31 protein-coding genes and 1 pseudogene are annotated in these 42,925 nt (G+C 40.0%); 15 read left to right on the forward strand and 17 right to left on the reverse strand.

The features are described 5' to 3' along the window. The first annotated feature begins 678 nt into the window (after window positions 1-678). Window positions 679-1,863, forward strand: a complete 1,185-nt coding sequence (locus tag H6G41_RS27905) for an NAD(P)H-quinone oxidoreductase subunit H (RefSeq protein ID WP_190750732.1) — start codon at window positions 679-681, stop codon at window positions 1,861-1,863. 338 nt (window positions 1,864-2,201) lie between these two features. Here H6G41_RS27905 and H6G41_RS27910 read toward each other — a convergent pair whose 3' ends face one another. Beyond that, window positions 2,202-3,665 carry a glycoside hydrolase family 13 protein gene (locus H6G41_RS27910; RefSeq protein ID WP_190750733.1) on the reverse strand — a complete coding sequence of 488 codons (1,464 nt, stop codon included), beginning with the start codon at window positions 3,663-3,665 and terminating at the stop codon, window positions 2,202-2,204. Window positions 3,666-4,091: 426 nt separating this feature from the next. Between H6G41_RS27910 and H6G41_RS27915 the strand changes: the two genes are divergently transcribed. The 3 genes from H6G41_RS27915 (at window position 4,092) to H6G41_RS27925 (ending at window position 6,823) form a co-directional block, all read left to right on the forward strand. Then, window positions 4,092-5,819, forward strand: coding sequence for a S8 family peptidase (locus tag H6G41_RS27915; RefSeq protein ID WP_190750735.1), 1,728 nt, complete (start codon window positions 4,092-4,094; stop codon window positions 5,817-5,819). A 117-nt stretch (window positions 5,820-5,936) separates the two neighbouring features. Beyond that, the gene (locus tag H6G41_RS27920) at window positions 5,937-6,188 is read left to right on the forward strand and encodes a hypothetical protein (protein WP_190750737.1); all 252 of its coding nucleotides are present in this window, start codon (window positions 5,937-5,939) and stop codon (window positions 6,186-6,188) included. Next, complete coding sequence (locus tag H6G41_RS27925) at window positions 6,188-6,823, forward strand: hypothetical protein (RefSeq protein ID WP_190750739.1); 636 nt, start codon at window positions 6,188-6,190, stop codon at window positions 6,821-6,823. Before H6G41_RS27920 ends, H6G41_RS27925 begins: the two co-directional genes overlap by 1 nt. A gap of 293 nt (window positions 6,824-7,116) precedes the next feature. Here the strand turns inward: H6G41_RS27925 and urtE are convergent, their stop codons facing one another. The 6 genes from urtE to H6G41_RS27955 form a co-directional block, all read right to left on the reverse strand. Beyond that, the gene (gene urtE / locus H6G41_RS27930) at window positions 7,117-7,815 is read right to left on the reverse strand and encodes an urea ABC transporter ATP-binding subunit UrtE (RefSeq protein ID WP_190750741.1); all 699 of its coding nucleotides are present in this window, start codon (window positions 7,813-7,815) and stop codon (window positions 7,117-7,119) included. 72 nt (window positions 7,816-7,887) lie between these two features. After that, complete coding sequence (gene urtD, locus H6G41_RS27935; protein WP_190750743.1) at window positions 7,888-8,634, reverse strand: urea ABC transporter ATP-binding protein UrtD; 747 nt, start codon at window positions 8,632-8,634, stop codon at window positions 7,888-7,890. Further along, window positions 8,609-9,727, reverse strand: a complete 1,119-nt coding sequence (urtC, locus tag H6G41_RS27940; RefSeq protein WP_190750745.1) for an urea ABC transporter permease subunit UrtC — start codon at window positions 9,725-9,727, stop codon at window positions 8,609-8,611. The genes urtD and urtC overlap by 26 nt, the downstream gene beginning before the upstream one ends. A 45-nt stretch (window positions 9,728-9,772) precedes the next feature. Then, a complete protein-coding gene (locus H6G41_RS27945; protein WP_190750747.1) occupies window positions 9,773-10,933 on the reverse strand; it encodes a branched-chain amino acid ABC transporter permease in 1,161 nt (386 codons plus the stop codon). 229 nt (window positions 10,934-11,162) lie between these two features. Continuing rightward, window positions 11,163-12,485: an urea ABC transporter substrate-binding protein gene (urtA, locus tag H6G41_RS27950; protein ID WP_190750749.1), complete on the reverse strand. Its 1,323-nt coding sequence runs from the start codon at window positions 12,483-12,485 to the stop codon at window positions 11,163-11,165. Window positions 12,486-13,002: 517 nt separating this feature from the next. Beyond that, window positions 13,003-13,374, reverse strand: coding sequence for a CU044_2847 family protein (locus H6G41_RS27955; protein ID WP_190750751.1), 372 nt, complete (start codon window positions 13,372-13,374; stop codon window positions 13,003-13,005). Window positions 13,375-13,523: 149 nt separating this feature from the next. Here H6G41_RS27955 and H6G41_RS27960 point away from each other — a divergent pair, with 149 nt between their 5' ends. Together H6G41_RS27960 and H6G41_RS27965 are read left to right on the forward strand one after the other, a co-directional pair. After that, window positions 13,524-16,982 (forward strand): caspase family protein, encoded by a 3,459-nt coding sequence (locus tag H6G41_RS27960; RefSeq protein ID WP_190750753.1) that lies wholly within the window; start codon window positions 13,524-13,526, stop codon window positions 16,980-16,982. A gap of 58 nt (window positions 16,983-17,040) precedes the next feature. After that, complete coding sequence (locus tag H6G41_RS27965; RefSeq protein ID WP_190750755.1) at window positions 17,041-18,327, forward strand: WD40 repeat domain-containing protein; 1,287 nt, start codon at window positions 17,041-17,043, stop codon at window positions 18,325-18,327. A gap of 434 nt (window positions 18,328-18,761) precedes the next feature. On the opposite strand, the gene H6G41_RS27970 is transcribed toward H6G41_RS27965, so the two are convergent. From H6G41_RS27970 to H6G41_RS27985, 4 genes are all read right to left on the reverse strand, one after another. After that, window positions 18,762-19,142, reverse strand: coding sequence for a signal peptidase I (locus H6G41_RS27970; protein ID WP_190750757.1), 381 nt, complete (start codon window positions 19,140-19,142; stop codon window positions 18,762-18,764). 184 nt (window positions 19,143-19,326) lie between these two features. Beyond that, window positions 19,327-20,385 (reverse strand): galactokinase, encoded by a 1,059-nt coding sequence (gene galK, locus H6G41_RS27975; protein WP_190750759.1) that lies wholly within the window; start codon window positions 20,383-20,385, stop codon window positions 19,327-19,329. A 21-nt stretch (window positions 20,386-20,406) separates the two neighbouring features. After that, window positions 20,407-21,525: a Xaa-Pro peptidase family protein gene (locus H6G41_RS27980; protein WP_190750762.1), complete on the reverse strand. Its 1,119-nt coding sequence runs from the start codon at window positions 21,523-21,525 to the stop codon at window positions 20,407-20,409. Between the two features lie 114 nt (window positions 21,526-21,639). Then, window positions 21,640-22,119: a DUF4383 domain-containing protein gene (locus H6G41_RS27985; protein ID WP_190750764.1), complete on the reverse strand. Its 480-nt coding sequence runs from the start codon at window positions 22,117-22,119 to the stop codon at window positions 21,640-21,642. A 1,403-nt stretch (window positions 22,120-23,522) separates the two neighbouring features. Here H6G41_RS27985 and glf point away from each other — a divergent pair. From glf to H6G41_RS28010, 5 genes and pseudogenes are all read left to right on the forward strand, one after another. After that, window positions 23,523-25,961 (forward strand): UDP-galactopyranose mutase, encoded by a 2,439-nt coding sequence (glf, locus tag H6G41_RS27990; protein WP_190750766.1) that lies wholly within the window; start codon window positions 23,523-23,525, stop codon window positions 25,959-25,961. A gap of 186 nt (window positions 25,962-26,147) precedes the next feature. After that, window positions 26,148-28,373, forward strand: coding sequence for a family 1 glycosylhydrolase (locus H6G41_RS27995; RefSeq protein WP_190750768.1), 2,226 nt, complete (start codon window positions 26,148-26,150; stop codon window positions 28,371-28,373). A 64-nt stretch (window positions 28,374-28,437) separates the two neighbouring features. After that, a pseudogene (locus H6G41_RS28000) lies at window positions 28,438-28,530 on the forward strand (NAD-dependent epimerase/dehydratase family protein); the annotation flags it as partial. 571 nt (window positions 28,531-29,101) lie between these two features. Further along, window positions 29,102-29,875 carry a beta-carotene ketolase CrtW gene (gene crtW, locus H6G41_RS28005; protein ID WP_190750770.1) on the forward strand — a complete coding sequence of 258 codons (774 nt, stop codon included), beginning with the start codon at window positions 29,102-29,104 and terminating at the stop codon, window positions 29,873-29,875. 289 nt (window positions 29,876-30,164) lie between these two features. Continuing rightward, window positions 30,165-30,377 carry a hypothetical protein gene (locus H6G41_RS28010; RefSeq protein ID WP_190750772.1) on the forward strand — a complete coding sequence of 71 codons (213 nt, stop codon included), beginning with the start codon at window positions 30,165-30,167 and terminating at the stop codon, window positions 30,375-30,377. Between the two features lie 221 nt (window positions 30,378-30,598). On the opposite strand, the gene H6G41_RS28015 is transcribed toward H6G41_RS28010, so the two are convergent. From H6G41_RS28015 to H6G41_RS28025, 3 genes are all read right to left on the reverse strand, one after another. Continuing rightward, window positions 30,599-31,261, reverse strand: coding sequence for a pentapeptide repeat-containing protein (locus H6G41_RS28015; protein ID WP_242038077.1), 663 nt, complete (start codon window positions 31,259-31,261; stop codon window positions 30,599-30,601). Between the two features lie 539 nt (window positions 31,262-31,800). Then, a complete protein-coding gene (gene galT, locus H6G41_RS28020) occupies window positions 31,801-32,901 on the reverse strand; it encodes a galactose-1-phosphate uridylyltransferase (protein ID WP_190750776.1) in 1,101 nt (366 codons plus the stop codon). Beyond that, window positions 32,880-34,763, reverse strand: a complete 1,884-nt coding sequence (locus H6G41_RS28025; protein WP_190750778.1) for a glycoside hydrolase family 2 protein — start codon at window positions 34,761-34,763, stop codon at window positions 32,880-32,882. Before H6G41_RS28025 ends, galT begins: the two co-directional genes overlap by 22 nt. Before the next feature lie 584 nt (window positions 34,764-35,347). Here H6G41_RS28025 and H6G41_RS28030 point away from each other — a divergent pair. Further along, a complete protein-coding gene (locus H6G41_RS28030; RefSeq protein WP_190750780.1) occupies window positions 35,348-36,670 on the forward strand; it encodes a DUF58 domain-containing protein in 1,323 nt (440 codons plus the stop codon). Here H6G41_RS28030 and H6G41_RS28035 read toward each other — a convergent pair. Both H6G41_RS28035 and H6G41_RS28040 read right to left on the reverse strand, forming a co-directional pair. Next, window positions 36,648-37,517, reverse strand: a complete 870-nt coding sequence (locus H6G41_RS28035; RefSeq protein ID WP_190750782.1) for a DUF4114 domain-containing protein — start codon at window positions 37,515-37,517, stop codon at window positions 36,648-36,650. The genes H6G41_RS28030 and H6G41_RS28035 overlap by 23 nt on opposite strands. Window positions 37,518-37,925: 408 nt before the next feature. Continuing rightward, window positions 37,926-38,879 carry a stage II sporulation protein M gene (locus H6G41_RS28040; RefSeq protein ID WP_190750784.1) on the reverse strand — a complete coding sequence of 318 codons (954 nt, stop codon included), beginning with the start codon at window positions 38,877-38,879 and terminating at the stop codon, window positions 37,926-37,928. A 79-nt stretch (window positions 38,880-38,958) separates the two neighbouring features. Here H6G41_RS28040 and H6G41_RS28045 point away from each other — a divergent pair, with 79 nt between their 5' ends. Next, window positions 38,959-39,816, forward strand: coding sequence for a DUF975 domain-containing protein (locus H6G41_RS28045; protein WP_190750786.1), 858 nt, complete (start codon window positions 38,959-38,961; stop codon window positions 39,814-39,816). Between the two features lie 148 nt (window positions 39,817-39,964). Beyond that, complete coding sequence (locus tag H6G41_RS28050; protein ID WP_190750788.1) at window positions 39,965-40,744, forward strand: RDD family protein; 780 nt, start codon at window positions 39,965-39,967, stop codon at window positions 40,742-40,744. Between the two features lie 95 nt (window positions 40,745-40,839). On the opposite strand, the gene H6G41_RS28055 is transcribed toward H6G41_RS28050, so the two are convergent. Next, the gene (locus H6G41_RS28055) at window positions 40,840-41,595 is read right to left on the reverse strand and encodes a DUF1868 domain-containing protein (protein ID WP_242038078.1); all 756 of its coding nucleotides are present in this window, start codon (window positions 41,593-41,595) and stop codon (window positions 40,840-40,842) included. Between the two features lie 526 nt (window positions 41,596-42,121). On the opposite strand from H6G41_RS28055, the gene H6G41_RS28060 reads away from it, so the two are divergent. Further along, window positions 42,122-42,811: a homing endonuclease associated repeat-containing protein gene (locus tag H6G41_RS28060; RefSeq protein ID WP_190750792.1), complete on the forward strand. Its 690-nt coding sequence runs from the start codon at window positions 42,122-42,124 to the stop codon at window positions 42,809-42,811. Window positions 42,812-42,925 lie beyond the last annotated feature (114 nt).

Consider the following 42,925-nt stretch of genomic DNA (forward strand, 5'->3'; position numbering starts at 1 on the left):
CTCGGCTTATGGATTTAGAAACTTTGAAAACTTCCGAATTAGATGCTTGTTAAACTGGCATTTTGATTGTTAGTTTAGCATAACAAGTACTAAAGAACCATAATTTTTATATTTTAATAATTGAAATTAATCAAAATTATCAATAATGTTTGCTATACAACAGCGATTAATAGCAACTTGAATTGGAATGGATGACTGTCAGAAACTATGCATAGCAATTCCAAAAGTTTGCAAAATCAATTTAATTTATATAAATAAAATATAAATTAAATATAAATTCTTCGTAGGGTGTGTTATGCCGTAGGCTAAAGACCGTCTCAAATTCAAGGTGCGTTGTGCTGCGCGACAACACACCCTACGTTACTACTCGCCAGCTGTATCCTTAAGGACGGGGAAAACTCGATCAAGCACAAACTTGGACAAATGGCTAGCTGAGTGCCCCATCAATAGTAGGCGGGCAAATTCGGGACAATCGGTGTTAGGCATTGCGTATTCCATATAATAATTGAAGAAGTGCAACAAAATTAAACATCAACCAAAATCCCTCGGCTGCCATCTTCTCTCCAACCTAACCCATTACCCTGAAGAGTCTGATTGTGGCAGACACGATAAATGGGGTCTGGTTGGCATCTACGCGATCCAAGTCTAAATTTTCATGAACGGGAGAACACATAATCTATGGCCAGAATAGAAACCCGCACTGAACCTATGGTGCTCAATATGGGCCCGCACCATCCCTCAATGCACGGGGTTCTGCGGTTAATTGTTACCCTGGATGGCGAGGATGTCATTGATTGTGAACCAGTAATTGGCTACCTGCACCGGGGAATGGAAAAAATTGCGGAAAACCGCACTACGATTATGTATGTCCCCTACGTGAGTCGGTGGGACTACGCAGCAGGGATGTTCAATGAAGCCGTTACTGTCAACGCCCCAGAAAAATTAGCAGGTATTGCCGTACCTAAACGCGCCAGCTACATCCGCGTTATTATGCTGGAATTGAACCGCATCGCCAACCACCTATTGTGGTTCGGGCCATTCCTGGCTGACGTAGGCGCACAAACTCCCTTCTTCTACCAGTTCCGCGAACGGGAGATGATTTACGATTTATGGGAAGCGGCTACTGGTTACCGGATGGTAAATAACAATTACTTCCGTGTTGGTGGTGTAGCAGTTGATTTACCTTACGGTTGGGTAGATAAATGCTCAGAATTCTGCGATTACTTGCTACCTAAAATAGACGAGTACGAAAAGTTAGTTACCAATAACCCCATTTTCCGCCGTCGGGTTGAAGGTATTGGCACAATCACCCGCGAGGAAGCAATTAACTGGGGACTTTCTGGCCCCATGTTACGGGCTTCTGGGGTGAAGTGGGACTTACGCAAAGTTGACCACTATGAATGCTACGATGACTTCGACTGGGATGTACAGTGGGAAACTGCTGGTGATTGTTTTGCCCGTTATGTGGTGCGGATGCGGGAAATGCGCGAATCTGTGAAGATTATTCGCCAAGCAATTAAAGGACTTCCTGGCGGCCCTTATGAGAACTTAGAAGCGAAGCGTTTAGCTGCTGGGAAAAAATCAGAATGGGATGCTTTTGATTATCAATATATTGGTAAAAAAGTTTCTCCTTCTTTTAAGATTCCTAAAGGTGAAATTTACGCCCGTGTCGAAAGCGGTAAAGGTGAATTAGGTATTTATTTGGTGGGTGATGATAATGTCTTCCCCGCACGCTGGAAGATTCGCGCCGCCGATTTCAACAATCTGCAAATTCTGCCCCATTTATTACGCGGAATGAAAGTAGCAGATATTGTGGTAATTCTCGGCAGTATCGATGTAATTATGGGTTCTGTGGACAGATAAATCAGTGGTTTTTAGTTGAATACAGAATCAATATAAGGGCACAATTATAAATTATATTTGTGCCCTTATTTTTATACCCAATCGTAGGGGCGGGGTTTCCCCTATTAGTATCAAATTAAGTGAGAAATAGCTTGCCTGTAGGCTTTCTCACCCGCCTGAGAATGAATTCTCAGGCTAATAGCCTAAGTCTACTGAAGTAGACTCAAGATTTTGAGGATATTTAGTCATCTTTAGATGACTTTGGCTATTAGCAAGGAACTTCAGTTCCTTGTGGTAACTGGGTTTTACCTTAAGTTGATAAGTATCGGAATCATTGAGTAATTCCCGAATTTCCAGGATTAACCTACACCTAATATGCAACCCATACGCGGATCGAGAGATAAGGAAAGCTGCTGATTTTCTCCTGCATCTTGCCATTCTACTTCGGCTTTGCCATATAAAAGTTTGTTGGGTTGAGTCTGCAAATTGCTAATGGGAATCTCTGCTTTTGTTGGTGCTGTACCTGCATTCACAGCAATAATTAATTCCTCAGTTCCTAAGGTTCTAGCAAATACGTAAAGTGTACCTTGGGCATAAAGTACTTGATAATCTCCTATCCGCAATGCTGGGTAGCTATTACGGATGGCAATTAATTGACGATGAGTATCAAGAATATCTTTATCCCAGGTTGCTTCTAAGGGAAAACCACGGCGAGAATCGGGATCTATCGCGCCAGGTAACCCGACTTCATCACCATAGTAGACGCTAGGGGCACCAGGGAAGGTGATTAAGAGTAAAGTAGCTAATTCGACACTGGCTTTATCGCCCCCAGCAATTGTCATTAACCTGGCGGTGTCGTGACTGGCGAGTAAATTTAATTGGGTTAGTTGAATTTCCCAAGGGTAAAATTCTAGTAATTCTTGAATTTTGGCGGCGTATTCCGCAGCAAATAAAGGTGGATAGGGTTGATAGTCGCGGCTTTGGACTTGTTCTAAGACTACGCGATCGCCTGCGGTAAAGGCAATGGTCGGCCCGGCAAATAAATAATTCATCACGCCGTCAAATTGCGTACCATCTAACCATTCGCGAGAATCTCCCCAAACTTCGCCCACAATATAAGCTTCGGGATTAATCGCCTTGACGCGCTGACGAAATTCTTGCCAAAAGCCAGGGGTTTTAATTTCAAATGGGACATCTAACCGCCAACCATCAATGCCGAATTTAATCCAATATTCGGCAATTTCCATAATATATTCTTTGACTTCTGGGTTATCGTGGTTAAATACAGGTAAAGCCCGATTTCCACCCCAACCTTCATAATTAGCCGGATATTCGCCATTGTAAGGAGAAACAGGCCAGCCCTCAACTTTAAACCAATTCACCCAAGGGGAATGAGGCCCATTTTCCAAAACATCGTGAAAAAAGAAAAAGCCGCGACTGGAGTGATTAAATACACCATCCAAGACAACTTTTATATTGCGTTCGTGGGCTGCGTCTAACAATTCTTTAAAAGCTTCGTTACCCCCTAATAGCGGATCTACTTGATAATAATCGTGGGTATGGTAGCGGTGATTACTAGCCGATTGAAAGATGGGTGTGAAGTAGATAGCGTTAATTCCTAAATTTTGGATGTAATCCAAACCTTCCATAATGCCCCATAAATCACCGCCTTTGTAACCTTGCAGTGAAGGCATTGCTTCCCAATCTTCCCAACGAGCTTCATGTAATAATCGTTTGCGGGGTTGCTTGCTTCTGGCAAAGCGATCGGGAAAGATTTGGTAGAATACAGCGTGTTTTACCCAGTCTGGTGTTTGAATTTGCATTGATTACTCTATTTATACCTACAGGAGCGATCGTTGCAAATCATAGCTTCTTTATGGTTCCCACCTGTGGTAGATCATTTATGGGTTTAGTCAAAAGTCCATAGTCAACAGTCAACAGTCAACAGTTCATAGTCTATAGAATTTATCAATGCCCAATGCCAAATGCCCCATGCCCAATTAATAATTCTTTATTTTTTTCTCTAGAGATTTATCTGTAATGTGGGAATTAGGCGCTGGATCAATACAAAAGTTTGGCTGAAAATGCCTTGGGCTGCTAATCAGCATTACTTACACCTGTAGATAACTGTATTGCCATAAAAATTACAAGTTAAAAAAATGACATTTTTAGTATTTATGCTAAAACAACTAAGACTACTATAATTACCGCTCTAATTCAGGACAATTACATAGAAGATGGTAAGACTTATGAGACACGATAAACTATCTCCTGGTTTGCTGTTAGCGTATGAAGATTATCAGAATGAAGGGGAACAAGCTTTAATTACCCACAGGCGATCGCTTGGTATAATTGCTCCCAAAAGTGCGGTTAAGCCGACTAAGAGTATTGTGTTTCTCTACTGCGAACCTGATGCAGATTTGAGTCATTTAGAACAGTATGGCATTCGCATCAATCAAAATTCTGGTAGTGTCCGCACGGCTTTTTTACCCATACAAGCTTTAGATGCACTATCAGAAGAGGATGTGATTCAACGCATCAAACCATCACGCAAACTCCATCTGCGGATGGATGTGGCTCCAGGTAAAGTAAAATTACCAGATTTTAAAAGCAAAACGGGATTGACTGGGAAGGGAGTCCTGATTGGCGTTATCGATAGCGGTATTGACCCCAAGCACCCCGCCTTTGCTGGACGCATTTTACGCATTTGGGATCAGACACTCCCAGGGCCGGGAGTTAAAGAAGGCGATTATGGCGCGGAATTTACTGGCGAACAAATGACTGTTTCCCAAGATACTAACGGTCATGGTACCCATGTGGCGGGTATTGCTGCGGGTGCAGATGAAAATTACCCAGGGGTAGCGCCAGAAGCAGAATTAATTATTGTTAAGTCTGACTTACAGGATGCTCATATTGCTGATGCGGTGCGTTACGTTTTTCGCGTAGCCACAGAATTAGGACGACCAGTAGTATTAAATATGAGCTTGGGCGGACATGCTGATGCTCATGATGGTAGTGACTCCCTATCACGGATTATTGATGCAGAAACTGGGCCGGGTAAAATTGTTTGCTGTGCTGCTGGTAACGAAGGAAACGATAACATACATGGTCAAGCAAGCATACCTGCACAAAAATCACGGGGTATGCGCTTTAATGTGCCCTTAAATCAAGTCGGCATCGTCTGGTTAAACGGTTGGTATGATGCTGACAGCGAGTTAGAAATCTCTGTGCGCAGTCCTAATGGTTTCGTCACTCCCTACCAAAAAATTATTGCTGATGACAATCCTACCCAGAACTATCAATTACCAGATTCCCTGGTAGAAATTGTCACACCAGCCCCAGATAAAGGTAATGGCGACCACAATTTCTTTGTACAAATTCGGGGTAATGGCCCTTCGCGTGTAATGGGTGGGATTTGGCAGTTAAGGTTGCGCAATACTAGTAACAGTGATACCCGCTTGGATGTGTGGGCGCTAGACGATCATTCCTCAGTATTTTTTACAGGCAAAAGTGTGAAAGACTGTGTAAAAATTGGCTCTCCTGGAGCGGCTAGCAGTGCGATTACAGTTGCAGCTTACACGACAAAAGTTGAGTATACAGATATTGATGGTCAAGTCCGCGATATGGGCTTAGAGTTGGATACTATCTCGGAGTTCAGCAGTGAAGGGCCATTGCGCAATGATGGACAAAAACCAGATATAGCCGCACCAGGGGCGATGATTGCTTCTGCATTGTCATCTAATGCCGATAGCGATCGCTCGATGATGATTAATTCTAAATTTGTCGTCATGGCTGGTACAAGTATGGCGACACCATTCGTTACAGGTGTTGTCGCATTATTATTACAACGCGACCCCAATCTTGACCCAGCAACAGTCAAAGATTTATTGCGTAAAAATAGCTCAATTCCTGGTAAACCTCCAGGAACCTTTGATAGTAAATGGGGTTTTGGTTTGATTAATGTTGGTAATTTGTAGTTAAAATTCACTCTAGATCCCCGAATTTTTCAAGAAATCGGGGATCTAATCAGTAAAATCATCGTCTGGAGTTGTAGTTATAAAGAAAGAAACGTTTCCCCGACTTCATCGATGATTATGCAAAAGGTGAGCAAATTACTTCCTACCTTACTCGGTGTGTTGTGCTTGTATTCACTCGGCTATGCTTATGCTAGAATAGCCGTCTTTCACGCTGTAGAAAATTACGCAGGTGCAGAAGGTAAAGGTAAACCAAGACAAGACTACATTGCTAAAAAGGATCGTACCCCTGGGGAAGGATGGGAGTACCAGTTATTTTTACCTGCGATCAAAGTTGAAGAAAGCATTGTCAATTACTTTCATAATTTGTAATGCATCGCAGACAACGCTTGATTCTCAATTTAGCGATCGCGTGTTTGCTGACAATGTTAATTATAGGCGATCGCTCCCCAAGTCCATATTTTGAATTATCTATTGCCACCACAGATGAACAATCAATAGCAGTTCCTAGACATTTGCTACATTGTCAGTTAACACAAACCCTATACTGCAAGATTCCCATCGACCATCAAGCATTGATAGTAGAAGAAATTCAACCTCCTTCCCTGAATTGTCGAGCCAGGTTTGGCAAACAAACACCTACCTGTATATGGTTCCAAGCATCAGCACTCGACGCTATTTTCATTGAAGGCTTAGAACTAACACCAATACAAATAGGATACATCAAGCATTCAATTAAACCATTGCCGACTTTGCGAATCTTTGAAAATCACGAAGTCAATGGATCTTTCTTGCTAGGTTTATTTTGGTTTTTCTCAATATTCAGTGGCTTTAATGTGGCGGAATCTGTCTTTTTTTATACGCCAAGATTTTATCGCCATAAAAATCAGCGAATCAAAACCACAGTAGTATTGATATTGAGCGCGATCGCAGGATTGGGAGTAATCTGTTTTTTATTGATAAATTTTCTCTGGTTATTATTGAAATTTGGTTATTTAGGTTGGTAAAATATTATGCTTTTAAGTTGCACAATCCATCGTCAGATCTGTTGACGGTTGAGCGTTGACAGTCAACAGCCCTTATTATTAGTTATGCAATTTAGACGCACATTAGCTTAGTACATCATTTTATTAATTCATAGCGAATTGGCTTGGAAATACTCTGCGAAACTTTGCGCTAACCTCCCTTCGGGTGAATCCTTCGGATACGCTACGCGAGCACCAGTCGCCTGTGGAGGGAAACCCTCCTGTAGCGCTGGTTCACCGCGTTCCTTTGCGTTGAAAAAGTTATGAGGTCATAATTAAACCGCTAAAAATCTTTGAATCACATCTTGACTCAATTCATCAGTTGAACCTGAAGCGACAATAGCACCTTTTTGCATAGCGTAATAATAATCAGCTTGACGGACAAAGTGTAAGTGTTGTTCTACAAGCAATACAGAAATCCCTGTAGTTTCAATAATCCGGCGAACAGCAGCTTCAATTTCCAAGATGATGGAGGGTTGAATACCTTCGGTGGGTTCATCTAAGACTAATAATTGAGGCTGTCCCATTAAAGCACGCGCGATCGCTAATTGTTGCTGTTGTCCCCCACTTAAATCGCCACCCATCCGCGCCAACATGGTTTTTAAAACTGGAAATAAGCTAAAAATCTCTTCAGAAATTTCCGGTTTTTTCAATTGTTTTTGTCTAGCTTCTAATCCCAAAATCAGATTTTCTTTCACCGTTAATCTAGGAATAATATCTCGTCCTTGAGGTACATAACCTATTCCTAACTTCGCCCTTTGGTCGGGAGTTTTCGAGTTAATTAAATTTCCTGATAAATTAATTGTGCCACTGCGGGGTTTCAGCAAACCCATAATACTTTTAAGTAATGTTGTTTTACCGACACCATTACGTCCAATGAGACATACCATTTGTCCATTAGGAACATGCAAATCTACATTCCGCAGAATATGGCTTTCACCATAGTAAACATTCAGGTTAGAAATATTGAGCATATTGGTCAGTTGTCAGTTGTCAGTTGTCAGTTGTTAACAGTCAACCATCAACGGTCAACCGTCAACATTTCACTACTCTTGCTGTTGTCCTAAATAAACCTCCACCACACGGGGGTCATTTTGCACTTCTTCAAAATTCCCTTCGCAGAGTACGGAACCCTCATGTAATACTGTGACTTTTTTCGCAATTTGGCGGACAAATTCCATGTCATGTTCAATTACTAAAATTGAATGACTCTGCGCTAATGTTAAAAGTAATTCGCCAATGTTATAGGTTTCTTCATCGGTTAAACCTGCAACAGGTTCATCAACCAGTAATAAATCAGGTGACTGTCCCACTAACATCCCAATTTCTAACCGTTGCTTTTCGCCGTGGGATAATAAAGTGGCGGGAATGTCGGCTTTAGGCGTTAATCCAATGGTTTCTAATAAACCTTTAACGCTATTTTTCTCTGTCTCAGGAGCAGCGCCAAACAATGTGGAAAAAACATTTTTCTTACGGTTACTGGTAATTTCTAAATTTTCCCTGGGCGTGAGATTCAGATAAACTCTTGGTGTTTGGAATTTTCGCCCAATACCCCGCCTTGCAATTTCATATTCGGGTAAAGAACGGAGATTTTTACCTTTAAATAAAACTCTTCCGATAGTTGGTTGAACTTTCCCAGTAATTACATCCAAAAATGTCGTTTTACCCGCACCATTAGGGCCAATTACTACTCGTAATTCGCCCACATCCATATTAAAATTTAATTGGTTGAGAGCTTTAAAACCGTCAAAACTGACAGTAACGTTTTCAGTTTCCAAGATTTTGGCGTTCATGTTGCACTTCCGGATCTTCTTCTAAGCTGGGATAGGTATAAATTTCTTGAGGACGTTTGAAAATAGCAAAGTTTTGATTGCGGAACCAGCCAACTAGTCCGTCAGGTAGAACTGTGACGACTATTAAAAACAGTGCGCCTTGGAAAAATAGCCAAATTTCCGCAAATTGTTCGCTTAAAAAAGCACGGGCGTAATTAACTAATAAAGTTCCTAAAACTGCGCCGATTAATGTTGCGCGTCCCCCTACGGCTACCCAAATCACCATTTCAATCGAAAAAGCAATATCCATTGCTCTGGGTGAGACAGAACCACTTTGTAGGGTGTAAAATGCTCCTGCAATCCCAGCGATCGCACCGGACACGGCAAAGACTAATGTTTTAAAATCTGTAGGGTTATAACCGGAAAATCTCACCCGACTTTCATCGTCGCGAATGGCGATTAACAATCTCCCAAAACGCCCGCTAGTTAACCAACGACAAACGCCGTAAGTAGCAGCGAGAAAGACTACCGTGAGGATGTAGAAAATATATTTGGTTTTGGCATCGCTGACAGTTGCACCAAATAAAGTTGTAAAATCTATCAGCCCGTTTGTACCATTAAAAAATTGTTGCTGCCCGTTAAAAAAGTTAAAGAAGACAATAATTGCCGCTTGGGTGAGAATAGAAAAGTAAACGCCCTTAATACGATTGCGAAATACTAAATACCCCAGGAACCCAGCCAGTAAACCGGGAATGATGACTACAGCTGTGACTGCGAAAGGGAAAGAATAAAAAGGTTTCCAAAACCAGGGAAGATCCGTGACACCGTATAATTCCATGAAATCAGGTAACTCACCCGATGGAATTTGCAGTTTCAGGTACATTGCGATCGCATATCCACCCAGACCAAAGAATATACCATGACCTAAACTGAGTAACCCAGTATAGCCCCAAATCAAGTCAATACCTAAAGCCACAATCGCCAGGGATAAAAACCGTCCCAGCAAATTTAAGCGAAACTCTGACAGTACTACTGGCATAATTAAGATGAGAATGAGTGCGATCGCTACCACCACCCCAACTTCAATTAAGATTAACCGTCCTCCCTTCTTCATGTTTGCGCCCTCTGATTTTGAAGCAAGATTGTGAAATACTTAAGGTTAAACATCAACAGTCCGACCTTTTTGGGGAAAAATCCCTGCTGGCTTCCACTGTAAAAATATAATAATCAGTGCGAATACCATCACCTTTGCCATACTTGTAGTCGCAAAAAAGTTCAACAAATCTGCTAAAGGTTTCACTGGTGCAAACAATAAAGCCAAGGTTCCCGAACCAATTAAAAAGTTAACTGTACCAATTCCTAAAGCCGCAACAATAGTACCAGCCAAATTCCCCACACCACCGACAACCACCACCATAAAGGTGTCGATAATATAATTTTGTCCGGTATTTGGCCCTACAGAACCTAGCAAACTAATTGCACATCCAGCTACACCAGCTAAACCAGAACCTAGCGCAAAAGTAATTGCATCAACTTTTTGAGTTGGGATACCTAAACAAGCACTCATACTGCGATTTTGGGTAACCGCCCTAATTCTTAATCCCCAACTAGAACGCTGTAAAAATAGATAAATTCCGGCGACACAAATTATTGTTAAACTGATAATAAACAATCTGGCAAATGGTAATTGTACGCCACCTACAGATATACCAGTTTGTAACCATTTAGGAGCGGTTACATCTACATTTTGTGCGCCAAACCAAGGTTGAGTTACAGCTAATTTATAGGTTTGACTTAATATCTTACCTATAGTGACTGTCACACCCAAAGATAGCAAGAAAATCACGCCGACAACCCAGTTACGCACCCTCTCTAAATTGGTGCGGGAATTTAAGAACCATAAACCCCCAAAAAATAATCCTGAAAACAAGACCAAGCCAATAATTAAAACCCAATTTACACTGCGGACAAACTGCTGAAAAATTAAACTTATTCCCCAGGTTGCGAGTAAAGTTTCCAGGGGTCTACCATAGAGATAGCGAATCACGCCCCTTTCTAAAATTAAGCCGATAAATGCAGTGAAAAAGAAAGCGATAATTAAAGCCAAAAATATATAAATTTCCCACCAAAAGCCGCCTAATTGCTTACAACCATTTTGCACTACAAAGGTTGTATAAGCCCCAAACATCATCAATTCACCATGCGCCATATTAATTACGCCCATCAAGCCAAAGATAATGGCTAATCCCAAAGCAGCAATTAATAACACAGAACCGATGCTGATACCATTAAATACAGCATCTAAAAAACCTGTTAACATTTTGATTCCCCAGCTATCAGCTTTTTGTTGATAAATGAGTCACTAGTCAGAGACGCGATTCATCGGTGATTCATTAGAGACGCGATGAATCGCGTCTGTACAATTGTTGGTTGCGTAGAGTTTTTATAGAAATTTATGGGGAATAAAGATATATCAGATCAGCCAATTCCGTCAAATTTTTCACCAATGACCAATGACCAATGACTAATGACCAATGACCAATGACTAATTAAGCCTTTTTGTACTTACCACCTTTAGCTGGATCAGACCAATCACAAGCATATCCCTTGGTTTCTTTCACAAATTGGTTCCAAGGTACAGGTTCAACTGGTGCAGGTGTAGCATAGACAATATCAAACAAACCATCATCTCTCACTTGACCAATGCGCACCACTTTAGAGATGTGATGATTAGGGCTGACTGTCACTTTTCCTTCTGGCGCATCTATGGTTTGACCATAAGCTGCTGCGCGCACTTTCGCTAAGTCAACACTACCCGCTTTTTCTACTGCTTGCTTCCACAAATAAACAGCAATATATGCAGCTTCCATTGGGTCATTTGTTACCCTTTCTGCACCATATTCTTTTTTAAACGCTTCGACAAATTTCTTATTCGCAGGAGTATCGACTGTTTGGAAATAATTCCAAGCAGCATAGTGACCTTTGAGATATTCCACACCAATGGCTTTCACTTCTTCTTCAGCAATACTTACTGACATCGAAGGATATTTATCTGGTGTTAATCCCGCACCTTTCAATTGCTTGAAGAAAGCCACATTACTATCACCATTTAAGGTGTTATAAATTACCCCACCATTGGGTAACTGTTGCTTAATTTTCGTCACAATTGGTGTAACTTCTGTGTTACCTAATGGTAAATAATCTTCACCAACTGTTTTGCCACCAAGAGCCTCTAATTGAGCTTTAATAATGGTATTAGCAGTCCGAGGAAATACGTAGTCTGAGCCGACTAAAAAGAATTCTTTGCCTTTATTTTTTAACAGCCAATCTACAGAAGGTTCAATTTGTTGATTTGGTGCCGCACCTGTGTAGAAAATATTCTTAGAACATTCTTGACCTTCATACTGTACGGGATACCACAGCATGTGGTCTTTACTTTCAAACACAGGTTTGACATTCTTGCGACTAGCTGAAGTCCAACAACCAAAAACTACAGCTACTTTATCTTGATCGATCAGCTTAGTTGCTTTCTCTCTAAAGGTATCCCAGTTAGAAGCACCATCTTCAACAATGGCTTCGATTTGTTTTCCTAAAACCCCACCATTGGCATTAATTTCTTTAATTGCCAATTTTTCCGCATCAACAACGCTTTTTTCGCTAATAGCCATTGTGCCACTCAGCGAGTGCAAAATCCCGATTTTAATTTTATCGCCAGTAGCAGCCACAGGGGAAGCATTGGGACTATTTGCACTAGTGGGACTGGGACTATTTGTACTGCTGGGAGATTCATTAGCGCAAGCTTTGAGAAAGATACTGGTACCAATCGTTGCGGAACCGTAAATCAAAAACCTACGTCGGTTAAGTCTACTCATATATTTGTGAATTTTCTCTCAATGAAGAATCAGCTAGCTCCTAGAAATTTAACCAGCGCAAGCTTTAAACTGTGATATTAGTTTGATATTTAACCACTAAATTGTTATTTAGGATACTAAATTCCAGTTTCTTTACTAGAAAAATAATTTATATTGCGTTAAATAACAATTTTCAACAAATGCGTATAAAACTTTATTAGGTTTTTAAGTAACATCTAAAATACTAAAGCGGTTCTCGTAGAGTAAAATATAACTTTTTATAGCTTTAATTTCCGAATTTGTAGCTATGTCGGGTTAAACATAAAATATCCCAATTTAGCAGTAACTGAGACATCTAAGATCTCAGGATGTGTTTTGTTATATCACTTGTATAATTTGTAGTTAAAATATAACATTTATATAATTATTTAAGTCTGTATGCAGCTAGATTGTCGGAACCAAACAAATTTAATTTAGTTAGTGATTATAGGCAGAGCGATCGCTCTACCTGAATTTCTGATAAATACTGAATTTTTGTCTACTGAGAACCAGTTTTTTGTTTATTAGGAAATTTACACTTCACTTCAACTTCCAAATTACTTTCAGCAGAACCTTCTGTAATATAAGGAATGCCAGCTTTGCCACCCATTTTAATTCCAAATTTAAGGGTGATTTCCTCAATTTCAGCTATATTGAAGTCTTTAAACGCACTGAGGGCATACATAGTATAGCCACGAATCATTTGTCGGGCTTGTTGCATCCGCGTGATTGCATCTGTCCGTACATCCTTATATTCTATGCCGTCATCCTCCTCCTCAATCTCCGGTGTGATTTCAGTGGCTGAGAGATTAACCTCAATTTCACCGATTTCTCCATCAGCTTCAAAAAATAGACGCTGTACTTCTAACATAGGCAGCCTCAACTAAACATTTAGTTTTGTGTCCGGAAAATTTCAACCTACTTGCGGAATAACTTGGATGTGATATTGTTTTTCTTAATACCATTATCAGTAACTAGCTGTCAAAAATTTTCCGCATCTACTATTCCAGAGTGTGTTAAATGGCACGATACGCGCTTGTTATTGGCATAGGGGAATATCAAAGCCCTTCATTACCCCGTTTGTCGAAGACTACAAATGATGCTGAAGCTGTAGCACAATTATTAGAAAAATATGGTGATTTTCAGTCAGTAAAAAGGCTACCCCAACGCTGGAACAAAGATAAAAATGGCTATGAAATAGCTCCATCCAGGTTGAATGGCTCACAATTGGGGCAAGAACTGAGAACCTTTTTACTAGAACAAGCTGCTAATAATGAAGCGCTAATTTATTTTAGCGGGCATGGTTTTACTATTTCTGATAATTTGGGTCAACAAAAGGGATATTTAGCAAGTTCTGATTGTCAGATTGAAGTTACAGGTAATGAAATTGTCGAACAAAAATATGCCATCCCGCTAGATAGTCTCAACGAACTAATTGGAAATTCCCAATTGAGTAGTTTGGTAATGCTACTCGATTGCTGTCATAGCGGCTATTTTTTAGAAAGACAGTTAGTAGAACGCACTTTGACTGCTTTCAGTTCACAGAAAGATTATTACCTAATTACCGCTTGTCGCGGTTTTGAACTAGCAGGAGTAATTAAAAGTGAAGAATATAGCATTTTCACAGGTGCAGTAATTAAGGGATTAGCACCAGAAAATGCAAGTAATAGTCGCCGAATTACTGGCGATCGCTTATTTGATTTTGTTAGTAACGCACTCAAAGGTTCTGTACAAGAACCGATTCGCATGGGTTGGGGACGTTCGATCACCCTAGTAACATATCCCCAATCAGATATCCCTACAGAAGTCACATCAGTTTTCAATCGTGAAAATCCCTATCGCGGACTTTATGCTTTTGAATTAGAACAATCACAGTATTTTTTCGGACGAGAGCAAGCAGTTCGGACTCTAGTTGCGAGGTTGGTAGAAAGCCGTTTTTTAGCTGTAATTGGCTATTCTGGTAGCGGTAAATCGTCGTTAGTCAAGGCGGGATTGTTACCGCAACTGAGAAGCGATCGCCTTCCTGGAAGTAGTCAATGGGAAATCGTTGCTTTTACCCCTGGAGAACATCCCTTAGGCAAACTTATTGAAGTTTTAACTCAACAACAACAACAAAATAAACTCTATCTACTGTTTATAGATCAGTTTGAAGAAATATTTACGCTCTGTCAAGATGAAACAGAACGCAAAGCTTTTATTAAATTAGTGGTAGAAGAAGTTAAAACGAATGAACGTCAAACAAGGATTGTTATCACAATTCGTGGTGATTTTTTAAATCGATGTGCTGAATATTTAGAGATAGCTGATCTCATTAATAGTGTTCCTCCCACATCATTTATTGTTACATCAATGTCTTTAACTGACTTAGAAGCAGCAATTGAAAGACCTGCACATATACATGGTGTAACTTTTGAACATGGCTTAGTGTCGCAAATTGCTGCCGATGTGATGAATCGTCCGGGTGCATTACCCATACTACAATATGCACTAAAAGAATTATGGCGAGTTTGTATTGAAAAACCTGAATCTCCCACGCCTTTGTTGACTTACAAAGGCTATGAAGAAATTGGTGGAGTGAAAGGAGCTTTAGACAAGCGTTCTACAATTTTGTATCAAAGTTTAACTAGCGCAGATCAAGCATTTGTACGCCGCCTGTTTATGGAATTGGTACAGCTAGGTGACGCTGGAGAAATAACTCGACGACGTACTAACTGGGAAAGATTAGAAGCAGTAGCAGATTCGCAACTACAACTGCAACAAGTTGTGGGATTACTGGCGGGTTCTCAACAACGCTTGATTATTACTGATGCTAATACAGTAGAAGTAGCGCATGAAGCACTTTTATCTGAATGGAAATTACTCAATAGTTGGATTTCTGAAAATCAAGATAATATTCGTCTGAGCCGCTCCTTAGATGCAGATTGCCAAGAATGGCAACAACGGTTTAATAAATCAGATGATGCACTATTGACTGGTGCAAAACTGGCAATAATTGCTGAGTGGGTAGAGAGAACTCAGCCAAGATTGACGCCAGGAGAAACCGAATTTTTTCAGAAGAGTTTGGAGAAGCATAATAGAGAAACTCAAGCTGAATTAGAAAAAGAACGCCAACTGAGAGAATTAGCAGAAGCTAGCGCAAAAGCTGAAGCCGAAAAAACTCAAGAAGCCAGCAAGAGAGTTAATGCTGAAAAGCAAAAAAATTGGTGGCTGTCATTAGCATTAGGTGGTTTGGTAGTAGTTACTGCTTTAACTATTGGACTAAAGCAACAAGCAGAAGAACGTGAAAAAGCTGTTGTTGAAGCTTTAATTGCCAAACCACAACAATTATTTAAAACTCATAATCAACTGGAAGCACTGATAGAAAGTGTTAAAGTACTGAAAAAATTAAAAGAGCTTGGTGGAAAGCAGAACTATGCTATTAGTAGTCTGCAAAATATAATTTATCAATCTAAAGAACGGAACCGCCTACAAGGACATATAGATACAGTTAATGATTTGAGTATTAGCCCTGATGGTAAAATGATTGCTTCTGCTAGCGCCGATAAAACGGTTAGGCTTTGGACTAAGGACGGTAAACCATTGCACAAGCCTCTACAACATAACAAACCAGTTTGGGCTGTTAGTTTTAGTGATGATGGTAAATTAATCGCCTCCGGAGATGGTGATGGAATCATCAGGATTTGGCGTACTAATGACGGTAGCTTATATAAAATAATTGAACAACAAGATCTGCTTGCAGATCAAAGAGTAGTGTTGAGATTAAGGTTTGGTAATAATAATCAAACTATTGCGGCTGCTAATTATGATACAGATGTGAGAATTTGGAATATTGCAGACAAAAAACTAATTCATAAATTAAATTATGGTGCTATAGTTCAAGGGATAGATTTTAGTAGTAATCGGCAAAGAATTGCTGCCGTAGGTATCAATCAAGTTATAAAAGTTTGGGATATTAAGACTCAGACAGTAATTAATAAATTTTCACCAAAAGATTCACATAAAGATACGATTTTTGCAGTGAATTTTAGCCCAGACAATACTATGCTAGCTTCTGCTAGTAAAGATAGTCAGGTAAAAATATGGAAGCTTAGCAATAATAAATTACTCAGAAAATTTGAGCATAAAAATGCAGTATATGGAGTCAACTTCAGCCCAGATAATACAATGGTAGCTGCTGCTAGTCAAGATAAAACTGTTAGTGTTTGGAGCATTAAGGATAACAAAAAATTAGAGGAATTTTGGCATGACGATTCTGTTAACAGTGTTTTTTTTAGTCCCAAAGATAAAATCATAGTTTCAGCCGATAATAAGCTTGTCAGAATTTGGCAAGTAGATGCAACTCTCAAGGTAAAAAACAGTAACTTAAAAACTAACCAACTCTTGAAAAAAAATTGCGCCTTTTTGCATGATTATTTAAATAACAATTCGCAACTTAGTCAGGAAGATAAACATATTTGTGATAACCTGGTGCAGAAATGAATTGTATTGAATCGTCCATCTATTAAGTAAAAATAAAGATTTTATTGTATGAAATACTATGGTACAAACTAATATTGAATTTCAAAATTTTTTGCAAGGCTTATTTAAATATATAATAGAACAAAATCCTGAAGCAATTCATTATATTCAGGAAATAATATATGAAGGTAAATATGGTCGGCGCTTACCAGGTAATAATGGTAAAATTCCCGCTCATGATGGTAATGTAAATGATGTTAGAGTCAGCCAAGATGGTAGTATGATTGCATCTGCAAGTGTAGATCAAACTGTCAAAGTTTGGCGTAAACAAGAAGATGACATTTTTTTACCGACTTCGTGGGCAATTATCGAAAATTTGAATATCAAACATAATAGTCCGGTTTGGTCTGTTAGCTTTAGTTACGATGGTAAATTGATTGCTTCTGGTGATGCTGATGGCATCATAAAAATTAAAAGCATAAATGATAATAGTGTTGATATAGAAATTCAGCCTAAATTAGATGATGAAGAAAAACAAGAACAAATTGTTTTAAAGCTAATGTTTAGTCCTGATGGAAAGTCAATTGCATCAGCTAACTGGGATAATCGGGTAAGAGTTTGGCGACTTTTGGATAATAATCAATACGATCCCGACCCTATAGAAATCGGCGATCATCAATCTAAAGTTTATGGAGTATGCTTTAGTTATGATGGTAGTTACATCGCTTCTGGTGGTGGAGATAATAAAATTAAGATTTGGAAGGTAGCTGATACAAATTTGACTAATCAGGAACCATACCAATCTTTAGAATATCAATCTGAAAATTTCGCAGATGCAGCGAATGCAGTTTTTGATGTTAAATTTAGTGTTGATAATCAGAAAATAATTGCAGCTTATCAAGATAAATCTGTACGCATTTGGGAAATAGAAACACCGCAAGTTTTACAAACCTGTCAACATCAAGATCCGGTTTATGGAGTTAGTTTTAGTGCTGATTCGACGAAACTTGCATCTGGTAGTAAAGATGGATTTGTAAGAATTTGGAAGACTAATGATTATAACAATTCAACGGCAAAACCAATAGCAGAGTTTTGGCATGGAATGCAGATAAATAGTGTGAGTTTTAGTCACGATAGTAAATTTATTGCTTCAGGAAGTGATGATAAAAATGTGAGAATTTGGGACACTAAACATATTGGTGAAAGTAGAGAAGAACTCGTAAAACGATTATCAGAAGATGCATATAATTATTTAATGAATATTGATGGATTAAAAGTTTTGGATATGTTAACTAGTGTATTTTCTGTATCTATGAATCAGCCAAACACTTTCACATCTTTACTGAGTTCATGGTTCAATAAATAAGCGAGAATATTGATAATTGAGAATGTCCAATTTGCCATATACAATTTTTATCTTCAAGATAAATTGAAAAACTGTAAGGTGTTTATCATAATATTAGAAAATAAGGATTTAAGAAATATGGAATTGATTTTATTACCGACAATTTCCAACAATTATTCAGAACATAACAACCAATATTTGAAAATAAATCACTATCACATTGGTGAGAAAGTAAATCAATTAATAGAATTGTGCGGTCGCGAATGTCCTAACGGTGGTAGCCAAAGTCCAAGATGTCCTAAGCCGAAAAAAAACAGTTAACTGTTTAATTTATTACAAAATGAAATCTCTGTAGAGATCGCTTGAATGTAGCTCTGTAAGATGCGTTAAAATTAACATCCATAACGCACCGCCAGTCTCTACAACATGAATAAGTGTGTTGTTGGTCAAGATTGCTATTGAGGCGATCGCACTGCTGTACTATCATTGGGCGTAGAAGGCCACCTCACCGTCAGAATCGTACAGTCAGACTGAGCAATCCAACAATGGGGCACACCCGCAAGCCATAGCACATAATCACCCTCACGAGATAAGGTAATTTCTTGCTCCGCAAATTGAAGGCAAAACTTGCCATTAATTAAGATAGAAAGGGTAGCTGCTTGATGATTAATTGCCCACTCGTTTCTACAGTCTCCCGCTTTATGGATACCCCACTTAATTTCTAGGGCTGTAGTCGATCGCGGATCGTCATCTGGGGTGATAAAGTGTCCCATAAACCAACCCCAGCGATTTGCACCTTCGCTAGCAGCATTCCCAACAATCACGTTCTGCTGCATCAATATATATATTAGATTGCATCATTTATCTCCAAGTCAGCTATTCAGCAAAAACCTTTCTTCCCTAGTCCCTAGCCTAAGCGCCCCTGTTTTCTAGCTAGACGGTCATGTGATTTTTCACACAACGACAGCATGAAAATATCTCTTTCCTAGCCTCTAGTCCCTAGCCCCTAGCCCCTATTTTCTAGCTAGGAACTAAAATTTTCCCCTGATAACCTGCATGACAGTATTGTTCCAAAGCTTGAGTTGCGGCTTTTTCTTTACCTAGGGCTACCAACGCTACACAAGCCCCCCCAAAACCTGCACCCGTCAACCTCGCACCAAATATACCTGGTGTTTTTTGTAAAATTTCTACTAATGTATCTAATGCTGGTACGGAAACCTCATAATCATCCCGTAAGCTAGCATGGGATGCATTCATCAACTCCCCAAAATGCTCAGGTTCTACTCCTTGCAAGACTTCTAAGACACGGTTATTTTCTGTCACCACATGACGGGCGCGACGGTTTAATGGTTCTGGTAAGGTTTCTGTTACCTTTTCATCAGTAATATCTCTTAGAGCATTAACGACTAATAATTTCGCTGCTTCCTGACACTCAGCACGACGCTGATTGTAGCCGCTACTGGCTAAGGTGCGGGGGACACCGCTATCTATAACTACAATACTAGTTTGCTCAGGTAAAGGTAGTAAGCGACGTTCTAAAGTTCTGGTATCTAAAAATAAAATATGTTGAGTGTCAGCGAGGCTACAAGCCATTTGATCCATGATGCCGCATTGTACGCCAGCATAGTGAATTTCCGCTTGTTGGGCAATTTGAGCAATTTCTACATCATTAATGGGAAGATTTAAAAGTTGGCGAATTGCTCTGATTGTTGCTACTTCTAATGCTGCACTGCTAGATAAACCAGAACCGATAGGAACTGAAGATTGAACGTAAACATTTAGCGAAGGTATGGTGTATCCTGATTGTTTCAACACCTCTATACAGCCAAAAATATAACTAGCAAATCCCGAAGGCGAATGATGAATATCTAAAATATTCACACGTTCTTGGAGATTTTCTGAATAAAACTGATGTTGTCCATCATTACTAAAACCTAGCTGTACCGTTGTTTGTTGAGGAATCGCTGTCGGGAGAACAAAACCATCGTTGTAGTCGGTGTGTTCACCAAGTAAATTCACCCTTCCTGATGCACTAGCTTGAGTTTCTGGCGGATGATTAAATATTTGTTGAAAAGTCATAATTGCTGTTGAATTTCCCAGTTATTTTTCTAACGGTACAGCGCGAAATCTTCCTTCTACCTCAATATGAGGAAAGTTTGCATCAAAAGTCAGATTTTCTAGTTTTCCATCCTTGAGAATGACAAAAGTATCTTCCACCTTCGCGCCTATTAAACTTGGATTCCAAGCGATCGCCATATTTTCTGTTAAAAAATCCTGTGTTTGGGGATTAGCTACAATTTCTCGCGCTAAATATCCTGTAGTTCCTCCCTGGTGATGTTGGCGGATAGCATCAGCAAAACCATGCTGTTCATAAGCTTGAGTTAGTGCATAATAAATAGCATCAAGAGTCATTCCCGGTTGAGAAGCAGATAGGGCTTTAGCTTCTATTTCCCGAACATGACGATGTAATTCGCCGTCATCTTGAGTCAAGCTACCAAAACAGACAAATCTTGTCAAATTAGCAAACAATCCATATCCTCTAGCGCAAAAGACTAGCATTGCTTGTCGTCCAATCTTTTCACTTGTAGCTGTAGCATGACGGTAAAGGGGTAAACGCCTCTCACCTGCTACCAATGTTAAGGCTGGATGTAAACCTCTCGCCCACAAAGCTTCAGCGCCCGCACCGGCTAATTGATATTCTGTCCAATCTGGTTTAGCGGCTTGTAGTACTTCTGTCATCGCAGCGCTGGCTTTTTGCCCAACTTGGCGATATCTTTCGATCTCAGTTGGCAATAATACCCGTTTAGATTGTTGTAGGGATGGTGGTATTGGTTGCTCTAGATGAGAAGTATCAGCAGAGCGATCGCGTTTTGCATTATTGCAGACATCGCTGATAATTTTACCACCAGATGTGACATCACGCACAAAAGCTTCACGCGCCGCCCCATCAGCCCAAGGGTGAATATACACCTGAAAATTACTTGGTAATTCTTCATCTTTTAGGCGTTGGGCTTCAATTTCATCCGTCAATACCCATGCATCTTGCTGAGTAATTAGCAATTCTGCTACGCCAGTTTCCGCAGTTAGTAAGACAGTGTGAGAAGCGCCATCTGTCGCCCAAGCAAACCAATCTGTACCCCGCAGACGCACACCCTCCGCTTCAGTTTGTGCGAGGGTTTGTCTGACAATCTCCAATTTCTGAGAAACTTCTTCATTCATTATAGAATTCACGCAGATAAACACAGATGATTAATTATCAAAATCATCTGCATTCATTTGCGTCTATCTGTAGTTTTAGATTAAATCAGGTGTAACTGCATTTAGTTAGAAAATTTAAATATTTTCTGAGACGTTAACACCCATAATTTTTGCTGGTATGACAATACTGTAATAAGCAGCTGCGATCGCAGCTAATGCATTTAGTAAAACATTATTACCGAATATTGGCATTAAACCAAAAAATGTCTTCGCAAAAGGCAACAATCCCATGATGGCTAACAATGCATAAGCAATTGCAAAACTCCGATTGAATAGCCGTGCAGTAGTGTAATTGTTGTAACCACTAATGCCTAATAATCCTACAGAGCAACGAACAATATTGTGCAAGAAATTAGTGGGAATTAAGCCAAAAAGATAACCAAACCCAGCAGAATAAGCCCCAGCAGCTTCATCCAGCGGCACATAAGATGCGTTTGAGCCTGGTAATGAAACTAACGCTGGAATAAATCCAGCTAAACCTAAAAGTAAATAACTAATGCCGATAACTAAAGAAATGTAACGATCTATCATTTTTGCCTGATTGACGTTTTCCATCACTTTTTCTCCTGTTAATTGTATGGATGTTGATGCAATAATGTTCGCTAGTCAAAAACCTATGTTTGAGAAATAAATATTAATAGGTTTTCTCTACTCCAAAGCCATCTAAATTTCTGTAGGAATCATGACTGTATTTCGTTTGGGCGATATCTACTGCTTTGGAGAACGATGAAGAGCAAAATTATCGCTTTATTGATTGACGCCAACAGAAGCGATCGCCTGATTTTTGTTAATCCCAATACAAGGATATTATGCATTAATAAAAATGGTTTCACCTAACCTAAGATAGAGAAAATATATATATCAATTCCCCCATTATTTGTGGCTAAATATACGAATAAATTCCGCGCTTAGAATAATTATTAAGCTATAATTGTTATCTATCAATAGGTTGAAATTTATAATCGTTTTTATAAAAACCAATATGAATAATTCAAAATTACAAATTAAACTTGAATTGGAACTTAGCCTAGTAGAGCCTGAGAAATATGGTTCTTCATGACTTACGCAAGCAAAATTTGTCATTGCGACCGGAACGAATTTTAGGGAAGCAATCCCAGAATATCAGGCGATTACCTCCCTTAGCTCGTAATGACGTAATTCCGTGACTTTTGCGTAAGTCCTAAAAGTATCTAATTTATGTTCAATGAAATTGCTTGATTGACTAATTTTGAGCAATCATTGTTACAAATTAATGTGTTAAATGCAACAATATAACTTAAAAATTGCCCAATAAATTAAATAAAATGCAATTGTTATGCAACAATAGAAAATTTTTATGTACGAAACCGGGCAGACGAAAATAAATATATTCATCTAGACTTACAATTAGCAGTAACTGTTCCTTGTCGTACAGCTATGCTTTTAGATCTATTGTAAGGCGATCGCTTGTTTATCAAAGTAGATCAGGTAGGTTCTTAGGCTGCTTATTGTCCATAAGCAGTTAAAGTTTTCCTTACTAAATATTTTTAGTTCAAGGGTTTTGAACAATTTCATGACGCTTCATATTTATTAATTAACCTACTTTTTACAGCAATTTAGCAAAATATTAGCTGTAATTTATTGCTATTGGAATAATTATAAATTGGCAATAATTCAAGATTAACAGGAGTTGATGTGCTAGCTAAAACCAGTCGTCAATAATATCAATTTTTGGATAAATAACTAATACTGAAGAATTAATCTATAAACTGCGTATTATATTTATTTAGGTAGATGATATTTGTGAAAAATAATAGTAATTTATGATTAATTCAACCAAGTAATGATTATACCGATTCCATAGGTAAATCAGCCAAACTATGTTGCATTACTTGAAAATGAGTTTGGTGCTGCCTGAGAAAGGAAAGGTATTAGCGATTGGCTAGTGAGAATTAATAATTTAAATACTGAGAGCATCTATGGTCAGTGAAAAAGCTAAAGTTAACAGCAACGGTGTTAGCAATATTATTTCGCCAAAGCAAGGTAAAGCTAAGCGATCGCAGATAGAACAGACACAATCATCAGGGACATCACTGCTAAATACAACTTCATCAAATAAAAAGAGCCAACTCACTCAAACCTTTAAAGATACACCAGATATAATCTGCTTATCTCATTTACGCTGGAATTTCGTATATCAAAGGCCACAACATCTTTTAAGTCGTTGCGCTCAAGGAAAACGAGTTTTCTTGATTGAAGAACCAATTTTTTCCTCCGATCCTTTGGGAAGGTTAGATATCAACGAAGATGCTAGTGGAGTTATTGTAGTTGTACCACATCTACCACAAGGTTTAACTGAAGAAAGAATCAATGCAGATTTACAAATTTTAATTGATGGTTTATTTAGCGAGCATAAAATCAACAAATATATTTGTTGGTATTACACACCAATGGCGATCGCATTTACTCGCCACTTGCAACCCCAAGCCGTCGTCTACGATTGCATGGATGAATTGTCGGCATTCAAAGGCGCATCACCTACATTAAAAAATTACGAAGCCGAACTATTCCGCATTGCAGACCTAGTATTTACAGGCGGACAAAGCCTTTACGAAAGTAAGGTAAACCAACATCTCAACGTTTATGCATTTCCTAGCAGTGTAGATGTCCCCCACTTTGCCCAAGCAAGAACTATTGCAGAACCAGCAGACCAAGCCCATATTCCCCATCCTCGCCTAGGGTTTTTTGGCGTGATAGATGAACGGATGGATATCGAACTGCTAGCTGGGATTGCAAAAGCCCGTCCAGATTGGCATTTAGTCATTATTGGGCCTATTGTCAAAATCGATCCCGCATCCCTACCACAAGGAGAGAATATACATTATCTCGGTGGTAGAGACTATAAACAACTACCTGCATATTTAGCAGGGTGGGATTTAGCAATGTTGCCATTTGCGCGTAATGAGTCAACACGCTTTATTAGCCCGACCAAAACCCCAGAGTATCTTGCAGCCGGGAGACCTGTAGTATCTACCTCAATTCGCGATGTGGTGCGTCCTTACGGAGATTTGAAACTGGTACGAATTGCAGATACGGTTTCTGAGTTTGTCACCGCCGCCGAACAAGCAATGCAAGAGGACACCAGAACATCAGAATGGTTGAGTCGGGTAGATAATTTTTTAGAGAAGATTTCTTGGGATCGGACTTGGGCTTCGATGATGAAACTGATCGATTCGGCGATCGCCGCCCGTGATAGTGAAGACAAAATTAACTCTAAAGGTGCAGCCAGTACCCAAGCACCAAATATCATTACCAGAGACTTTCTTTTTGATTATCTGATTGTTGGTGGGGGGTTTTCTGGTAGCGTCATTGCCGAACGTTTAGCAACTCAGTCTGGTACAAAAGTGCTGGTTGTAGACAAGCGCAATCACATTGGTGGCAATGCTTACGACCATTATGACGAGCATGGGGTTCTCGTACATAAATACGGCCCTCATATCTTCCACACCAACTCCCGCGAAGTCTTTGAATACCTCTCACGCTTTACTCAGTGGCGGTCTTACGAACATCGGGTTCTTGCAAGTGTAGATGGTCAACTAGTTCCCATTCCCATTAACCTCGACACCATCAATAAGTTGTATGGGATGAACCTCAATTCCCTGGAGGTACAGGAGTTTTACAAATCTCTTGCCGAACCCATCGAACAAATCCGCACCAGCGAGGATGTAGTAGTAAGTAAAATTGGTCGAGAACTGTATGAAAAGTTTTTCCGGGGTTATACCCGCAAACAATGGGGACTCGATCCATCGGAACTTGATAAATCAGTAATTGCTCGGATACCCACACGCAATAACCGCGACAATCGTTATTTTACAGATACTTACCAGGCAATGCCACTGCATGGCTTTACCCGGATGTTTGAGAATATGCTCAATCACCCAAATATCAAGGTAATGCTAAACACAGATTACCGGGAGATTCACAAAGCCATTCCTTGTCGCGAGATGGTTTACACAGGCCCGGTAGATGAATTCTTTGATTATCGCTACGGCAAACTCCCATATCGATCGCTTGATTTTAAGCATGAGACACACAACACCGCTGTGTTTCAACCTGCGCCAGTCATCAACTACCCGAACGAACACCTTTATACTCGCGTGACAGAGTTTAAGTACTTGACTGGTCAGGAACACAATAAAACTAGTATTGTATATGAGTTTCCCAAGGCTGAAGGCGATCCTTACTACCCTGTACCGCGTCCGGAAAATAACGAAATGTACAAGCAGTATAAGATGCTGTCAGATACTACATCAGGAGTATATTTTGTTGGCAGGCTAGCAACCTACAAGTACTACAACATGGATCAATGTGTTGCTCAGGCACTCTCCGTGTACAAGCAAATTGCCGTGAAGGCTTAATTAATTTGTAAGTAAGTAGGGTGTGTTGTCACTTAGAGCAACACACCATCCGAAATTTTCGTGCGTTACGTGTCCATAACGCACCCTAAAAATCTTAGATGGTGCGGTGCTTTAGCCTGGGGCATAACACACCCTACATAATACAGACTTTCTTAAAAAACCAAATATCAGCTTGAGTGTTAAATTATGGCTTCTGCTTTTCAATCGACACCGAACGCTAGAAAATCACAACTTCCCCTAGAAGTGTGGGCTGGTGTAGAGTGTACGGTTAATCGTGTGGGTGACGAGTATTTCGATCAGTTAGAACGCAATGGTCATGCAACGCGCTTGGATGACCTAGATTTATTCGCTGAACTGGGGATACAGGCGATTCGCTATCCTGTGCTGTGGGAACGTATAGCTCCCAATGGTTTAGAGAATGCTGATTGGTCGTGGGCGGATGAACGATTGGAACGCTTGCGCGAACTCGGTATTCGTCCGATTGTGGGCTTAGTGCATCATGGCAGCGGGCCGCGGGATACGAGCTTGATAGACCCGGAATTTCCGGAGAAATTAGCAGCTTTTGCCTGTGCAGTAGCAGAACACTATCCTTGGGTAACATATTACACACCTATAAATGAACCACTAACAACAGCAAGATTCAGTGGCATGTATGGACACTGGTATCCTCACGGCAGGGACAATTTAACTTTCGCTCGTGCTTTATTAGGACAATGTCGAGCGATCGCACTTTCGATGCAAGCTATACGCGAAGTTAACCCCGATGCCCAACTGGTACAAACGGAGGATTTGGGTAAGATTTACAGTACACCTCAACTCTCTTATCAAGCAGAATTCGAGAATGAGCGCCGCTGGATGAGTTTCGATTTATTGTGTGGTCGCATTAACTCAACTCATTCCATGTGGGATTACTTGCTTCAATGTGGTGTCAGTGAAGCGGAACTGGAGGTATTTTTACAAAATCCCTGTCCCCCTGACATAATTGGTATTAATCATTACCTCACAAGCGATCGCTTTTTAGATGAGCATTTAGAAAATTATCCCGCTTGGACGCATGGCGGTAATGGGCGAGACAACTATGCAGATGTGGAAGCCGTGCGAGTCTGTGCTGAAGGTTTGGCAGGCCCTTATACCTTGCTCAAAGAGACATGGGAACGCTATCAGCTGCCCCTAGCTGTCACCGAAGTTCACCTCAGTTGCACCCGCGAAGAACAGTTACGCTGGCTCCATGAGGTTTGGAATGCCGCCCAAGAACTACGAGAACAGGGGGCAGATGTTCGTGCGGTAACAGTTTGGGCACTTCTGGGCAGCTACGATTGGAATAGTTTACTAACTCGTTGTGTCGGATACTACGAGTCAGGCGCATTTGATTTGCGATCGCGTAGCGTCTCCTCTGGAGAATCGCTGCGTCCGAGAAAAACAGCGATCGCTAAAATGGCGCAAGATTTAGCCGCAGGACATAAACCCAATCACCCAATACTCGAAACCCCAGGATGGTGGCATCGCCAAGAGCGCTTAGGTTATCCAGCTGTTAGTTGTGGGCACAGCATGAGGGAATTGGTTTCTAAATTACCCCCTCGTCCCTTGGCGATCCTTGGAGCCACAGGTACTCTGGGTAGGGCTTTTGCGAGGTTGTGCGAAGTCAGAGGCATCTCTTATCGCCTGTTGACACGCCAAGACATGGACATTGCCAATTCTGCTTCTATCGATAAAGTTCTGGCTGAGTTACAACCTTGGGCAGTTGTCAACGCTGCGGGATACGTGCGAGTAGACGATGCCGAACGCGAACCCCATATTTGTTTAAAGGTAAACGCTGAAGGCCCAGCAATTTTAGCTGCGGCTTGCGCTCAAAATCATGTGGCGCTGTTAACTTTTTCATCAGATTTAGTATTTGATGGTGCTGTCTCTAATCCTTATGTGGAAACTGATAACGTTGCACCTCTTAATGTTTATGGATGTAGCAAAGTTTTAGCAGAAAAGCTAGTATTGCAGGCTTATCCAGCATCATTGGTAATTCGCACCAGTGCATTTTTCGGCCCCTGGGATGAATACAACTTCGTCACCATTGCCCTACGCCAATTAGCAGCAGGTAACACTTTTGTCGCCGCAGAAGATGCGATCGTCTCGCCTACTTACGTACCAGATCTGGTTCATACCAGCCTTGATTTGCTAATTGATGGCGAAAATGGTTTGTGGCACTTAGCGAATAAAGGCGCTGTCGCTTGGGCAGACTTGGCAAGGTTAGCCGCAAAAAAAGCCGGTGTAAGTGTTAACAGTCTAATTTCTGTGCCTAGCCAAGAACTAGGTTTCATCGCTCCCCGCCCAGTCTACAGCGTTCTCGGTAGCAGTCGAGGTGAATTAATGCCACACCTTGATAGTGCCATTTCTCGCTATTTGGAAGAAAGAACCTAAAAGAGAAGGAAAGGAAGATAAAGAAGAAGATAACCAATTCCCAATGAAAACTAACAACTAACAAATGACAAACACTATTTTAGTCACAGGAAGAGCCGGATATATTGGCTCCAATGCGGTATTAGACCTCAAAAATACAGGTTATGAGGTAGTTGTTTGAGATAACCTATCTAATGGACATCGAGAACTTGTAGAAGATGTTTTGTAGGTAGCAAGACAAAAATTAGGTTGGCAACCTCAATACCCAAATTTAGATGAATTATTAGGCACGTTTGGCAATAGCACCAAAAACGATATATAGCAATCTGTTGAGGATTTGTGAAATATTACATGTAGGGTTCTTGGCTGTTAACCGTTAACACTCAACAGCCAAAACCGATATTTTCACAACTGAAATAAGATTGCTATATTTAAGTTTGATTTATAAATATTTTGTGGACTACATTATGTTGTTCTAGATTTTTTATGCCTAAATTAGGCTTTAGCAATACCAACTGTTAGCCAATTTTCCCTCCTCTATTACTTTATTAGTCTTTAGGTTAGAAATAGCTTATGGTATTTTTGCACCTAAAGATAGAAACGAGACAATATTTGTATTGATAAAATAGAGATATTAAATTAGAGAATAAAGTCATTGATTTTGCTAAAAAATACTTGAACATTTAATCAAACTAGCTAAAAAAAATTATTTTTCTAATTTAACCTGTGAAACAAAAAGGGGTATCGGCTTGAATATTTGTGAGAGACCACTTAGCTATTATGTGGAAATTGAGCAATTTACTACTAAACAAGATAGTATTTACGGGTTGGTAATTGCTATTGTGATTATTAGTCTATGGGTAGGTAGTTTAGCTTTATTACTTAGTATTAACTATGCCAAGCTCCCAATTTTGTCGATACCACTCGCGATAGTTTGGCAAATGTTTCTTTATACAGGTCTATTCATTACTGCACATGATGCTATGCATGGATCTGTTTTTCGCACAAATCCGAAAATCAATAATTTTATCGGGTCGCTAACTGTAGCACTTTATGCTTGGTTCCCATATCAAAAAATGTTAAAAAAACATTGGTTGCATCATCGTCATCCGGCAAGCGAATTTGACCCTGATTTTCATAATGCTAACCAAGAAAATGGAATTTTATGGTATTTTCGCTTCATGCTAGAATATTCTAGTTGGCAACAGCTAATACTGCTAAGTATCGTATTTAATTTAGCTAAATACATTTTTCATGTTTCGGAAATAAATCTTATTTTATTTTGGATTATTCCGCCAATTTTAAGTTCCATGCAACTGTTTTATTTTGGAACCTATCTGCCGCATCGAAAACCAGAAGCAGGGTACATTTATCCCCATTGCAGCCAAACAATTGCATTGCCAATTTTTTGGTCATTCATTGCTTGCTATCACTTTGGTTATCATGAAGAACATCATGAATATCCCCATGTACCTTGGTGGCAAATTCCATCTGTATATAGGCAGAGAATATTCAACAATTAAGTAGGGTGTTGAATCATATTCATTGGCTCATTTCTGAGGTCGTTGGCTGTTAATGGTTAACAGTCAAAATTCCCATCACCTTTGAGCAACCAGGAACAGGCGCACACATTCATTTAATTGGCGTGGGAGAAGTGCTTTCTCTACCGAAACTCAGCATTTCCAAACTGCGATCGTTTATTGGTAGCCAGGCTTATATTTACATAATTCACTTTATCTTATAGATACCAAATGCCTCAAAGCGTATGTTATTTATAAATTTATTTAAATGCATTTAACCAGGATAATAAACATGAAATTTCAAATAGAATGTAATACGGAAAAAAGCAGTCAAGTGTGTTTAATTTGTCACCAAACTTTTCAGATGCTGGCAGCAAGATTGATCGTATGTAATGACCAAGGCGACGGTTATGGTGATATTTGTCCCGAATGCACAGCTAGGGGTGGTAATTGGGTTCAACTTCAACTCTCAGAATTCAGTAATAAATTATTAGCCTTAAAATGAGCGATAAAAGTTGAAGAAAAGTTATAGTAAAATACAGAAGGCAGAAGGTAAACTATTGCTATTATATAATTTTGGTGCTTTGTATAATTATGAATCATCAAACAACTTAGAAATATATATATAAGATTCATATTTGATGTCTGAAATATACATAGTCAGGTGGTTTGCAAATTTTGCTAACCCACCTGATGTTTTATGGTTAATTCTGAGATTTTCTCAGCTTACTGATAGGCACCAAACTGAGTAACATTTCCATTATAGGTAGTTCCATCGGGCATCAGAGCATTAGCCAGATTTGCACCAACTAGCTTAGTTTGGTTAAGGTTGGCATCTGATAACCTTGATCTTCTCATTTCAGTATTGGACAAATCTGTTCCCGATAGATTAGCACGAGAGAGAATTACTCCCCTTAGCTTGGCATTTTTCAGCGATGCATTAGACAAATCTGCATCAGAGAGAATCGCATCTGTTAAATCGGCTGAGGTGAGATTGGCGTTTGATAGCCTTGTACGACTCATCAGAGCATTATATAAATCTGCATCAGCTAGATTAGCCTCTGTTAGATTAGCCTGCGAAAAGTTTGTTCCCATGAGGATGCCTCCCGATAAATTGGCTCCCGTTAGGTTAGCTCCTTCGAGTTTTGCATCATTGAGTAAAGCACCAGAGAGATTAGCCTTTGATAGATTTGCGCCACTGAGAGCGCTACCATATAAATCTTTATTCGATAAATCGGCTCCTGATAAATCGCAGTTAACACATGCGTTAGTTATCAGCAACTTATCGTAATCCCTTGAAACGGCAGCGTTAGCAGGTAATGTAGAGAACGTTAAGCTAACGATAATAGCGAAAGCAATAGCAGAGAGTCTACGAAACCAAGAGGTCATACTCATATTAGATTTGAGAATTAGAGTTTTGGGGTAATTGTGTCAGTACAAAAGAAGATTCTTTTGCTAGAGGTTGGTTTGTTTACCTTTGACAGTTCACTGCCAACAGTCAACAGTCAAAGACATGAGGCTGTTGTTTATTTTTTGAAGTTCCCTTATGTCTTTGACAATAACCAACATTTATTATCATCAGCTTATATGCGTATTTGCCATCAGTAATAACACATAAATTATGTGGAATATACGCAAAATAAACATTGATTAGATAGAAAAGCTATGCAGTTAATGGTTGATAATGCATCAGCAATATGTAAATTTTTGTAGGGAAAAAGATTTTTGCTCTTTCTCTTTACTCTGCTTAATATAGTTATATTTTGTACTACACACATCAATATATTCTAGAGGGCATGGCACTGCCATGCCCCTACCATCTGTCACATTCTTTTTTCAAATTGCTATAAAGATGATGCACCATATATAACAAGCGTAATCAGCGCATCTCTAGACAGATGCGCTTGTTTTATCTATGTACTCTCGCTTTATGCGGAAATTGGCATTTCGATATTCACCGCCACCGCTTGTAACTCCTTGGCTTTTTCCTCTGGTAAGGCGTCATTAGCAAACATACCGGCGGCGAGTTCGGTTCCTGCTAAGTACTTAAGTCTGTCACTGGTGCGATAGGGTGGATAAAACTGGGCGTGTAAATGGGCTTCTGGATGGGGTTTACCGTCGGTTGGCGCACCAAACCAAGCCATGAGATAGGGAAATGGACGATTCCACAAACCATCATATTTAAGAGTGACGGTTTTTAATGCTTTGGCTAATCCCTGACGTTGGTTTGCACTCAAGTCTTGAAAGTTAGGAACTGCTTGTTTAGGCGCAATCCATACTTCGTAGGGATAACGCGCACAGACGGGGACGAAGGCGATCGCATCTTCATCTTGATATAGAATACGCTGGTTATCGGCTATCTCTTTGGCAATTAAATCCGCTAACAAACCCCGTTGCTGTTCTTGATAAAATTGCCGTTGCATTTCTAAAATTCTGGCGGGAACTGGTGGTATAAACGGATATGCATAAATTTGCCCGTGGGGATGGTGTAAAGTTACCCCTACCTCCACACCTTTATTTTCAAAGGGCAAAACATACTGAATTTGGGGATTTGCGCCGAGTTCGCGATCGCGATCGCCCCAGACTTGTAACAGCAATTCTAGGTGAGCTAATTCCAAGGAACTGAGGGAAGTATGGGGGTCTTGAGTAAAAACCACTACTTCACATGCACCATTAGCAGGTAAGGTTTCCACAATACTTGCTGGTGGATTGTGTGCTGTGAGCGCCATTGAGGGAAAGCGGTTATCAAACACAGCAATATCATATTTCCCTGGGGGTAGTTCTGTGGGAAACTCTCGGTCGCTGGTGGGTGCGAGGGGGTTATATTCTGGCGGCGGCATAAAAGTCCGCCCTTGACGGTGACTAGCGTAAGCTACCCATTCCCCCCGCAAAGGGTGCCAGCGCATGTGGGGATTGGCTTGCACTGGCTCATTACTGGGACTAGTAGCTGTAATATCTGGGGAAATTGGATAGCGACTATATAAAGTCAGTTGGCGTCCATCTGGCTTTAACAACTTGTGGGAGTACATAATCCTCCAGAAAGGGTGGCTGCGCGTATCGTCTCCAGGGGAATTTTCGGCGTGCGATCGCTGTACAATAACCCGTTAGCTTCTTGGAAGGTATCGGCAAATTGCGTATAGCAGAAACCGCTAAACATATCGATGTTATTCACACTTTCCAGCAGAGCAGTGTATTTGATTTCTAACTCTGAGAGATTCCAGCAGCGTTCATATCCCCAAGCTTTGTCAGCATCAGGCTGTTCTTCTGGCGCATAGGCTATACCGCCAAACTCGGTCAGCATGACTGGCTGTCCCTGATGGGGATAGTTATCCAGTGTGAGGATTCTGCCTCCGGGACGCTGACGATTAAATAAATCTGATAGCTGGACTTCTGGCCCGTACCTACGAGCTAAATGCTGGGGATTTGTATCGTAATCATGGATGGCGAGAATATCTGTATCTGTACTTTCCCAACCATCATTACCAATCACCGGACGAGTCGGATCGAGGGTCTTGGTGAGGTGATACATAGCCAAAACATAGTTCCGGTGAGCTTGTGTCTCCACTAAATTTGGCACCCCCCAAGACTCATTAAATGGTACCCAAGCAACAATACAGGGGTGATTGGCATCACGCTTAATAACTTCTGTCCACTCATGGGTCATACGTTCCACTGCTCTGGGGGAGAAGCGATAAGCGCTTGGCATCTCCTCCCATACTAGCAATCCCAACACATCTGCCCAATATAAAAATCGTGGGTCTTCTATTTTTTGGTGCTTGCGAACTCCGTTGAAACCCATCGCTTTTGCCAGTTCCACATCTCGCCGCAATGCTAAATCATCGGGTGCAGTCATTAAGCTATCAACCCAGTAGCCTTGGTCTAGCACCAAGCGTAAATAGTAAGGGCGACCGTTGAGCATAAAGCGATCGCGTTGAATGCTCACAGTCCGCAAAGCTGTATAAGATATTACTTTATCTAATAATTTTCCGTTATGAGATAACTCAATCTCTGCCTTGATTAAGGTCGGTTTTTCTGGACTCCATAACAATTCATTACGGTAGTCATCGATACCTGGATCTGAAAGGGAAATGCGGCGGTTAACCTCGCCATTGAATACTTCATAAATATCATTAGCCAGGATGCGATCGCCTAAAGTTAATTTCATCTTCATTTGTACGCCCATTGCGGGTGTATCACCTGCCAGCGCCGCATAACAACCAATTTCCCAACGTTCAAAATCGGGAGTCCAACGGATGTGATCGATATAAGTCACACCTACACGTTCTACCCAAACTGTCTGCCAAATCCCACTTGTGCGCGGATACCAAATACTGTGGGGTTCTAGCTGCCAATCCTGCTTTCCCCGAGGCTTGGCTAAGTCTTGCGGATCGTCTTGCGCCCAGACTGTGACTTTTGTGATACCACTGTCATTTAAGACATGGGTAATATCCATTGTGAAATTGGTGTGTCCGCCTTCATGTTCACCAATATATAGATTGTTCACCCAAACACGAGCGCGATAATCTACAGCGCCAAAGTGCAGTAATAACCTACCCTCACCTTCTGGGGTGGTAAATTCTCGCTCATACCAGCAATTAGCATGAAATCCTGGATCGCCAATCCCACTTTTGATAGATTCGGGAGCAAAAGGAACTTGTATATCATGTGTCCATTGCTTGAGGTCACTTGGTTGAGCGCATTTGCCTTGGTCATCAAATGCGAACTTCCACTGACCGTTGAGATTTTGCCAAGGCGATCGCGTCGCATCGGTAGTAGAAATACGCTGCAATTGCGGACGGGGATAAGCTATATCAATTAACTCTAAACTTGGCTGATTAAGTGCATGAGATTTTAAATCCACCGGATTATTTGCCAAATCCAACAAATTCATTGTCATATATTCCTAAATTTACTTGGTAAAAGATTTTAAAAAACTTGGGTCTTGGTCAATATTTCCAGTATCAAAACTATACAAATACCTAAAAATATTTACTATCTTCTAACCAAGCTCTGCTTTAGGATTGGGTAACTAAATGTAGAGCTTGCTTAACAGTAAATTAGTAATTTATCCCTATGTTACTTAGGGGTATCTAATTAGGTAATACCTTTTGACTCGTGACATTATGGCATATTAGAGACAAAAGTTAATAATTATTTTTGACTAAATTGGCAAGTTTTTTTTACTACTGTATACCGAAATTATCGCCCTATATTAATAATTTTAATCTGATATATTAGGATGTGTGAGAGACAGCATGTCACACTATTTATGAGGATTTTGGGGATTAATAACGGACTCTACATTAGAAACTTCATCTCAAAATTTAAGTTCTATATTAATTATTTTAATGTTAATGATTATTAGATAATTTGACTACTATAGCTGTTAAATGAGTAATTACTGGCAAAATCTCTAGGTTTAGCTTAAAATGCCAGCAATTGCTGATAATTATCGCTATAGTTGATTAATTAAAAATGGTTCCAGCCAATAGAGTTTATTTATTATTGCTGATAGGAATTGCCATCGCCCCTATCTTGGCTATGGTTTTGGGTATTCCCGCCAGTATTGCGATCGCGCTTTTATTTGATGTCCTGGTATTAGGATTAATGGTTGTGGATGGTTTGCGGGTAAAACGCGATCGCGTGCAAATCAGCCGGGAACTCCCATCACGGTTATCTATAGGCCGAGATAACCCCGTTGTGCTCAGGGTAACCGCAGCAAATACTAATGCTGCCATAGAAATCCGCGATTACTACCCTACAGGCTTTGGTGTATCTGCATCAGAACTGAGGGCAAATGTAGCAGCCAATACTACTCAAGACTTAACTTATACTGTCCACCCCACACAACGAGGAGAATTTGACTGGGGAAATATTCAGGTAAGACAGTTAGGTTTATGGGGGTTAGCGTGGGATGATTGGCAGATTCCCCAAAAAGTGACAGTTAAAGTTTATCCAGATTTAGTGGGATTGCGATCGCTTTCCATTCGCCTCGCCGTGCAATCATCTGGATCGATTCGCCAACGCCGCATCGGAATTGGCACAGAATTTGCTGAACTGCGTAACTATCGTACTGGCGATGATTTGCGCTTAATTGATTGGAAAGCTACCGCCCGCAAAGTTGGCGCTTATGGAAATACAACACCTTTAGTCAGGGTTTTAGAACCAGAACAAGAACAAACCCTGTTGATTTTGCTGGATCGGGGAAGATTAATGACAGCAAAAGTGCAGGGTTTGCAGCGCTTTGATTGGGGGTTAAATGCTACTTTATCTTTAGCCTTAGCCGGATTACATCGAGGCGATCGCGTCGGCGTGGGCGTATTCGACAAGCAAATGCATACGTGGATTCCGCCAGAACGCGGTCAAAATTACCTCCCTCATTTAATTGATCGTCTCACCCCAATTCAACCAGTATTGCTAGAATCTGATTATTTAGGAGCCGTTACCAGCGTCGTCCAACAACAAACAAGGCGGGCATTAGTAGTATTAATTACCGACATAGTTGATGTCACCGCCTCCACCGAACTTCTCGCCGCCCTTTCTCGCCTAGCCCCCCGTTATCTCCCGTTTTGTGTAACTCTGCGCGATCCGCAAATTGAGCGGCGGGCGCATACTTTAACTGAAGATGTTACAGATGCTTATGTGCGGGCGGTAGCTTTAGATTTATTAGCACAGCGACAAGTTGCATTCGCTCAATTGAAGCAAAAAGGTGTGTTGGTACTTGATGCACCAGCACATCAGATTACAGATCAATTAGTTGAAAGATACTTGCAACTCAAAGCCCGGAATCAACTTTAACAACTGAAGCACTGCGGCGGCGACGAACATTAAACAAACCTAGCCCCGCAATCCCAAATAATGCCAAAGTTGCGGAAGGTTCTGGTACAGGTGTAATCCCAGCAACATAACGAGCGTTTGCTGCACCAATATCAATGGCGAACACTGTATCGTTATAGTCTTTATCGCCACCACCCCACAAATCTTCAAAACCGAATACTAAGAAATCTTTGTAGTAATAAGCAATGGCGTGCTGTAAACCATCTGGGTTCAAAGCTTGATTTAAACTCCAAACACCTTTAACAGTATTTCCCTTTTTATCTTTACCAGTAATACCACCATTAATATCATTGGCGTGTAACAAAAAGTCCAACTTAGTACCAGCTTTCATAGAGCCAATGCTTGCCCAATCACCTACATTTAAAGGTCTATTAGGTGCAACTGTATTGGCTAATGGATTGTTGGCATTAGGGCAAAATTTAGTAAAATTGAGGAAATTTTTATCTCCAGTGTTACAAGAAGTATCACCAAAGATTTTCCCTGAAGCTACTGTGGAGCCAGTTGCAGAAAAATCTAGACGGTTGCGGTATCCGCCAGCAGTTTCTCCAATAAAGAAAATGTTTACATCATGGTCAAATTGGAGTTGTAGTTTAGAAAGGTCTACTTGTTTTGCTTGAATGGTTTGAGGGCTTAAAGTCTTACCTTCTTCGCCAACGAAAGCACGAAAATCTTGAAGAATACTTTTGAATGGATCGGGAGCTTGGTTTCGGCTTTTGATATCAAAAGCACTAGCAGAAGCACTTCCAGATAAAATACTAGTTCCTAATGTAATAGCAGCAAGGAGAGAAGTAAAAATTTGATTTTTCATGAGTTATTCTGATTTGAGGAAAATAAAAACTTTTACAGGCTTAATCCATTAATATTGGAAAGTCTCTAAATTCGTCCACCTAATTTTCAACTATTTACTATTACTTTTTAATGCACTTCGGTGATTAGTATTGTTACTCAAACATAAGTATTATTACGAAAATAGTAATAATTTCGATAACTATCCGTAGCAATACTTGAGTAGATAATCCTTACAAAAATTCTTTATGAACATGAGCATCACACTTTTTTAATCAATACTCTAGAAGGGTATTGCTATAAATACGAAGTCTGCGTGGGCAGGCTTCGTATTTATAGCCAGCGGCTTATAGCCTGTGGGCGTTTATAAAAACTGGGATACTCCCCATAAGAGTTTGGTACTCTATATATCAACAATAATCTTTAAATTTTAGGATTTTTTGCGACTACAATACATCACCAAAAGTATAAACAATCCCATGCCAACAAGATACTTAAAAGCGTCTGGTACGCTGGGATTAGGAGAGAAAAAACCTTCGATAATACCAGCAATGATTAACATCGGCACAATCCCATATACTAACTGCACCGCTTGAGAACCATAAAACTTGAGTGCATCACGACGACGGTAGTTACCAGGGAATAAAATCGCTTTTCCTAATAGAAAACCCGCACCACCAGCCAAAAAGATGGCAGGTAATTCTATAGAACCATGCGGAAACACAAATGCCCAAAAGGGATAGGCGAGATGATTTTGTCCTACTAAAGTACCAATAGCACCAATTAATAAGCCATTAAATATCATCAAATATGCTGTATATGCGCCAGCTGTCATCCCACCAGCAACAGCCCCAAAGGAAACTGACAAATTATTCACCATAATACTGCTGGATGCTAGAGGTTCAATACCCACAATCGAACCCATCCATAATTGGCGATCGTCTCGCACGCGAGAAATTAAGCTTTCAGGTACGATCAGTGACATAAAGCTAGGATCTTGCCAAGCATACCACCAAGCAACTAACCCCCCCAGCAAAAACAAGGAAGTAGCAAACACTATATATACAAATGTTTGCTGTATTACCGCTGGTAATCCCCATTTGTAAAATTCCACTACAGCTTGCCATTCTTGTCGTCGTGAACCTTGGTAAATCTGGGTATAGGCACGAGTTGTTAAAGATTGTAAACTATGTATCAAAGTGTTACCGACTTTCTGAGTCCGGGCGCGGGCGAGATCCGCCGCGATTGAACGATATAAACTTGCTAATTCCCGTATTTCCCCAGCTTGTAGTGATTTTAGCCCTTTTTTTTCTACTTGTCGTAAAAGGTTGTCCAAACGCTGCCAATATATTTCTCGTCGTGCAATCCAACGTTGAATATTCATAAATTTTAGGAGGATTCGCTTGAGTGTACTTTAAGATAGCCTCAATTCATCTCCGTACTTGCAAGGAAAATTTAACATCATGTCTGGTGATTTTGGTTCTCCCAGCCCCATGCAACCCCTAAGTGTAGGAAATGTCGTGAGTGCAGGAATACGATTGTATCGTTCTCACCTCAAGGAATACTATTTATTAGCACTGAAAGCTTATCTTTGGATATTAGTTCCCGTTTACGGTTGGGCAAAGTTTTATGCTTTAATCGCCCTGATTTCTCGCTTGGCTTTTGGCGATTTGGTCGATCAACCCGAAAGTGTTACAACTGGAGAACGTTTTGTTAATACCCGATTATGGCAGTTTTTAATGACAATGCTGCTAATGTCGATTGTAGGTATGGGAATTTTCTTTGGAATTGCATTTATATTTGTCTTAGTCGGTGCTTTAGCAGCTGTAGTATTGGGCGGGATAGGTCAACAAACTAGTCCTGCGGCTGGTTTACTTGTAGCTTTAGTGGCGTTGGTTTTAGGTTTAGCAGCACTTGTCGTAATTATATGGCTGTTGACACGTTTTTATTTAGTAGATGTACCTCTTGCAGTGGAGGATAACGTTGATGCGACTTCTACTATTGGTCGTAGTTGGGAGTTAACTCAAGGTTATGTCTGGCGAATTGTATTGATTAGCTTTGTAGCCTTTTTGATTACAGTACCTATTCAAATTCTGGTGCAACTTCTCACTATGATTGTTCAGTTAATATTTCTGCCTTTGATGCAACAGGGTTCTAATTGGGCAGCGGCTGTGTTAATGATATTACTGATATTAGCCTTAAGTTTTGCTAGTGGGGCAGCTATCGTACCATTTTGGCAAACTATCAAAGCTGTAATTTATTACGACTTGCGCAGTCGGCGTGAAGGCTTAGGTTTAAAGTTACGCGATCGCGATATTTAAATATTAGTCATTCATTAGTCATTAGGCATCTGTCAATAGTAATTAATTACTCCTCCCCGTCCTCCCTGTCCCTATCTCAGGCGATGACAATTTTTTCATCAATAACTATCTTCTGCTATCTGCCATTTCGTAAAATTTTAAATTGCATATGCACCTTTTTAATCGTGTAAAATTCCGCACTCCAGAAAGTGTAGAACTAGAATTTACCCTTGCAGGAATTGGTAATCGTGCTTGGGCTTTGATTATTGATTATCATATTTTGGCTTTCATTTTAGTGCTGATATACGTTATTTTTGGGGTAATTTTAGTACAGTTAGCAGATTTTTGGTTAACAGTTTTTGGCTCTAATTTAGCTTTGTGGATGATTGCGATCGTTTTCATCCTTACTTTTGCTATTTATACAGGTTATTTCGTATTTTTTGAAACCCTATGGCAAGGGCAAACCCTTGGTAAACGCTTTGCGAAAATTCGTGTTATCCGCGATGATGGTAGACCAATTGGATTGCAACAAGCTGCTTTACGTGGTTTGTTACGTCCTTTAGATGAATTTTTATTTATTGGTGCTTTTTTAATTATGTTGGGTAATCACGAAAAACGCTTAGGTGATTTCGCTGCATCTACAATTGTTATTCAAGACCAAATACCTATAGGTTCAGCAACTTTAAATATTTCTGACCAAGCAAAGTTACTCTATGAAGAACTAATGCAAATTGCCGATTTATCAGCATTATTACCAGATGATTTTGCTGTGATTCGAGAATATCTGCAAAGACGTAATGGTATGTCGCCTAGAGCTAAATCCTCTTTATCTTTGAAGTTATCTCAACAGGTTCAAGCTATTATTAATTTAGAGCAAATACCTGTAAGTGTAGCACCTGATGTATTTTTAGAAGCGATTTATCTTGCTTATAAACAAACAGAATTTTAAATATAAAATATAGATTTTGTAGAATATTTGATGCTCAGTCAATAGTCAAAAGTACAGAAGCTAATAACTATTGACTATTGACCATTAACTAATGACTATTGACTAATGACTAAACTTGGCCAATTTGGCTGACGCTGATAGCTTGTCATATCGTCAAATTTTCTCAGTTCCACACGATCTATGAAAAAGTCTGGTGAATTTAACGGCCATTGTTGATTCAATTCAGATAACTGTGTACTGAAATTTGTCCTATCTAGTTCGGGTGAAATGTCTCCAAAATAAGCTAATGTAATATGGGCAGTGAAGTGATAATGTTGTTCAATACCCAAAGCCATTAACTGGGAATTTTGATAAACAGTGCGGCGAAATTTAATCACCTGTTCGTAGCAACGCTCATCCTGTGGTACTAAACAAACTCCTATTGCTCTTGGCATGACTATCAGTCCCAGTACTTGCCAATATATTGGTTGACTGTCGGCGTTAAGAGATTTTTTAGAGTCCTCAAAGATATTAGCGATGCAAGAACTTAAGTCTTGTTCAAATTGTGGGTTTTCCTCAAAAGCATGACGGTAGGCACTATCCCAAATTAAGTCTGCTAAGGTCAAATGAAAGCTAGTAGAAGGTACAGGTACAATCAAATTACTGTCAGCAGACAATTGTAATAATTGTTGCTGATAACTTTGCAATTGAGCGTAGAAAGCAGAGTTTTCTGTTGCTTCTACCGCAGGTGGGGTAATTAGTGTGTAGCCAGGAAATGGTACGGCTTTTCTCGATCCAGTAGCATCTGGCTGGAATTTAGAAGATTCCTGGATACGCTGAACTTGGGATCTGTAGGCTTCTGGTAGCGTCATTCTGGCTACCCGATTTAGGTAAGTTTGATAATTGTCGTCCAATCTCGTTGGCCTCGCGCGCTCACTTGATAGATTTTAGCTGAATAGGCAGTAAGCGCTGCAATCTAACTGTAATGTAATACCTTCGCTCAATTAAGATGAAGGCGATTGTAGTTTTGCTGAGTTGGATTTAATCATAATCCACCAGGAAGGTACTGCCCCTTCTGTATCTGTGTTATCAGCACAGCGCCTCACTTTTCGGCTTCTGGTGGAAAGCGGAAGATGGAGGAATCGAACCCCTAGGTGTTACCCTACCCCGGTTTTCAAGACCGGTTGCCGACCATTTAGCGACATCTTCCAAGTTGAATGACGGAAGCTGGAGGAGTCGAACCCTTACAGTTGTTAACTGCACTCCTGCGTTCGAGACAGCTTACCGTCCTCTCGGCAGCTTCCCAAATTTTGGGTGTATAGCGATTCTTGATGAATTTTTCTTAATTGATATACACCCCATTTAATAGTAAAATGGCGAGACGTTTAAAAGCTTGTCATGAGAATCACTCAAGACCAACTAATAAAATGGTTCCAAGAATACTATCAGTCTTATGGTGTAGTTCCTGCTTTAAATAAAGTTAGAGATAAAAGTATTTCTTGCCCAGTAATACACAATACAATTGTCAGGAAATTTGGAAGTTGGAATAATGCTTTGAAAGCAGCAGGCTTACCGTTATTTGTAAAACCAATCCTAGCGAAGGAAGTAGTTTGTTGTAACTGTGGTGAGGTTTTTTATAAACAAAGACACCGACTACAAGAGGGCAAACCCGATTTTTGTTCAAATTCATGTGCAGCAACTTATAAAAATTGCCATAAAAATCAGGGAACTAGACGATCTAAGCTTGAAGATTGGTTGGAAGAGCAGCTTTTAAAGCTTTATCCAGAATTAGAAATTCATTTCAATCGCAAAGATGCCATAAATGCAGAGCTTGATATATACATTCCATCTCTAAATTTAGCTTTTGAATTAAATGGTATTTTCCATTACGAGCCAATTTACGGGGCAGAAAAACTAGCGTCTATTCAAAATAATGATAAGCGTAAGTTTCAAGCTTGTTTAGAAAAGGGAATTGAATTAGCCTTTATTAACTGCTCTCAACAAAAAAAGTTTAAGAAATATACCTCTCAAAAATATCTTCACATCATAACCTCCATTATCAATTCAAAGGTGTCTGAGGAGGCTTGAACTCCCTAATGACCAGGGCAAACGCATCTAAATAGAGAAAAGTGCTAAGTAGAGGTGTGTTTTGAGTAGTACAAGAGAACTATATATAACTGGTGAAGAGAGCGATCGCTAAAA

It is taken from the genome of Tolypothrix sp. FACHB-123 (assembly GCF_014697075.1).
In the GTDB taxonomy this organism is placed as follows: Bacteria; Cyanobacteriota; Cyanobacteriia; order Cyanobacteriales; family Nostocaceae; genus Aulosira.

What these genes read in the sequence shown, in the direction of transcription:
- H6G41_RS27905 (WP_190750732.1), top strand. Translation starts at nt 679, where the DNA reads ATGGCCAGAATAGAAACCCGCACTGAACCTATGGTGCTCAATATGGGC.
- H6G41_RS27910 (WP_190750733.1), bottom strand. Translation starts at nt 3,665, where the DNA reads ATGCAAATTCAAACACCAGACTGGGTAAAACACGCTGTATTCTACCAA.
- H6G41_RS27915 (WP_190750735.1), top strand. Translation starts at nt 4,092, where the DNA reads ATGAGACACGATAAACTATCTCCTGGTTTGCTGTTAGCGTATGAAGAT.
- H6G41_RS27920 (WP_190750737.1), top strand. Translation starts at nt 5,937, where the DNA reads ATGCAAAAGGTGAGCAAATTACTTCCTACCTTACTCGGTGTGTTGTGC.
- H6G41_RS27925 (WP_190750739.1), top strand. Translation starts at nt 6,188, where the DNA reads ATGCATCGCAGACAACGCTTGATTCTCAATTTAGCGATCGCGTGTTTG.
- urtE (WP_190750741.1), bottom strand. Translation starts at nt 7,815, where the DNA reads ATGCTCAATATTTCTAACCTGAATGTTTACTATGGTGAAAGCCATATT.
- urtD (WP_190750743.1), bottom strand. Translation starts at nt 8,634, where the DNA reads ATGAACGCCAAAATCTTGGAAACTGAAAACGTTACTGTCAGTTTTGAC.
- urtC (WP_190750745.1), bottom strand. Translation starts at nt 9,727, where the DNA reads ATGAAGAAGGGAGGACGGTTAATCTTAATTGAAGTTGGGGTGGTGGTA.
- H6G41_RS27945 (WP_190750747.1), bottom strand. Translation starts at nt 10,933, where the DNA reads ATGTTAACAGGTTTTTTAGATGCTGTATTTAATGGTATCAGCATCGGT.
- urtA (WP_190750749.1), bottom strand. Translation starts at nt 12,485, where the DNA reads ATGAGTAGACTTAACCGACGTAGGTTTTTGATTTACGGTTCCGCAACG.
- H6G41_RS27955 (WP_190750751.1), bottom strand. Translation starts at nt 13,374, where the DNA reads ATGTTAGAAGTACAGCGTCTATTTTTTGAAGCTGATGGAGAAATCGGT.
- H6G41_RS27960 (WP_190750753.1), top strand. Translation starts at nt 13,524, where the DNA reads ATGGCACGATACGCGCTTGTTATTGGCATAGGGGAATATCAAAGCCCT.
- H6G41_RS27965 (WP_190750755.1), top strand. Translation starts at nt 17,041, where the DNA reads ATGGTACAAACTAATATTGAATTTCAAAATTTTTTGCAAGGCTTATTT.
- H6G41_RS27970 (WP_190750757.1), bottom strand. Translation starts at nt 19,142, where the DNA reads ATGCAGCAGAACGTGATTGTTGGGAATGCTGCTAGCGAAGGTGCAAAT.
- galK (WP_190750759.1), bottom strand. Translation starts at nt 20,385, where the DNA reads ATGACTTTTCAACAAATATTTAATCATCCGCCAGAAACTCAAGCTAGT.
- H6G41_RS27980 (WP_190750762.1), bottom strand. Translation starts at nt 21,525, where the DNA reads ATGAATGAAGAAGTTTCTCAGAAATTGGAGATTGTCAGACAAACCCTC.
- H6G41_RS27985 (WP_190750764.1), bottom strand. Translation starts at nt 22,119, where the DNA reads ATGGAAAACGTCAATCAGGCAAAAATGATAGATCGTTACATTTCTTTA.
- glf (WP_190750766.1), top strand. Translation starts at nt 23,523, where the DNA reads ATGGTCAGTGAAAAAGCTAAAGTTAACAGCAACGGTGTTAGCAATATT.
- H6G41_RS27995 (WP_190750768.1), top strand. Translation starts at nt 26,148, where the DNA reads ATGGCTTCTGCTTTTCAATCGACACCGAACGCTAGAAAATCACAACTT.
- H6G41_RS28010 (WP_190750772.1), top strand. Translation starts at nt 30,165, where the DNA reads ATGAAATTTCAAATAGAATGTAATACGGAAAAAAGCAGTCAAGTGTGT.
- H6G41_RS28015 (WP_242038077.1), bottom strand. Translation starts at nt 31,261, where the DNA reads ATGACCTCTTGGTTTCGTAGACTCTCTGCTATTGCTTTCGCTATTATC.
- galT (WP_190750776.1), bottom strand. Translation starts at nt 32,901, where the DNA reads ATGTACTCCCACAAGTTGTTAAAGCCAGATGGACGCCAACTGACTTTA.
- H6G41_RS28025 (WP_190750778.1), bottom strand. Translation starts at nt 34,763, where the DNA reads ATGAATTTGTTGGATTTGGCAAATAATCCGGTGGATTTAAAATCTCAT.
- H6G41_RS28030 (WP_190750780.1), top strand. Translation starts at nt 35,348, where the DNA reads ATGGTTCCAGCCAATAGAGTTTATTTATTATTGCTGATAGGAATTGCC.
- H6G41_RS28035 (WP_190750782.1), bottom strand. Translation starts at nt 37,517, where the DNA reads ATGAAAAATCAAATTTTTACTTCTCTCCTTGCTGCTATTACATTAGGA.
- H6G41_RS28040 (WP_190750784.1), bottom strand. Translation starts at nt 38,879, where the DNA reads ATGAATATTCAACGTTGGATTGCACGACGAGAAATATATTGGCAGCGT.
- H6G41_RS28045 (WP_190750786.1), top strand. Translation starts at nt 38,959, where the DNA reads ATGTCTGGTGATTTTGGTTCTCCCAGCCCCATGCAACCCCTAAGTGTA.
- H6G41_RS28050 (WP_190750788.1), top strand. Translation starts at nt 39,965, where the DNA reads ATGCACCTTTTTAATCGTGTAAAATTCCGCACTCCAGAAAGTGTAGAA.
- H6G41_RS28055 (WP_242038078.1), bottom strand. Translation starts at nt 41,595, where the DNA reads ATGACGCTACCAGAAGCCTACAGATCCCAAGTTCAGCGTATCCAGGAA.
- H6G41_RS28060 (WP_190750792.1), top strand. Translation starts at nt 42,122, where the DNA reads ATGAGAATCACTCAAGACCAACTAATAAAATGGTTCCAAGAATACTAT.